The organism is Sutcliffiella horikoshii (genome assembly GCF_002157855.1).
In the GTDB taxonomy this organism is placed as follows: Bacteria; Bacillota; Bacilli; order Bacillales; family Bacillaceae_I; genus Sutcliffiella_A; species Sutcliffiella_A horikoshii_C.
Map to the genome: position 1 here is coordinate 2,185,881 of NZ_CP020880.1, position 57,671 is coordinate 2,243,551.

Sequence of the window (57,671 nt, forward strand, 5' to 3'; positions counted from 1 at the left end):
TAAATCGTCCCAATACCCAGGGTGATTGTGCGTCAATAAGGTATTTTGGCGAAAGATATCCTCTTCTTCGAGTGGTGATCCGGTCTCCAAATCGAAGCCATCGTGAGGCACAACCAAAACCATGGGATCTTCATATAAGGAATGGCATTTCAGATCCGTTTTTCTGTTAGGCAGACATGATAATCCGATATCCACTTCTTCCTGCTCAACTGCCAATTCAATGTTGATAGATTCAATTATTTTCACGGATATTTCTATGTTTGAGTGGGCTTGAATGAATTGTTTTAGCACAAAAGGCAAGATAGTATCTGCAATTAATGGTGAAATTCCGATTGTGAGTTGTGATGTAAACCCCTGCTGAATAGAATGCAACTCCGAGATTCCCTCTTCATGAAAAGCTAGTAACGTTTTTGCATGTTTTAAGTAACTTCTACCCGCCTCGGTCAACATCACTCTTCTTCCCTTTCTAACAAACAAATCCGCCCCCACTTCCTTTTCTAATTGTTTGATATGTACAGTCACCGTAGGTTGTGAGATATACAATAGTTCAGATGCTTTTCTGAAATTCCCATGTTCTGCAGCGATTACAAATGTTTTGAGCCAATTAAGTTCCACCTATTCACACCTCTTATTATATATATTAATTAATTACTTTAATAATATTTAATATTCTTAATCACTATTATTTTATAAAATAATAGTAATAAAAGAAAGGATGATGGAAAGTGAATGTACAAAGAGGGTTAAAAGGTGTCATTGCAACTGAAACAAGTATTTCAGAAGTGGATGGTTCCAATGGTCGTTTGATTTATCGGGGATATGAAATAAGGAATATTGCAACTGGAAATTCCTTCGAAGAAATTGCTCATCTATTATGGTTTGGTGAACTACCTTCTGGCGAACAGTTTGAAAAATTCAAATCTACTTTTGCTTCATATAGGAACCTCTCCCCAACGATGCAAAAAGTTCTATCTGTTCTTCCGGTTGAAATGGATATGATTAGTGTGGTGAGAACCGTGATTTCTAGTGCCGGGGACCGATCTATGTCGTGGAAACCTACTATTGAGGAAGCGATGAAATTGACAGCGGTTGTACCTACAATTATTGCTTACAGAAAAAGAAGTTTAGAAGGGGGAAAAATAATTTCTCCTCGACTAGATTTAACCCATGTTGAAAATTATTTGTATATGTTAAATGGCATAGAAGCAAGTGCTGAGCAGATCCGTGCTTTGGAAACCTACATGATCCTGACAATGGAACACGGTATGAATGCGTCAACCTTCTCAGCAAGGGTAACTGCTTCAACTGAATCGGACCTTGTATCTGCGGTGACTTCCGCTATTGGTACAATGAAAGGACCTCTTCATGGCGGCGCTCCTTCTGAGGTAATCGCATTGTTGAACGAATTGAGTGAAGTGGAGGACAAGAAAAACTACTTAAGAGATAAAATTGTTGCAGGAGAAAAACTGATGGGCTTTGGACATCGAGTTTATAAAACGCATGATCCCCGTTCGTTAGCGCTGAAAGAAACGTTGTCAGGGCTAGTTGGAAAAGATAGATGGTTGGACTTGGCATTAGAAGTAGAGAGTACAGCTATAGATGTGTTGGAAGAACTTAAGCCTGGTAGAGGGTTGTATACAAATGTCGAATTTTATGCTGCTGCCATTATGAAAGCAATTAATATGGATTCTTCCCTTTTTACGCCGACTTTTACAGCTAGCCGAATGGTCGGTTGGTCTGCGCATGTATTGGAGCAGGCTGAGGATAATGTGATTTTCCGGCCGTTGTCGAGGTATGTGGGGAAATAGTGGGATTATGTTGGAAGGCGAAGCGAATTCTTCGGACATTTCAACTTCTTCATATATGAATGGTTATCTAAACCTTCTAACACTTTTTCTGTCAAAGTATTTGTTGACATAATAATATTATAATCCCCTAAAAACATCAATGAAGACGTCACCTTACGTAAATTCAGCTTTGAAGTGTCTTCATTGGCTCTATGAAGACACATATCGAGGAAAAATCTAGCTCTAAAGTGTCTTCATCCTTCTTATGAAGACACTTTCCACCCAAAAAACATCATAATAGTGTCTTCATTCTGCCTGATTAGTAAATTGCCCGCCTCTACAACAAAAAGCCAGAACCCCATCCAAAAGGGTTCTGGCTACTTCAAACATAGATAATAATATAGGCTTAAATACGGGAAAAGCGGGTCAAAATACCTTTCCCCTCAACCCAATCACTCACAGCAGTCATCAGAACAAAAGGATGTTTCACTTTTATTCTTTGATTCAAAATTCTGCAGCTTTGGCTTTTCATTTTCTTCTTCCCATACTTTAGCCAAAGCTTCTGCAAAGACTTCCAGTGGCTGTGCTCCGGAAATCGCATATTTGCTGTTTAATACAAAGAATGGTACACCTTGCACCCCAATTTCTCTTGCTTCTCTTTGATCAAATCGGACATCTTTTTCATAAGCATTTCCATCTAAGACATCTTCCACTTCCGCAGCGTCCAGCCCTAGGCTTACCGCTAGTTCTTTTAGATAGTCTTTATCTCCGATATGTTTAGACTCGGTAAAGTATGATCTTAGTAAACGTTCCGACACCTCTTTAGCTACACCCTTTGTTTCAGCGTACTTAGCTAATCGGTGAGCATCGAACGTATTGGTTGGAATGGATGTATCAAAGTTAAACTGCAACCCTACTTCCGCCGCTTGTTTTGCAACCCCGGCGCTCATTCTTTTCGCCTCTTCTACAGGCATTCCATATTTTTTTGCTAGTATTTCATATATAGTCAAATCTGTATCACGCTTTGCATTTGGATCCAATTCAAAGCTTTTGAATTCGATATCAATCTTATCTTTGTGCGGGAAATCTTCCAATGCTTTTTCCAATCTTCGTTTACCGATATAACAGAAAGGACAAACATAATCTGACCAGATTTCTATTTTCATCGTTGCACCTCATTTCCTAAACTAATAAGTATTATCATACCATAATGTGTGAGAAACCTCTTTTAATTTGTCTTGAAGCAAAACCAGGGTCCTCGCAAATGGACCTTTATAAACCAAACTGATGACAAATTTCCCTGCATATGGCCAGTGACTCCATCCTAACACTTACAAAGGGTGGTTTTGTGTTTGTGGTTGCCTCTACAGGCACTCCAAGCCAAAGTATGTGATTGTCGATCATGATAAAAGGAAACGTTACTTCCTCTGTAATGATGGATACCCTTTTCTTCCACTTGGTTAGGTTGCTTTCCCATTCTTTAGGAAGGGCATTTCGGTCTCTTAAGCCTATGGTGATTGTTGTGTTGGAGAGCTTCATGTCTTCCAACACTCTATCCCATTTTCTAGCATGCATCCATTGAACCTTAGGATGGTGATGCTTAATCCATGTACCAATTTCAAATGGTTGTACATGAAACTGCGACGATTCTTGATACTCCACCAATTTCCTAATAACCTTATTGTAAGATACCTTCTGCTTCATAAATTTACTGTCACAGACGTGAATGAACTTACCCTTAGATCTTGTGATTGCAACATTTATCAGGCGTTCACTTTCTTTTCCGACTAACAACATTCCCGGTCTCTCCAAAGGGTAGCTATCGACAGAATCAAATATGATAGTATCCTGCTCACTTCCTTGAAAACGGTGGACCGTTGCAGATACAATCTCAGCTGTTTCCATTTCAGCTCCATAAATGTCTTGCAGCAATATATCCATCCACTGTGCCTGCGCTCGGTATGGAGAAATATAACCGATAGATCTTCCACCTTCTAAATATGCTTCATGTATTAGTTGAAAAGATTGTAGGAGATGCCACAAGTTAATTCGGGACCTGCTGCTTTTTTCAATGAATGCATGCTCTCCGGTATAGCTCGTATTAAGCAAAACGGAAGCTTGATCAGGGAATGGTTGCTGCCTCGTAATGTCTTGCCTATTCTTTTTCACACTTGAATGGTCTCCTACAAGGGAGTGATAAATATATTTGTTTGTAAATGCCGAAATATCAGGGTGCATTCTCCGTTGTTCTTTTAATAGGAATAAATGAGGATGCAATTGGGAGGAATGAACGTTGTCTGCTACTCCTGTACGATGGAACACATCTTCTTTTAACCACTTGTCTACTAACTCATGTCTTGCTGAAGCAATAGGCGGTAGTTGTTTGAAATCACCGCAAATGATGATATGTTTGGCAAGTGAGGCTGCAAAAGCAGATTGAGGTACATACGCCATACTAGCCTCATCCACAATGACCACGTCATAATCTTTTTCATAAATGGCAGGATCCAATGCGGCTTTAGCGAGCGTAGTGCCAATGATGGACGCTTCTTCTAGAAAATCCACTTCTTTTTGCCTTATCTTCTCCAGTATTCTAGCTACTTTTGTTTCAAGTTTGAGCAACGATTCCGAATCCCTTTTACTAAAGGATTTAGATAAATCGTTTTTTAAATATTTCCGTTCTTCCATCAGCTGATCTCTGTCATTAGCAAGTAATGGATCACGGTTTTGTAGTAGTTGTGAAGTTGTAATGGCTGGGAGGTTGGCTAATATGTCACTATTATGTGACCCATACCTCAATACATCACCTTCTCTATTGCGTTCTTGCTTAGAAAGAAAAATTGAAATTTCTCGCATCAATACATCTACAGACTGGTTACTGTGAGATAAGAGCAAAACTTTCTTCTTTTTAAAATATTTGTTAGCTGCAACCCTTGCCAAAGTATAGGTTTTTCCGGTTCCAGGTGGCCCCCAAACATACGTTACAGGATTGTATTTTGAACGGAGAATCAATTCATGTACACTACTTTTAATAATGTCGGTAGGGTGCTTTGGCTTCATGTCAGGATGCATCAATCTATTAATGCGGCTTCTTTTTTTCTTACTTTCTTTCAATTCATCAAGCCTTTGAAAAAGCTGATCTAAAAGCTCCCACGGATCATGAAAAAGATACGCTTCTGTTATCATATCTCCGAGCGATTGTTCAAAGGAAACAATAACATTCTTTCCTTCTGATGAGAGAATTTTCCCTTCCGTTTTGATTCCTCCCCATTCCACTTTCACTAGCGAACCTACAGGAATCCTTACGGGAGTATAGGTTTCAAAAAAGTAAGTAAACCCTTTATCACTTGAGATAAGATGTCCGTTATTTATCAGGTATTTGGTGCTCCCAAATTTTTTTAAGTGTTGTATTTCAGCCTGTAATGCCTTTTTCCATTCGTTGATATATTGGATTGTCTTCATTTAATCTTTCCTCAACTCATCATTTTTTGCATTACCAAACTATATCACAAACATTATCAAAATAAAAAAGCCAAGATTCATTCAACAATTTTTGTTGGAATCTTGGCCATTCATTTTGATTTATTTGTAAAAACTTATAACATTTTTCAGTACTTTTTTATCTTGCTTAGAGATCGTCTTTGGTTTGATGGGAGCAACGGCGATTTTATCTGCACTTTCTAATGTTGAAATTTCAAGGTAAAAAGGATTGGAATTTTTGTCTCCATCTAAATATCCTTTAAGGATTTTCACTTTATTAGTAGAGCCTTTCATCCGTTCTTCATAGTCCCATGTTATATTATTTTTATAAGCTTTATCCATCCGTTCTTTTAAACCAAGGGCTTCTGAAACAGCATCCTCTGCGGTTTCAAGAAAAGTTTCAGATCTTTTCAATCCTCTTTTTTTCAACCCGTCTCCAGCCTTTGCTTGGTAAAATAGACATGACATATAGGTCATCCTCTCTGTGTGTCGGCTTCACACCTTTAGACGGCGAATCTTAACACCAGGATACCAAAGGAACTTACCTCTCTTTATAGTGTAACCTCTCAAGCCAGTTTCTACCACCATTTTCTATAATTATACGGGATTGGAGAAAATATATTTGAGGATTAAGTGGGATTACTCCTTAATTTATGAGATAATGAAAGAATGATTAGAATTCCAAATGGAAAGAAGGAACATTAATGAAACAAAAAAACAAGTTCCAAGACAATGAAAAAGTCATTTTGAAAAGCACTGGCGAGGAAGTTACCATCTTAAAATTCAACTACGTCCCCAATTTAAAAAGATACTCCTACACCATAAAAGAAAACCCTAAAACCTTTTATTTCGAAGAAGAAATCAAGCAAAGTTAATTTAAAATTTCGAAACTCGAGAAACCCACGGCTCCTTGCCTGGGTTTCTTTTTTACGCCATTAGAAACTTACCATGTTTTTTTCATTAGCTGTGGGGTATTTATTTTATATGTAGTCAAAGGAGGAGGAAGAAATGCTATTAGTATATTTAAGTATTGGAATTCTCGGAGTATCCATTATTTTGCTTAGTGTTGCATTTATCTCTTTTCGCAAAAAAACGAACCCCACTCTATCCTATATAAATTCGGTGAGTGAGCGACTTCAGGAAGAGAACAATGCTATACAAGAACAGGTAGATCAATTAAAAAGTAAACAAGAGGCCATTAAAAATGATATGGATTGGAAGAAATCTGTCTTTACCTTTACAGTTGCAGAAATGAAGAAACTTCCAAATGTATTTAAGAGTAGTTCAAAACAAAAGCTTCATGAGTATGAACGCGGCATGTAAGTAACGTTATCAAGCAAAAGCACCGTTATCCATTAAGGGAAACGGTGCTTTTGTTATTATAATGCTGTGAATTTTTCATCGTGATATTTATTCGAGCTGGTAGTAATCCGATCTTTATGATAGATGGCATTGATCTCGCCTCCGATGACAAGGGCAAGACCTGTTAAAAATAACCATAACATCAAGATGATTACCCCGCCCAGGCTTCCATAGGTTGCGGAATAATTACCAAAATTACTAACGTAAAATGAAAAGCCCAAGGATACAAGCTGCCAGATTACTGTTGCAACTATTGCACCTGGTAATAACTGTTTAAATGACTTACCTATATCAGGTGCAATGCGATACAGAACCGCAATAATCGTAAATATTACGAAAAACGCAATGATAAACCTAAGAATATTTAATATGATGGCTGTACTTCCTGGAATATAGATAACCGATTCAAGCTGTTTAATGATGATTCCACCAAAGACAGGTAGGAAAAATGCAATAAGGAAAGCAAAAATCAATCCGATAGTAAGCCCGATAGAGAGAAGTCTTACCAGATAGAACGGCCTGCTTTCTTCAACATTAAACGCTTCATTCATCGCACTGATAAAGGCGTTCATCCCGTTTGAGGCTGACCAGATTGTTCCGAGTATTCCAAAGGTCAACAGTCCTCCGTTCGGTTTATTTACGAATTCATTGATATTTTCTTCGAATACTGCAACAGTCTCCGGTGGCATCATTGTTTGTAAGAACTCTATCACTTTTTGCGGATCCATATTCAAATAAGGAATAATGGATAATGCGAGCACTAACAAAGGAAATAATGATAGCATGTAGTAATAGGCCTGTTCAGCTGCCAATCCAGTTGCACGGTCTTTTTTCATTTCAAGACCCAATCTTTTCAAGAATTTAACGAGTCGTGACAATTCCCACACCCACCTCTCATATTCCGCCTCTGAGCAATGGCAATGTGCAACATCTGAACGAACCACCAGATTTGATGATCTCAGAAATATCTACTTCCACTACATCATAGCCCCTGTTGCGAAGTTGCTCATTCACTTGTTTATTGCACGGCAGACTGAAAATCTTTTTATTGCCAATAGACAATACATTCGTACCCATCGTGAATTGTTCTTCTTTAGATACTTCAATCAATTCATATCTTTTGGATAAGAAGTTTAATTCTTCTTCCCTAAGTGCAGGAGAGAAAACCAATGCCTCTGTCGGCGAAATGACATTAAATACACAGTCTAAATGGAGATATGATTTGTCTATCGGTATAGGTTGAACAGTATACTCTGAAAGGGATTGGTTAATATGCTCCAAGGCCTTCATGCTTGTTCTGCCACTTATTCCAATGTACACGATATCACGGTCAATGATGATATCTCCGCCTTCCACACTGTAACCTGAGAAAGGTGTATATGATAGGTGTTGTTCATCTAGCCACGACTTTAGGATTGTTTCTTCACCGGACCTAATATCACTGCCCATATTCGAAACAAAAACGGTATCTCCAAGGGTAAAGCCGATATCTCTTGTGAAAACCTGTTCTGGAAATTCTTCACTTGGAGGTAGACTATTTACATCGACCCCATTTTCCATCATGGCTTGAACAAAATTACGATGTTGCTTTGTTGCCAACGTCTCATCAATATTATCTTCCAAGAAATGTTTTTGTGTTTCGTTAATCACTTCCGCTATGCTCATATGAGTTGGCGGACACACAATCACCTTTTTTAATACTCCAAATTCATTTTCACATGTATGTTTTGTCACCTTATCCGTATATTCTAAATTAATTGTCATTTCGTACTCCTCCGATCATATATGTAAGTTGTTCTATGAACTCTATTCCCTAAACGGAGAATTACTTAAACATTTTAAAATAATAAAAATAAATATCCAAGGGTAACCGCCGAAAAGTAATCAAGGTCTCATATACATTGAAGTATTGGCCGGAGCTTGCCTTTACGCTTCATCCTTGACTGGTATGAGGACCTCTCTGCTCCTTTTTTCTCGTTACTGATGTCTTCATTACCTCTATGAACTGCCCCCTGTCAAGTAGACACTTGAAATAATAAAACAAGACTAAGCTGTCTTAGCCCTGTATTCTAACGGGCTAAGGCCGTTTAAACGTTTTTGATAGCGGTCATGATTATAAAATTGAATGTACTCATCAATCGCCTCTTCAAGATCGTCGAACGTTTCATATTTCTCCAAATAATACTTTTCGCATTTCAATGTCCCCCAAAAAGACTCTATTGGACCATTATCTATACACCGTCCAACTCGGGACATACTATGAGTCATGTTTGCTTTGTCAATTTTTCTTTTGAATTCAAGGTGGGTATATTGAAACCCTCGATCACTATGTAAAAGCGGCTGTTCACCATTCAACATGGTAGTTGCTTGATCCAAGGTTTTAAACACTAGCTGATTGTTATTTTTAAGTCCTAAAACATAACTAATAATAGCTCCATCATATAAATCTCGAATGGCACTCAAATAAGCTTTTGTGGCCTTACCGAACTTAAACTCTGTAACGTCCGTCACCCACTTTTCATTCGGCTTTTCCGCTTGGAATTCCCGGTTTAACAAGTTTTTGGCAATATGATTAGGGGTCGCTTTTTTATAGCGGCTCTTTTTTCTTCGAATAATACTTTGAATTCCTAAAACACGCATTAATCTATAGATTCGTTTATGGTTATAAGATGTTCCTAACCTTCTATTCAAAGTCATGGTCACTCTTCGATAACCATAAATCCCCTTCACTTTTTCGAATAAAGTAGTAATCTCTTTCATTAATTTTTCACTTTCCCGTTCACGTTTTGAAGGCTCGCGCTTCAACCATTTGTAATAGGCAGACCGGGCAATCTCCGCAATGTCACAGAGCATCACGATAGAAAATCCTTCTTCCTGTTCTAGTTCCTGAATAGCTAAATATTTCTCCTCATGGCGTACCTGACTTATTTTTGCCTCCTTTCGATCTCCTCTAACTTTTTTAGAAATGCGTTCTCAGCTCGCAATCGTTCATTTTCCCTTTCAAGCCTCTGCATCTCTCGCTGTATTTTCTGTTCAGGAGAAAGTTCCACTTCTTCCTTCTTCCGCCCACGTTTATCTTGGAGGGCTTCTTCGCCACCATTCTCATACTTTTTTACCCATTGATATACTTGTTGGTAAGAGACCTGAAAGGTCTCAGCTGCCTTATGAAAATCCAAGCCGTTCTCAAGATAATAGTGCACAATCTCTATTCGTTCATTTAAGGTAGTTTTTCTTTTGTTAGTCATAGTGAACTTCCTTCCTTTTGAAGTATCCTTTAGCTCTCTATGACTATTATAATTCTTAATCCATTTTTGGAGGACAGATTTACCTGAAATTTCATACTTCCTAACAAGTTCTTTTTGAGAGTACCCCCCCTTAAGGTATTCCTGGACTACCTTAAGCTTAAATTCCTTAGAATATTCATTCGAGACAGGGTATAAACCGTTCTCCCCCAGACTTTCATATCTATCTATCCAATTATATATTGTGGATGGACTAACGTTATTTATATGGGCTAAATCTGTAATTGTGTGCGTTCTATTTTCCCAAGCCCGTATGACGTTGATTTTGATATCGAAAGAGTTATCTTTTTTTGACATAATAAATACTCCCCTTAACGGAAACAGATTTTTGTTTTTTAATCTCTCTACTTAAAAGGGAGCATATCACTATGAAGACTTCTCTGCTCTTTTTTTCTCGTTACTGATGTCTTCATTACCTCTATGAAGACTTCTCTGCTCCTTTTTTCTCGTTACTGATGTCTTCATTACCTCTATGAAGACTTCTCTGCTCCTTTTTTCTCGTCATTGATGTCTTCATTACCTCTATGAAGACTTCTCTGCTCTTTTTTTCTCGTTACTGATGTCTTCATTACCTCTATGAAGACTTCTCTGCTTCTTTTTTCTCGTCACTGCTGTCTTCATTACCTCTATGAAGACTTCTCTGCTCCTTTTTTCTCGTCACTGCTGTCTTCATTACCTCTATGAAGACTTCTCTGCTCCTTTTTTCTCGTCACTGATGTCTTCATCGTAACGATCAGATGAAGAAATACCCTAACGATTATTCCACAATACAATTATTTAAAATAATAAAAAGCAAATCTAATCATCTGACTAGATTTGCTTTTTATTTTATTTACCGATAAACATTTGTGTCCAATAGTTGCCTTCTTCTACATAACCAACACCGATGTGCGTGAAATCTGGAGTTAGAATATTTTTACGGTGCCCTTCACTGTCCATCCATGCTTGAACCACTTCTTCTGGAGAACGTTGACCCATTGCAATATTTTCTCCGGCAGTATTATAGGAAATACCGTAGTCTCTCATCATATCGAATGGTGATCCATGAGTTGGACTTGTGTGAGAAAAGTAATTATTTGTTTGCATATCTTTGGACTTATCACGAGCAACGTTGCTTAATGAAGCATCAGCTTTAAGGTCTGATAATCCATTTTTGCGGCGCTCCGCATTTGTAAGTTCTATTACTTTCATTTCTGTTTCTGAAATACCTTCTGTTGATTCTTCAGCTTGCTGTTGATTATCGTCAGCAGGTTCTTCTGCAGGTTGATTTTCAGGTGGTGCAGCTTGCCCGCCTTGTGGAGCTTGTTTTTGTTCTGGCTGAGCCGGTGCAGGTTGCCCTTGTTGGCCCTGAGGTGTTTCCTGTTGGAACTTGTAAATCGCAAATGGTCCTTCTTGCTGGAATTTCTCAACATGCGGGAACTTTTCGCTTGGGATGGATGTGCTGAAAGAGTTTTGATCAATTGTTAAGTATCCATTGTTGATTTCTTGCACATCTGCACTTTGGCCCATACCTCGAGCATCGTTTCTTACATGTGTAATTCCATTGCCATTGTCATTATCCAGAAAAGCCGTGTTGTTGTTATTATCCATATTATCATTGTTGTTAGTTGCATTATTGTTACAACCGACCACTAATGATAATGCAAAAGCAGTAATTACCGTTACTTTCAAAAGTTTTGTCATTTGTACATCTCCTTTTCATCATTAATACTTTTTTAGTTTTGCAATTTCACCTGAAAGTATTATTGGTAATAATGATAAAAAAGAGATAAATTTGGTAACTGTGTTATCGTATCAGTTGTTCTAACACACGTTGAACCTGTAAACCTTCTTCAAAATCGACAAGAACCGCTTGTTCATTATTTAATCTTTTAACAAAATGTTCGACCAAGCTACCTTTTGAGTTAACTAACTCTGAATCCATAATCTCTACCCATTCTTTTCCTTTGTTGGCCAATTTGACCTTTCTCCAGTTAATTAATGAAAGGCTCTGATTTTCCCCATGTATAGTAAAGGAAATTTCTTCATTTTCCGCTTGCCCTACAAGTCCATCAATCAGAACACGCGCTTCATTTTCAAGAGTAAGCATGGCAATAACAGCTTGCTCGCTCAACTGAGAATCGAAAGGGTAATCCACATAACTTTTGACTTCTTTCACAGGACCGAAAAAATGGAGGATCATTTGAAGATAGTGTGGGGAGATTTCCCTGATGAATCCCCCTTGTTTCCTAGAATTTATCCAATTTGTTTGTTGCCAAGGTCTTGGCCACTGATCGAAGTGCATCTTTAAGGTAATGCGCTTTATTTTTCCAAATGAGTTTTTGCTGATAAGATCTTCTATCGTTGCAAATGCTTTTTCATATACAAGAGGAAAATGCATCGCATGTATTAAACCAGATTCTTCTGCAAGGCGTACCATAGCTTCTGCTTCTTCCTCAGAATTGGCAAGTGGTTTTTCACAAAGTACATGTTTTTTGTGTTGAAAAGCGGACATTACAACATCGTAATGAACAGCTGGTGGCACCGCGACATAGACAAAATCGATTTCATTTTGTTGCATGAGTTCATTGTAATCAGAAAAGTAAGCAATATTCCCGTATTCAAGGGCTGTTTCTTTTGCTAAATTTTTATTATAGTCGCACACTGCGGCGATTTGAATATTTTCGTTTTTATGGAATGCTGAAATTAGCCGCTGGCCCACAACCCCTAGCCCAACTACTCCAACTTTATATATTTTTTTCAATGTTTCTCCCCCTATGATAGCTTTAACAGTTGATTTCCGTTCCAGGCGCTTCGCTTTCCACTACAATCAACTTGGTTTTAGCATAATCTCTATCTCTTTAGTCGGCTAGCACTCGGATGAACTCTCTCATGTAGTCTGGAAGGTCTGGTGGTCTTCTGCTGGAAATGATATTTCCGTCGACAATTACGGCTTCATCGACCCACTCTGCTCCGGCGTTTATCATATCGTCTTTAATTCCAGGTGTACTAGTTACTTTTTTCCCTTGAAGTATTTTTGCTGAAATCAATACCCAGCCTGCATGACAAATTTGACCGATTGGTTTCTTTTGTTCGTCCATGGTACGAATCATGGTAAGTATATCTTCATATCTACGAAGTTTATCTGGCGACCATCCTCCAGGAACCAAGATGGCATCATAATCTGCTGGATTTGCATCGTGAAAAGAAATATCGGATTGAATCGGCACTCCATATTTTCCGATGTAAGTCGTACCTGCCTTTTCCCCTGCAATGACTACTTCTGCACCTTCTTCTCGCAAACGTAAAACCGGATACCAAAGCTCTAAATCCTCAAAATCGTCACTTACTAATTGGATTACTTTTTTGTTATGTAATTTCATAAAAACACCCTCCTTCACATGAATATAATTCCATTGTGAACGAGGGCATTGCGTTTTGCAAATTATGAAGAAGGTACAGCATCATATAGTAGTTTATCTGCTAATGCTAGCTGACTTTCTACTTGTTCGAAGGATGTGCCGCCTTCACTCTTTCTGGCGCCAACCACGTGTTTTGGATGAAGCAACTTGAAAATATCTTCTGCAAATAACGGGGAAAATTCCTTATACTCATCCAGTGTCAGGCCTAAGAGGTATTTATCCTGATTAATGGCATAAAGTACAATTTTCCCTATTATTTCGTGAGCCTGTCTAAATGGAAGACCTTTTGTCACTAAGTAATCGGCAATATCGGTTGCATTTGAAAAATCTTTTGATACTGCTTCATACATTTTTGTTTCATTTACTGTCATCGTGTGGATCATTGGTGCCAACAATTTCAAAGAACCGACCAGTGTCTTGACTGTATCGAACATCCCTTCTTTGTCTTCCTGCATGTCTTTGTTGTATGCCAATGGCAACCCTTTTAGGACTGTCAAAAGTCCAACGAGATTTCCGTATACTCTGCCAGTTTTAGCTCGAAGCAATTCTGGTACATCTGGATTTTTCTTTTGCGGCATAATACTTGAACCTGTACAGAAAGAGTCGTCTAGTTCAATGAATTGGAATTCCTGACTGGACCAAATGACCATTTCTTCTGAAAGGCGTGAAATGTGTGTCATGATAAGGGATGCATGAGATAAAAACTCGACGATAAAATCACGGTCACTGACGGCATCCATGCTGTTAGGGTATATTTTATCGAATCCTAATAAGGAGGCAGTCTGTGCTCGATCTATCGGGAAAGTGGTCCCGGCCAATGCACCCGCTCCAAGCGGTGACCAATTGATTCGCTTCAGGCTATCTTGTAAACGCTCCTTGTCACGCTCAAACATCCAGAAATATGCCATTAAATGGTGTGCAAATGAAACAGGCTGGGCGCGTTGTAAATGTGTGTAACCCGGTAAAATGGTTTCCACATTTTCCTTAGACTTTATTAAGATAGAACTTTGTACTTCTGTCAGCAGTGAAATGATCATTTCTGTTTGTTTTTTAAGATATAAGTGCATATCTGTTGCCACTTGGTCATTACGGCTTCTTCCTGTGTGAAGCTTTCCGCCTACCGGTCCGATTTCATCTATTAACAGTTTTTCAATGTTCATATGAATGTCTTCATGTGCAACGGAGAATTCGACATCGCCTGCATTTATTTTGTTTTGGATCACTTGGAGTCCATGTTGGATTGTTTTTGCGTCGTCTTTTGGGATGATGTTGCAGTCACTTAGCATTTGAACATGTGCCATGCTTCCTTGGATATCTTCTAGTGCGAGTTCTTTATCGAATTCGATGGATGCTGTGAACTCTTCTACTAGTTTGTTTGTTTCTTTTGTAAATCTTCCACCCCAGAGCTTTGTCATGTTGTTGCCTCCTTTTACTGTAAGTTTACGTATTAACTGTTGATTTCCGTTCCAGGCGCTTCGCTTGCCTGCGGGCGGTCCGGAAGCCTCCTTGCTACTTTGGAAGCCACTGGAATTTTTATGTTATAGAGGTTGTTTCGACATCCGCTGTTGATCTCCACAAATGGCTACGCATTCCTAGGGGCGCTGCTGGAGCCTCCTCGGCTTAGCCTGCAGGGTCTCCACTTAGCGCTTTCTCCCTCAGGAGTCTTCGCCCTTTGCTCCAATCAACAGCTAGAAATAACCATTAACATGAAATCTCCGTTTTCAGTGGCCTCCGCGGGGTCTCCCCTGTCCCTTCCTCCCACGGGCGTCTGCGCACCTTCCACTACAATCAACAAGGTTACTGGAAGTTACTCCATCTATTAAAGTGTCACTTTTTGTTTGTTGTGGATTTCTGCGTATACTTTTGTAGGAAGTCCCCAGAGTTTGATGAACCCTACTGCTGCATTATGATCAAACATATCCCCTTTGGAATAGGTTGCAAGCTCTTCATTGTAAAGGCTGTATAGCGATTGGCGTCCTACTACAGTATGATTGCCTTTTTGTAGTTTCACGCGAATTTTCCCTGTTACATTTTTCTGTGTCTCTTCAATAAATGCTCCTAGTGCGTTCACTAATGGAGAGTACCACAGTCCTTCATAGATGACTTTCGCCATTTGCTCATCAATGGTAGATTTAAACTGGCTAACTTCTCTTGGAAGTGTCAAAAACTCCAGTTCCTTATGTGCTTGAATAAGAATAAGAGCTGCAGGGTTTTCGTATACTTCTCTTGATTTGATTCCGACCAAGCGGTTTTCGATATGATCGATTCTTCCAACCCCATGTTTTCCCCCAACCAGATTTAGTTCTTCGATTAAATCAACCAGGCCCATTTGCTTATCATTTAGTGCTACCGGTACACCCTTTTCAAAACTTATTTCAACGTATTCCGGTTGATCTGGTGTCAGTTCAATCGGGTTAGTCCAATCAAAAGCAGCTTCTGGTGCTTCATTCCATGGATTTTCCAGCACCCCTGCTTCACATGCTCTGCCCCAAATATTTGCATCGATGGAAAATGGATTTTCCAAATTAACCGGGATTGGGATGTTATGCTTAACTGCGTATTCAATTTCCTCGTCTCTTGTCATCCCCCACTCACGAACAGGTGCAATGACTTTCAAATTAGGATTTAGTGCTTGAATGGAAACTTCAAAACGAACTTGATCGTTCCCTTTCCCGGTGCAACCATGTGCCACCGCTACCGCTCCCTCTTCCTCTGCTACTTGTACAAGCAGCTTTGAAATAAGCGGACGAGACAATGCGGATGATAGAGGGTATTTCCCCTCATACATCGCATTTGATTTTAGTGCAGGTACAATATAATCTTTGGCAAGCATCTCTTTTGCATCAACCATAATAGCTTTAATTGCACCGACATCGAGAGCCTTTTGTTTAATCGATTCCAAATCTTTGCCCTCTCCAACATCAAGACCAAGCGCTATCACATCATAGCCATATTTCTCTTGTAACCATTTAACAGAAACAGAAGTATCAAGTCCTCCAGAATAGGCCAAAACCACTTTTTCTTTTTTCATATCAATTTCCTCCTCTGGTATAAAAATCTACGTTATTGTATTTTTATACATTTTAGTGTAAAAAAATTTAGTTGCCGAGCAAAGCCTTCAAAATGGCTTTTTGTGCATGAAGTCTGTTTTCAGCTTCATCAAATACAACAGAATGGGGTCCATCAATGATTTCAGCAGTTACCTCTTCCCCGCGGTGTGCTGGCAGGCAGTGTAAAAAGATGAAATCTTCCTTAGCATGTTTGCAAAGCTCTTTATTTACTTGATAAGGCGCAAAAACTTTAAGTCTTTTTTTTGATTCTGCTTCTTGGCCCATACTGGTCCACACGTCTGTTACGACTACATCTGCGTCTTTGATCATTTCAACAGGACACTCTCCGACCTGTATAGAAGAACCTGTTAAGAGAGTTTCCTTCTTCATTGAGGTGAGTATGGACTGATCTGGTTTGAAACCAGGAGGACAAGCGATGGAAATGTCCATGCCGACTTTTACTGCACCTTCTATTAAAGAATGAGCCATATTATTGTTGCCATCGCCCAAATAACAAATTTTTAAGCCTTTTAATTTCCCCTTATGCTCTTTGATGGTCAAAAGGTCTGCCAATACTTGAGCAGGGTGATGTGAATCGGTAAGGCCATTAATGATTGGGACGTCCGAATGACGTGCAAAATCTTCTAATATCTCATGGTCAAAGGTCCGTATCATCAATCCATCTACATAACGGGACAGAACTTTTGCTGTATCTGCCGGTGACTCGCCCCGCCCTAATTGAATATCATTGGAACTTAGGAAAATGGCATGACCACCAAGTTGCAGCATGCCGACTTCAAACGATACTCTTGTTCTTGTAGAAGCCTTCTCAAATAGCATGGCAAGAACTTTACCTTGTAAAAATGGATGAGGTATTCCCTCTTTTTGATATTTTTTTAGTTTAATAGCATCTTCTAATAAAAAATAAATATCTTCTTGTGAAAAGGATCCAAGTGTCAAAAAATGAGATTGACTAATGTGATAGGTCTCCTTGTTCGTTTCCCATTTTAGTACACTTTGCATAAATATTCAACCTCTCTCTTTTTATTTTTTATATAATCTTTTATAGTTTGATAATTTTGATGGATGGTATCTTCCAGCATAATGGCTTGTTGAGCGGTTTCTAAACAAGTAAAGGTTCTTATTCCGTTCATGGTGCATAATGCTCTGTACACCGCTCCGTTACGCGCCTTTTCTCTTCCAATTGTAGGGATGATGATTGCCGCAGCAAACTTCTCCATTTTTAATACTTTGTCTATATCCTTTTGAAAAATACTGCTCACTTTTACATTATTTTCTTTTAAGAAATCAGCTGTCCCTATTGTTGCCATGATAGAAAATCCTTTGTTCACAAGTTCTTTCATAAGTGGAAGAGCATTCTCTTTTTCACGATCTGCAATGGAGCAAAAAACTATCTTTTCTTCTTGCATGAGAGAGAATGAGCTCTTTTTACCAAGGAACAATGCTTTACTCAACGCCTCTTCTAACGTCATGCCAAGTCCGATAATTTCTCCAGTAGACTTCATTTCTGGTCCTAAAACATGATCCACATCTTTTAATTTTGTATTGGAAAAGACAGGTGCTTTGACGGTCCAGAAACCCGGATTTTCTCCTAGTCCAGATTGACTAAGCTTCTCGCCTAATTGTGCTTTGATTGCAAGTTCAATCATTGGAACATCTGTCACTTTACTCACAATCGGGACTGTTCTGGATGCTCTTGGATTTACTTCTAACATATAGATATTATCGCCATTAATAACAAACTGAATATTGGCAATGCCAATTATTTGCGCTGCATTACATATTTTCTTTGTATACTCTACTAGTCTTTCTTTCATCTGGTTTGATAGGGAAATGGAAGGAAGCACTGCAAGGCTGTCACCTGAATGAACTCCTGCCTTTTCAATATGTTCAAAAATGGCTGGGATATATATTTGCTCTCCGTCTGAAATGACATCCAACTCGCATTCAAGTCCCGGCACATAAAGGTCTACTAATAAAGGCCATAATGACTCATTATGTTGGTGTATATCATGAAATGAGTTAATTTCTTCATCGTCATAAATGGTGTACATAGACTGCCCTCCTATCACATAGGAAGGACGTACCAATACCGGATATCCTAAAGCCTGTGCTTCTGCTTTTAATTGACTGCTTTGTTCCACTATTTTTCCTTCTATATGAGGAATGCCTTCTGATTCCAATAATGCATAGAAGTGGGATCGGTCCTCTAGCTTGTCAATTGATTCGATACTAGTTCCTGCGATTATGGCACCTTCATCCTTTAGTCCCTCAGCAAGATTGATGGCAGTCTGACCTCCAAATTGAATAAAGACGAGGTCCACCTTTTCTTTTTGGATAATTGGTACGATATCTTCTATTGTAATAGGTTCGAAGTAAAGTTTATCTGCTACTGAAAAGTCGGTACTGACGGTTTCGGGATTATTGTTTACAACAATTGTTTCATAGCCGGCTTTCTTTAATGCTTTCACTGCATGAACAGAGCAATAGTCAAACTCGATTCCTTGACCGATACGGATTGGACCAGAACCAATAACAAGTGCTTTTTTGTTCTCACTAACATCTACCTCATCCGCTCCATTATAGGTGGAATAGTAGTATGGTGTGATAGCTTCAAATTCAGCAGCACATGTGTCCACCAATTTATAGGATGGAAAGAGTTGATTTTTTTTCAAGTGCGACATTAATGCAATACTCTCGCACCCTAATAACGAACAAAGTCTCTCATTACTTATATTTTGGTGTTTAGCTTTCTTTAAGAAGTCAAGCTCTAATGTATCTAAACACTTAGTGGAAAGATGTTTTTCAAGCATGACCATTTGGTTTAATTTATGAAGAAACCACTTATCAATAAACGTCATTTCCTGTATGGATTCTATGGACATGCCCTGTCCTAAAGCATGAGTAATCGCAAAAAGTCTCAAATGAGTCGGTTCCTTAAGTAATTCCAACCATTGATTTTCATTCATTACGTCTAATGCTGGATGGGTGATTCCATTTATTTTCATCTCCATAGAACGTAGTCCTTTATTTAATGCTCCTTCAAATGTGCGGTCAATGGCAAGTACTTCTCCAGTCGCCTTCATTTGCGTACTGAGGGTGGAATCAGCTTCTGGGAATTTATCAAACGGAAACCTCGGTAGTTTTACTACTATATAGTCCAGAGCAGGTTCAAAGGAAGCGAAGGTGGATCCTGTTATAGGATTTATAATTTCGTCCAAGTGATAACCGATGGCACATTTTGCTGCAATTCTTGCAATCGGATAACCAGTTGCCTTTGATGCAAGGGCAGATGAACGGCTGACTCGAGGATTCACTTCAATAATATAGTAATTATCTGAATTAGGATCCATAGCAAATTGAATATTGCAACCCCCGACAATTTTCAAGTTTCTTATTATTTTTAAACTCGCATTTCTTAAAATATGATATTGTCTATCTGTGAGTGTTTGGGAAGGTGCCACCACAATGGAATCTCCCGTATGAACGCCGACTGGATCGAAGTTTTCCATATTGCACACGATTATGCATGTGTCATTTTCATCTCTCATTACCTCATACTCTACTTCTTTCCAGCCTTTAATGCTTTTTTCCATTAATACTTGATTTATAGGACTTAGATGCAACCCTTTTTTCAGTAACATATGAAGCTCTTGATCGTTATAGGCAAATCCCCCGCCTTCCCCGCCTAATGTATAAGCAGGTCTAACAATGATCGGGTATCCAATTTTTTTTACAAAATCCATTCCTTCTTTTATAGAGTGGACAATTTGAGATTCGGGTATTGGTTCATTCAATTCCATCATAAGTGTTCGAAAAAGTTCTCTGTCTTCTCCTTGTTGAATGGAGGCGACGGATGTTCCAAGAACAGAAACATTATGTTTCTTCAAGATATCTTTACCCGAAAGCTCTACTATCAGGTTCAGTGCTGTCTGCCCGCCGAGCGTTCCGATAATTCCGTCCGGCTTCTCTTTCTCGATAATTTTTTCTAGACTTTCCACTGTTAAAGGTTCCATATAAACATGATCTGCAATATCGGAATCCGTCATGATGGTTGCTGGATTATTGTTAACAAGGACTACTTCTATTCCCTCTTCTTTAAGGGCAAGACAAGCTTGTGTGCCGGCATAGTCAAACTCCGCTGCTTGACCGATGACGATGGGTCCTGAACCAATTACCAACACTTTTTTTATTTTCTCATTAAATGGCATATGACATTACTCCTGTTTTTTCGTGGATGATAGTTAAAAACTTTTCGAAGATGAAATTAGTATCCTGCGGACCAGGGTGTGCTTCCGGGTGAAATTGAACACTCAGAGCAGGAAGATGTTTATGTTGTAGGCCTTCCACTGTCCCATCGTTAATATTTTTGTAGGTGATAGAAAAAATCTCATGATTGATAGATTCCTCTTTTACGTTATAGCTGTGATTTTGGGACGTTATAAAAACTTTCCCTGTTGCAAGATCTTTCACTGGGTGATTACCGCCTCGATGTCCAAAAAGCAGCTTTTCTGTTATTGCACCAAATGCCAGTGCTAACAATTGATGCCCTAGACAAATACCTAGCGTCGGAAACTTTTCTGCAATGTTTTTTATTTTTGGAAGGTGATTTTTTAAGACTTCTGGATTTCCGGGTCCATTGCTTAGCAATACGCCATCAGGTTGAAGTGCTTGCAACTCTTGCAAACTTGTGGTGTATGGGACCACTGTCACCTGACAATCTGCATAAAGCAGCGCCTCTAAGATAGACTTTTTATATCCATAATCCAGCAAAACAATATGAGGGCCTTTCCCTGGATAGTTTTTCACTTTAGAAGTGGATACGTATTCCACCCAATTTTCTGTTTCTTTCACCGTGGGAAAGTCTTTAACAGAATCCGTAATGTATCCTTTTACGGATCCACTTCTACGTATGGTTTTAACGAGCTCTCTTGTATCTACATCACTTAGGCCGCTGATGTTTAATTTCTCCAAAAGTTCAGGTGCTGCTACTTCAGAAGAGTAGTGGTTAGGCAAATGACACGCCTCTCCCATAATGACGCCTTTAGCGTAAATGCTCTCTGCTTCATAATCTTGAGGGTTTATGCCATAGTTTCCAATTAACGGATAGCAAAAGACGATAATTTGACCGGCATAGGAGGGGTCTGACATGATTTCTTGATAACCTGTCATACTGGTGTTAAAAACCACTTCCCCAATCGCACCCTCCTTACTTCCTATTAACTTACCGGGGAAAACCTCCCCTGTTTCCAGTACTAAATATCCATTATCCATGATGTACCTCCCTAAACTTCTGTAGAACCTTAGTGAATTTTTGAACAAAAGAGTTTACTTCTTCTTCTGATACAGTAAGGGGAGGAAGTAGTCTTACCACATTGGGACCGGCAGTCAAGATTAACAGTTTTTCTTCTAATGCTAATTTGACCAAATCCACTGCATTTCCGCTAATTTCGAGACCAAGCAGCATGCCTATTCCCCTTATTTCCTTGATAAAAGAAAATTCCTCTTGAAACCTTTCAAGCTCACTTAGAAGTAATCGACTCTGCTCCCCTGTTTTGTTAAGAAATTCGGGTTCGCATATCACATTTAATGTTGTCATTCCGGCAGTGCTTGCCAAGGGGTTTCCACCAAAAGTGCTTCCGTGCATTCCAGGAAAAAAAGCAAGGGCGACTTCCTCTTTAGCTAGCATTGCACCAATTGGAAACCCAGATCCCAGTCCTTTCGCAAGTGTCATGATGTCTGGCTCTAAATGATATTGTTCGTATAAGAATAAACTCCCTGTACGCCCCATTCCCGTTTGTACTTCATCAACAATAAGCAGAATCCCATTTTCTTTACATATGTCCGACAATCTCTTAACCCAATCAGGATTAGCCGGAACCACTCCCCCCTCGCCTTGAAGAAGTTCGAGCATAACGGCAGTTGGAGCCATATCTTTTATAGTTTCGAGAGAATCAAAATCATTATAAGGCAAGTGGATAAATCCCTCTGGCATTGGTTCAAATCCGGACTTTATTTTTTCTTGCCCTGTAGCAGCCACTGTAGCCAAGGTTCTGCCGTGAAAGCTTTGTTGAAAAGTCACCATGTTAGCTTGCTTATCGCCATTTTTGTTAGCAAAAGCTCTTACAAGCTTAATGGCAGCTTCGTTTGCCTCTGCGCCGCTATTACAAAAGAACACTTGATCAAAACATGTTTTTTCCGTTAAAAGGCAGGCAAGCTCTTCCTGTTTCGGAACATGATAAAGGTTGGACGTATGCCAAATCTGAGATAATTGCTCCGTAAGAGCCTTCTCTACTTCAGATGGACAGTGTCCGAGATTGCATGTTGCTATGCCGGAAGTGAAATCAAGATACTCTTCATTGTCATCAGACCAGACAAGCGTTCCCTTTCCTTTTTGGATGGATAAAGGCAGCCTGCTGTATGTATTCATGATGGGTGAGTAGTTACTAGTAGTTTTAAACACTTTCCTCCATGACCTCCTCAAGATAAAATGAAGTACCAAAGCGATGATCGTTTATAGCAAAGCTTGTGAGGGCATCATACTCCGTGCCATTTATAATACCTACCATACTTACGCCTTGCGTCAAGCATTGAACGGCTGCCTCCACTTTTGGGATCATCCCGCCGGTAATTTGATTCTCTTCTATAAGTCTATAAACTTCTAAATCTGATAAACTTGAAGCAATAGAGCCTCCTACCTGCACCCCGTCAACATCAGTGATCATGCATAACGGAGATCGGAAAGCAATAGAGATAGCCGCGGCGGCCAAATCCGCATTGACATTATAATGCTGACCGTTTGTATCAACAGCCACTGGTGAAATGATTGGTATGATTCCTTTTTGCATGATAGCAGTCAATAACTCTGCGTTGACCTCCACAATCTCTCCAACAAAACCAAGCTCTTCTGCATTGGAAATCGGTTTTGCAACAAGTAACTTTCCATCCACCCCACTTAACCCTACTGCATTTCCCCCAGCTTTCATTATCTGGCGTACAAGATGCTTGTTCATCGATCCTGACAAGACCATCTCCACAACTTCCAATACAGGTTCCGTCGTTTTTCTTAAACCGTTGACGAAAGTGGTTTCCACATTTAGTGTGGATAGAATATTCGAAATAGAAGGTCCTCCTCCATGAACAACGATTGGTTGAATATAATGCTTGGTTTTTAATTCTACTAATTCAGTAAAAAAAGACGGTGGAAGTTTCTCCACTGTACTGCCCCCACACTTTATTACGAGCGACTTCATTGTTTGGCCTCCTTTTATGTTCGATATGATGCATTAATTCGTACATAATCGTAGGACAAATCACACCCCCACGCAGTAGCATGTTCACTTCCTGATAAAAGGTCTACAACTATGTCTATTTTTTCATTCTTAAGATATGATTTAGCTTCTTCTTCGCAGAATGTAACAGGCATCCCATCCTCCACGATTAAGATGGGTCCAATCATCACTTTAATTTTCTCCGTATCAATGGTGATTCCACTATACCCAACAGCCGACACAATCCGTCCCCAATTCGGATCCTGGCCAAAAACCGCCGTTTTTACCAAACTCGAACCGACAATGGTTTTAGCAATCACTTGGGCATCGTGCGCTGTTACTGCCCCATTTACTTGTACTTCAATTAGCTTTGTAGCACCTTCACCATCTCGTGCTATCTGTTGAGAGAGTGATTGGCAAACTATTTGAAGTCCTTCTTTAAAAAGAGCATATTCTTCGTCATCTTGCGTCCATTTTTCATTTCCAGCCATCCCATTTGCCAATACAAGCACCATGTCATTTGTACTTGTATCTCCGTCCACGGTAATCATATTAAATGTCTCTGCCGTTACTTCTCTTAAAGCTTGTTGTAATGCTTCATGTTCTATATTGATATCTGTTGTGACAAATCCAAGCATCGTTGCCATGTTGGGGTGTACCATTCCCGAGCCTTTTGCCGCTCCTGCTATTGTATAAACTTTACTTTCGGTCTCTAACTGAAGACATATATGTTTCGTAAAGGTGTCTGTCGTCAGAATAGCTTCTTCAAAAGATGGCGCATCATACCCGTTTACAAGTGCTGATATCGATTTCACACCTGTTACGATCTTGTTCATTGGCAGTTGTTCCCCTATCACTCCTGTGGAAATAACTGCAACATCGTTCTCATTAAGACAGGCTTTCTCGGCAAATACTTCTCTCATTTTATAAGCTTTTTGTAATCCTTCTTTTCCTGTACATGAGTTAGCATTACCTGAGTTAACGATGACGCCTTGAAGCGTTCCGTTGGTGTTGATACTTTCTTGTGAAACTTTAAGCGGTGGTGCCTGAAATTGATTGGTTGTGTAGACTGCTGCAGCGGTTGCAGGAACTTGACTATAAATCCAGCCCAGATCTTTTCGTTTCCGTTTTATTCCGCAGTGTAGCCCACCGGCTGAAAAGCCATTTGGTGTGCATATATTTCCTTGTTCCACGGTAATCCATTTTTCTTTTTTCGCTAATACATCCACTTTCATATCCTCACCTCTTATTTATGGATAAACTGGAGTGATCTTAAGTCCTGTTTGTTCATTCCAGCCGTTTATGATGTTCATGTTTTGAACTGCCTGCCCGGATGCACCTTTCATTACATTATCAATGACAGATACGATGGTGATTCTGTTGGTTCTTTCGTCCACTGCTATTCCAAGATCACAATAGTTGGAACTATAAACTTCTTTAGTGGCGGGCCATTGGTTCTCCTGTCTGATTCGAACAAAATACTCTTTTCGATAGAATTCATGATATAGTTCTAATGCATCTTTCGTGGACAAAGATTGTGCCAAGTCACAATAGATTGTGCACATTATCCCCCTCGACATTGGTACAAGATGTGGTGTAAATGTGATTGTGGCATCAGAATGGGTATAGGTTTGAATAACTTGTTCCATTTCCGGGATGTGTTGATGGTTTCCTAATTTATAAGCTTTTACATTTTCATTAACTTCGCAATAATGAGTGCCCATGGAAGCTTTTCTGCCAGCGCCGGTTACTCCAGATTTACCATCGATGATAATGCTGTTTAGGTGAACTAAGTTGTTCTTTAATAAAGGTGCAAGACCGATTAATGTTGCTGTGGGATAGCATCCTGGGTTGGCAATTAAAGTCGCATTTTTGATATCTTCTCTAAAAAGTTCTGGCAGCCCATATGTAGATTTTTGTAAAACACTAGTCGGCGCTGATGAATATTTATACCATTTGTCGTATAAACGAGAATCTTTTAACCGATGATCCCCAGAGAGATCTATGCAAGGAATCTCCTCATCTACAAATCTATGAACATGATTTTTAGCAACTCCAGAGGGAGTAGCAAAAAAGAACAAATCGGCTCTTCCCAATATATCGTCTACATTCATTTCTTCTAATCTGCACTCAGAAATGCCTTCTAAATGGGGATATTGTTCGGTGATGAGTGTTCCACTTGTAGAATGGGAACCCAGAAAACTCAACTCCACTTCTGGATGTTGCTTTAAAATTCTTATAAGTTCTGCACCGCTATATCCGTTCGCTCCGATAATTCCAACCTTCAAGATTTTCATCCTCTCCATGCGTTTATAATATGAATTATTATAACTACGTATGTATAAAAATACAATATGTTTTTTGAAAAGAATAAAAAAAGATGACCTTAGATTTTCTCCAAGGTCATCTTTTTCAAATTTTACTCACCCAAAGCCGCAATCGTTTTGGCCAATAATTCTGTTCGTTCTGTAAGAGATGGAATTTCTAAATACTCTTCTTCACTATGGGCATTTCCTCCAACCGGACCCATCCCGTCAACGGTGGCAATACCCATTGCAGCAGTAAATGAGGCATCCGATCCACCGCCTGTAGCAGTGTCTTTCACCTCAACTCCTATCTGTTCGCCAACTTTCTCAATGACATGTAACAAAGATTCTGTTCGTGCCGTTTTCTCCATAGGTAGCCGGTTCATTTCCCCTACCAGCTCGACCTCTGTACCTTTGACATCTGTTGATGCACAAATCTTTTCCAATTTTCGTTCAATAGGTATTGCCTGTTCTCGTTCTGTGATTCTGATGTCTACATGGGCAATAGCACTGTCAGATACAGTATTGACAGATGATCCTCCCTCAATCAAGCCTACATTGACACTGATTCCCTTAGAATGATCATTGAGTGCGTGTAACTGTATTACTTTATGAGCAAGCTCTTCAATCGCACTTCTTCCCTTTTCCGGCTCAATTCCGGAATGCGCTGCCCGCCCACGTACATTTATCGTATATTTTCCTTTTCCTCTTCTTGCTGTCACAAGGGAACCGTCTTTCCTTGCAGGTTCCATAATAAGCGCATATTTTTTATCTTTTGCTTTGCTCTCTATTAAAGATTTTGAAGACGGAGATCCTATCTCCTCATCACTGTTCAGCACAAGAACAACATCCTGATATGCTTTAGAATGAGAGTGAATTAACGCTTTCATCGCATAGAGTATGGAAACTTGGCTGGCTTTCATATCAATGACACCAGGTCCATATGCCCTGCCGCCTTCCACTTTGAACGGTCTACTTTGTACGGTACCGTTAGGGAACACCGTATCCATATGTGCCACTATTATTATTTTGGGATCTTTTGCTAAAGGATGTTGGATGACTAGGTGATTTCCATACTTTTCTTCCTCTAACACTTGTACCGAAAATCCGATAGACCGATACTCCTTTGATAAAATAGATCCAATCTGATCTATTCCCTCTTTAGAGGTCGATCCACTATCAATATTGACTAGTTTCTCCAACAACTCTAGCATATTTGATTGGTTATTTTGTAAATACTCTTTCATCTTACTCTCTCCTGACATATTAGACGCATACACTATTTTATATACATATATTTATTCTCATCCTTCATTATACCTTTTCTACTTATTAAGTCCTATATTTCCTTTATTCTACCTATTATAAAAGTTCAAACCCTTTTTTTTGAAAAAAGCTTTTTTATCTGAATAAACAATCTATTATGCTTCACCTCCAAACTGTGGTATAGTATAAATGCGATGAGCTGAATTGTGTAAGTCGACGGACGCGCTCTTTGAGCAAGGCATGAATGTGGTCATGCTGTCCCTCGCCTCAATACGCAGGAAGGCACCTTTATAGGTGCCTTCTTTTTTTGCTACTTTTCCTCCATTTCTGCTATACTGTCTACATCTATTAGAGAAAGAAGGTATTATTTTGATACGTTTTGGCGTGATCGGAACCAACTGGATAACAGAATCATTCATCAATGCAGCACTAGAGTCTGAAGATTTCCGTTTAACGGCTGTCTATTCTAGAAAAGAAGAAACCGCAAAGAATTTTGGGGAAAAATTCAGTGTAACTACTACATATACAGATCTTAATGAGTTTTCAAGAAGCAACGAATTTGATGCAGTTTATATAGCCAGCCCTAATTCCCTGCATGCAAAGCAAGCGATTGCCTGCATGAACCAAGGTAAACATGTGTTATGCGAAAAACCGATAGCAACAAATACTAGAGAATTATCGGAAATGATAGCTGCGGCAAAAAGAAATAACGTGGTTTTGATGGAGGCAATGAAAAGCACCCTCCTTCCAAACTTCTTGGCAGTGAAAGAAAACCTGCATAAAATTGGGAAAATAAGACGTTATGTCACGAGTTATTGTCAGTATTCTTCCCGCTATGATAAGTACAAGGAAGGTACGGTACTTAATGCTTTCAAGCCCGAGTTTTCCAATGGAGCTTTAATGGACATTGGTATCTATACCATCTATCCAATGGTGGCGTTGTTCGGCAAGCCGAAAGCTTTATTTGCCATGGCCCATATGCTTGAATCGGGCGTCGATGGGCAAGGAAGTATCTTGTTCCAGTATGATGGAATGGATGCTTCGGTTGCCTATTCTAAAATAGCAAACTCCTACCTTCCTTCCGAAATACAAGGCGAAGAAGGAACGATCATTTTAGATACCATCCATACACCAGAAAAAATACGGATTAAATATAAAGACGGTTCGGAGGAAGATATTACGGTTTCTCAAAAAGATCAGTCTATGTTTTACGAAGCAGAAGAGTTTATTCGCCTTATTAAATTTGGGGAAAAAGAATCTTCCATCAACTCTCTTAATACTTCCCTGCAAACGATGGAGTTAATAGAAGAAGCCCGCAAACAAATAGGTCTTGTCTACCCGGCAGACCAAAGTTAACCTATACTTCTGAAAGAATCGCCTGTTGCATACGGACGGTTCTTTTTTATATGGTTTCATTTAACTTTTAACTTAAGGTAAAGCTATGAAGACAGCTCTCGTTCTTTTTTGTGCGTAGACAGGTCCTCATTGCACGGATGAAGACAGCTCTCGTTTCTTTTTGTGCGCAGAGAGGTCCTCATCGCACGGATGAAGACAGCTCTCGTTCCTTTACGTGCGTAGACAGGTCCTCATCGCACGAATGAAGACATCCTCCGTTCCTTTTTCACCCAAGACAGGTCCTCATCGCTCGGATGAAGACATCCCACATTCCTTTTTCACCCAAGACAGGTCCTCATCGCTCGGATGAAGACATCACACGTTCCTTTTTTACCCAAAACAGGTCCTCATCGCTCGGATGAAGACATCCCACGTTCCTTTTTCACCCAAAACAGGCCCTCACCGCTCGGAGAAAGACATCCCACCACGAAAGGTCCTCATCGCACAGAATAAAAGTCTTCCCCTCCAGCAAGGGCCCATCAAAAACTAGCGTTTATTGCATATTATTAATAGTTTTTACGCCTATTTTGCTAAATCTAGTAAAAATGGACGTTTGCTAGGGGACAGGCGTCCACTCTCTTCTCTCGTAAATACATAGTATGTGGTAGATAAGAAAAAGGGGGTGTAAGAATGGCAGATAGCAAAGATATGCAACGAGAGATTTCAAAACTCACCCAGGCAACAACAAACATGATGCTTCAAAATGTTTTAAAGAAACACAATGTGAAACTAAGTGGAGATAACTTCTCCAAAGAGCAAAAAGCGCAGCTGAAGAAATTGGTTGCAGACATCCAGGACTCTTTCGGGAAAATGGAAAAACTTCAAAAAGAAGAAAAAAAATAAAAAATTTATCAAAATGGGGGATTTAAATAATGAGTAAAGATTGGTTATTCGGTGGAAGAAGCTGTGGCTATGATCATGGCTGTGGAAATAATGGTGAATGGAATGCTTTAGCAGCAGGAAGCAGACATCCACTTGACAATGATGGTGTAGCTCAAGAGGCTGACCAAGTAAACAAAATGATTCAAAAATCTTATGAGCAAATAGTAATTAAAGATTCTTGCGATATTGAAGTAACAACTACTGACACAAAAATTGCTGTTTCTCTTCAAGCTGCAATTCAAGCTGCTATCGCTCTAGTAATCAGTGTAAGTATCGCAGATAGCAACAAAGCTGAGCAAGTAATCCAAGAATTGCTTCAAAGCTCCAAATCCGTACAAGTAAATCACCAACAAACGTATATTCAAAACTCTCGTGGTGTAAAAGTAACAACTACAGACACTGACCTAGTACTAAACATCCAGCTACTTCTTCAACTATTGATTGCACTTGTTGTAGCTGTAGACATTTTATAATCTTGCTGAAGACTTGCCCGCTTCAGCCAAAGTTTTCAAAAAAAACACCTGCCATGTAACACTCCTTCTTATCTAAAGTGCCGGAAAAAACACCTGCAATTCCTGCCAAAGCATATCCTAGCCTCCTTGCTACCCATCTTACACCACACCTAAGAATAGTTCGGAAAAGTGAAGACCAGAAAGTTGGTCTTCTTTTTATTGTTTGGTGGAATGACAAATCTAGTCTTTTGCCTAGTTTTCTTAAAAACACGCGCAAATCCATGGCACTCTCATAAGATAGTGTAGTTAAATAACCTATTTTAAAAAAAGGAGTTACGTTATGCGAGAGAAAAATAACAACCTGCTTCCCACCCCTAAATTATACCATCAGAGGGAATCCGTCTCGTCCAACCAGCAGGATTTTCGAAAAAACTATTTAGCAGAAATTTTGAAACAACAAGAAGAAACGAATTTGACTGTTTCTCGGACAGTTAAGAAGATTAATGAACAATTACAGCATAGTATATCTACCCAGGAAAATAATCATCAAATTCTACTGGATAAGTTATACTCCCAGGAAGAAGCTCAAAAAGATTTGTCAGAAATGATAGCATTTCAAGATTTAAATGTCCGGAAGGTATACGACAAAGTACTTGTGCACGAAAAAAGTCATGAGGATTTTACCCTTAAACTAAATAATCAAGATAAAAATTATGGGCAACTTCTAGAATTATTAAAAGTCCAATCATTATTAAGTGAGGAACTTCAAGAGAATATCTCATCACATGAAGAAAGCAGTAAAGAGGTAAAGCAAAGACTGGATAAATTAGAAATGTCATTGGAAGAAGAAAAGCTATTGAGTCAGGCTACATTAGATCAGTTGGCATTCCAAGAGAATCTGACCCAAGGCATTCACACCAAGTTAGAGAAATATGAAGAATTGTATGAAGACATACATTCAAAATTACATGATCAGGAACATTTTTACCAAGAAATAAATAATAAATTACAAGTTCAAGAAATGTTTCACCAATCAGTAATGGAGCGTATGGACAGCCAAGATATTGCCTCCCAGAAAATTGCCGAACAGCTCAACACCTTGAGACAAACGTTGGTGGATAAATTGGAAACCGCCATTTCTTCCATTGATAGCAAATATAAGCAAACACTAAACTACTTGAGTGGAAGTATGATCGGGTTAAAAGAAAGAATTATTCAAAAGCCTCCAGTTGAAAACGAAAATAATGAAATGAAAAAAGTAGAAGTGAAGCAAGAGTAGTCTTCGGGCTGCTCTCTTTTTTCGTTTGATTTTTCTGAAGATTCATACTAATATTTAACTAGCACTTACTTTTCTATTATGGAGGTTTGGACGATGGCAGAGTTAGTACATAAAACAATTGGTGATTTATTTGATGAAACCGTAGCACGTTACCCTGATAAAGAAGCTGTAGTGTATGTGGAAACTGGATTGCGCTATAGCTATAAAGAGTTTCAGCAAATCTGTAATCAAGTATCGAAAGGTTTAATGAATCTAGGAATTAAAAAAGGAGATCATATTGCCGTTTGGGCAACTAATAAACCTGAATGGTTAATTACCCAATACGCCAGTGCAAAGATTGGAGCAGTTTTAGTAACAGTCAATACTAGCTATCAATTGAAGGAACTAGAATATCTGTTACGTCAATCAGAATCCACCACCCTTCTTCTAATGGACAACTTTAAAGGGGTAAGCTACTTGGATATGCTTCAAGAATTATGTCCAGAGCTTGCAAACTGTGTTCCCGGAGAACTAACATCTACTCGTTTACCTAAATTAAAGAATGTCATTTATATGGGCAGCGAAAGTCACCCTGGTATGTTTACATGGGATGACTTGTTGAATAATTCATCTACCATTACAGATGAAGAATTACTGGCCAGGCAAAATAGTACAAATTATGAAGATGTCATCAACATGCAATATACATCTGGGACAACAGGCTTCCCAAAAGGAGTCATGCTCACCCACTCCAATATCATCAACAATGCCATTAATGTGGCGGAATGCCAAAAGCTTACCGCTGAAGATAGAATATGCATTCCGGTTCCGTTTTTCCACTGCTTTGGATGTGTGATGGGAACTTTAGCTACTGTGGCTACAGGAGCGACGATGGTTCCTCTGGTTATGTTTGATCCACTATTGGTTTTGAAAGCGGTGGAACAAGAAAAATGTACAGCCCTTTACGGAGTTCCAACTATGTTCATCGCGGAACTAAATCACCCTGACTTTGAAAAATACGATTTATCCAGTCTACGAACTGGTATCATGGCTGGGTCTCCTTGTCCGACGGAAATTATGAAAAGAGTGGTTCATGATATGGGAGCAAAGGAAATTACAATCGCATATGGGCAAACGGAGGCCTCCCCTGTCATTACACAAACACGCCCATACGACAGCATTGAGAGAAGAGTTTCCACTGTTGGAAGCGCTTTAGATAATGTGGAAGTGAAAATTATTGATCCTACAACAGGTGAACATGTGCCAAATGGAGTCCAAGGCGAGCTTTGTACCAGAGGTTACCTTGTCATGAAAGGCTACTATAATATGAAGGACCAAACGAAAGATGCCATTGATAGCCAAGGCTGGCTTCATACCGGTGACCTCGCGACTATGGATGATGATGGGTATGTCGTCATTACAGGCAGACTAAAGGATATGATTATCCGTGGTGGAGAAAATATTTATCCCCGTGAGATTGAGGAATTTTTATACTCCCATCCGAAAATTTTTGATGTACAAATTGTAGGAGTTCCAGATGAAAAGTTCGGTGAGCAGGTTGCTGCATTTATAAAAATCAAACCGGGCGAAAGCTTAAACAGTCAAGAAGTCAAAGACTATTGCACTGGAAAAATATCAAAATATAAAATCCCTTACTATGTAGAGATTGTAGACGAGTATCCAATGACAGCTTCTGGAAAGATCCAAAAATATAAACTCCGAGAACATGCCGTAAATACACTTGTGAGAATATAAAACGGTAAGGGGATTGTACCCCTTACCGTTTTATTTTCTTGATTTCACTATTTCATCAATCGTATTAATAACTGTCTCCATATCTCTTCTGCTCACATCAAAATGAGTGGTAAGTCGAACCAACGTTGGTCCAAACGTAACAGCCAAAACACCCTTCTCTTTTAATGCTTGTACAAATTGATCTGCCTTCATGCCCAAACCGGCTACATCCACTACCACAATATTCGTATCAACCGCATTTACTATTGTCAAAGGGTTCATTCCCCTTAAACCATTTGCAAGAAACTCCGCATTTTCATGATCCTCTGCAAGTCTTTCTGTCATTTGAGTTAAAGCTATTAACCCAGGTGCTGCAATTATTCCAACTTGCCTTAATCCCCCACCGAGACGCTTTCTCCATTTTCTCGCTCGTTTAATGAAATCGTTAGATCCGGCAATGATCGAACCAACCGGTGCACCCAAACCTTTGGACAAACATATTTGTACCGTATCGCAATGTTTGGTGAACTCTCGAATAGATAAGCCAGTACTTGCAGCGGCATTAAATAGTCGGGCTCCATCCACATGAACAGGGATACCATTTCTTTGTGCCACTTTATAGATTTCTGCCATGTTTGATACAGGCACTACTGCCCCTCCAGCACGATTATGTGTGTTTTCTATACAAATCAGACCTGTTTCAGGAAAGTGTTGATCTTCTCCACGTATAGCAGATTCTATATCTTGTGGATTCATTATCCCGTTTACACCTGGAATGGTTCTGGTTTGGACTCCTGCCAATGCGGCAACAGCACCAGATTCGTAATAAAAAATATGAGACTCTTCTTCTAGTAATATCTCATTTCCTGGTCGGCAATGTGTCAATACCGCGATTTGATTTCCTTGTGTTCCGCTCGTAACAAACAGTGCGGCTTCTTTTCCGAGAATTTCTGCCGCTTTTTCTTCTAAAAGTGTAACCGTCGGATCTTCTCCGTATACGTCATCTCCAACTTCTGCTTCATACGATGCCTTTCTCATTTCTTTAGTAGGTTTTGTTACAGTATCACTTCTTAAATCAATCATCATGTTAATCCCCTTCTCTATTTTTCTTACAGTTTACCAGAATCTTAATTATTTCGCATTCCGTAAAATAATCTACCATCAACCTTCCTTCACGTGCTATGATTATTTAATATACATATGTTGGCTTTTCCTAACCACATTCATCAAAGGAGTTCATTTTATTATGCAGGCACAAAAAGTCAAATTAGCGACTTCAAATCCCGAAAGTTCCACGGTCTATCCGATTCTTTTTATTATAGGTCTTGTCCACCTGTTAAATGATGCATTACAATCTGTAGTTCCTGCCCTATTCCCCGTGTTGCAAAATTCCATGGGGCTGACCTTTACACAACTGGGACTGATTGCGTTTGCGTTAAATGCGACATCTTCGCTTATTCAACCCGTTGTGGGAATTATTACAGATAAGAGACCTTCTCCATATGCCCTGCCAATTGGACTTACTTTTTCCTTATTCGGAATTATCGGCTTGGCATTGGCACCAAGCTTTTGGGTGATTATTATTTCCGTATTGTTCATAGGATTAGGTTCTGCCGCCTTCCACCCTGAAGGTTCCCGCGTTGCCTATATGGCGGCAGGAAACCGCAGAGGGCTGGCACAGTCCATATACCAGGTAGGAGGCAATTCAGGTCAGGCTTTAGCACCGTTGATGGCAGCTTATATCCTGTTGCCACTCGGACAAAAAGGCGTGTTGTGGTTTACAATAGTTGCCGCCGCAGCTGTGATGTTACTTTTATACATCGCTGCCTGGTACAAACAACAAGTAGCATATTCAAACAGACCGTTAAAACAAAAGAAAACTATCACAGTTAAATCAACCGATAAATCCATTGGTAATAGACGGATCATCACCTTTTCCATCTGTTTGCTAATTTTTCTAGTATTTGCTCGTTCATGGTTCCATGCAGGTATCACCAACTTTTATGCTTTTTATGCCATAGAGAACTACGGCATACCTATCGCTGACTCACAAATATATATTTTCGTGTTCTTAGGTGCCGGTGCTGTAGGTACATTTTTCGGAGGACCATTAGCAGATCGTTTCGGGAAGAGGCTGGTGATTTCTCTTTCTATGCTGGGGTCCGCTCCACTTGCATTGTTGTTGCCTTTTGTAGGTCCGACACTTGCCTATCTCCTTGTTGCCATAATCGGATTCATCATCCTTTCTAGCTTTTCTGTAACAGTAGTGTACGCTCAAGAGCTGGTTCCTGGCCGAATAGGCTTGGTTTCCGGGCTTATTGTAGGACTGGCGTTTGGTATGGGGGCCGTGGGATCTGTTGCGCTTGGAGTCCTGGCAGATTGGGTCGGGCTAACAAACACCATCATATTTACTGTAAGTCTACCCTTTATTGGATTGCTAACCTTCTTCCTTCCTAGTGATCAGAAAGTCAGAGAAATGCATAATTAAAGGAAAGAAAGGGTCCCTGTTGACCCTTTCTTTCCTTTTGCCTATACTTGTTAAAGTGCTTAAAGATACCTAGCGAAAATGGTGATAAAAATGGATTTTGATATCAAGTCATTAGCCTTTTACCTGATTGAAGTAGAAGGCAGTGGAGATAACGCCAAGAAACAATATAAACCAATGGCAGTATTAGATGAAACTACATATGAAGAAAGTGCATTAAAACCTTTCCTAGACGGGGAATTGATGAAAATCACCAAAAGGAAGGTAGATCGACATCCTAAAAATGAACAAGTTCCAACAAAGATTGGGAGATTCATGGTGGAACCTGGGTATGACCTTGGCTCAAACCCCAACTTTAATCAATTCAATCGAATCAAACAGGCCGAAAGCTTAGAAGCTTTTTCTTCTGCGGCAGATGAAATAGCATCCACCTATACAGATACAACGGCGGTAAGAGGTGGCGTACTAATTGTCACCAGGGCTAAATTAAACAAATATTTTGATGAGCCTTTTGTATTTATTTTAAAATGTGACTTTGAACAAAAAGTCGCTTCCATCACAAATGAACAGACGCTGATTCATAATGTCCAAATGGCCATCACTACAAAAAACATGAAGTCCATTCAATATCCCTTCATGGTGGAGGATGGAATGGTAGAAGAAGGAGAATTAAAGATTCATCAGTCCTCTCATTCTCGTTACTTCGAGGATTTCTTAAAGTATGTGGAATATGGAGAGTCGATGCCAGAAATCATTAAAAACCAAGTGATGGGGATGGTCCACCAAGAAATTTCCGAAACCTATCATGATGAAAGCGAAGAAAAGGAAAAGGTGGAGCAAGCAATGGAAGCCTGGGCTACATCACCGAAACGCGAACTTCAAGAACGGTGGTCCGACGAGCAAGTGATAGAGGCTTCTTCCTCTATCATTGAGCAGACACCAGATATTGAGTTAAAATTCAAGCTAGATCATATCTCTGTGAAAGGCTTGCTGGCGGACTTTGGTGAAAATGTTCATATAGCGAAAATCAATAACCGGTATGTGGTTCTTCTTGAAGGGGATTATCTGCAATTCGAAAAGAATGTGTCACCAGTAGAGATGTTGAAACCGAGTGAATTGACGATGATTTTAGAGAGGTTAAATAAAAAATACAGTTCCTAACCTTACTTCTAGGAATAATTTAAACAAGCTTTGAGAGAATAAGGACAAATACCTTTTAGGGGTGACAATCATGGATTGGATGTCCATCATTCGGTATGCTTGTTCTATCACCGGAATCATTTGTCTTGGCTTCACGTACAAACATATGTTAAAAAGCTCACGCGAAAAAGGGAAATCTATGGATAGGAAATAAGTAAAGATATAAATCTTTAGTTGATTGGTTAATCGCCGCTGTTCCTTTCCGCAAATGGCTTCGCTTTCCGCGGGACGGTGCTTGAGCCTCCTCGCTGCGCTGTGGGGTCTCAAGCTACCGTTACTCCCCCGCTGGAGTCTCCGCCATTTGCTCCAATTCACAGCTAGAAATTACGTAAAGGTTTGTTAATGCCTTTACAGTTAACTCAATTAGCAGGTTTTTGAAACTTAAGTTCAACGAAGTAACCTTGTTGATTGGAGTGGAAGGCGCGCAGACGCCCGCGGGAGGAAGGGACAGGTGAGACCCCGCAGGTGAAGCCGAGGAGGCTCACGGACCGCCCGCGGGCAAGCGAAGCGCCTGGAACGGAAATCAACTGTTTAATTGCATTTTTCTCAATAAAAAAGAAGGCTGGGATGTTTTACTCCCTGCCTTCTCTTTATTTTACCGGTGTTTCAAACAGCTCAATCCATTCTCCATCTGGACCTGCAAAAAAGATATATCTTGCTCCATTTGGTAAGGTTGTAATCTCCTGTTCAATAAAGGTGACATCCAAACTTTTCAACCTCTGGCGTTCCGCCTCTACATCATCCACCGTTAAAGCGATATGATGGACTTTCCCTTCAACGGGGAGATCGTCATTATAGCCTTGAATAAGTTCCAACTCCGTTTCTTCCCTTTTTTCAAATCCAAGAAACGCAAGCTTTATCTCCCCATTTGGGTGATCTAATTCCCCCTTTAAAGAAAAACCGACCACCTCTGTATAGAATTTTATTGATTTCTGAATATCTTTCACCATGATCCCAACATGTTCTAATCTTTTAATTGCCATATTTCATCTCTCCCACCATCTAAATGTTAGTTTGTTTTTAATCTTCTAATGTTTTCTACAAGGAAATTGACATACTCCTCGTCTTTAACCAACCATGCTGCATATTTTCTTTTAATAAACGTTTCTGCTTCCTGAAAAGAGGAAAAGGTTGTATCCAAAAACTTTTCCTTGTTTTCCACCTTCCATGTCCCGTCTTCTTTCGGTAAAAGAAACAATGTTCCTTTTTCTTTTGAATCATACAACACACCATTAGGTGATTCTTTTACATTGAAAACATTGTGAGGCGCGTCTTGTTTGAGAGGATTTAACGGGAATGCCTCCGCTACAAAAAGCTTGTACGCCTGCTCATTTAAACTACAACCGGATGCCTTAGCATGGCCACCCCCATCAAATTTACCGGCCACTTGCGAAACATCGACATCATCATGTATGGTGCGCAAGCTGATACGTTTGCTTCCCATATTAATCATAGCTATATAGTCCAAATGGGGATTTTCCTTTCCTAAAACATTTCCAAGTTCCGAAAGAAATGATTCAGCGTGGACAATTCCAACCCAATTATCACCAACAGGCTTTTGAATAATTTCTCTGCGTTTTTTTCGCAAATACCTTTCTAGTTTTTGCTCTTCCATGTCAAGGATTTGTGTTTCAAAATCATCAAAATCGAATTTAGCGGCACTTGTTAACTTTTGAAGCATTCTCGATTCAAAGTCATCAATTGAAATCATATATAAAAGGTCGTTTAATCTTTTTGCCTTCGTATTCTTATTTTGATCCCATTCCCACGTATCATATTGACGTATCAATTCAACCACTTCATCTAGTGGTTCAGTACGGGCTATTAAATCCTGCTCTAACAAATATTCATAGAATAAAGAAGTGGCACTTGTCAGTCTGCCATCCTCATATTCAACAGTAACAGAAGCCCAACTATATTCATTAAGATGAATGGCAGTTTTATGATGATCGATAAATTGAACAAATCCATCTTGCTGTTTTGCAAAATGGTCGAGTTTTTTGGCATTCTCCTCATTTACCGATAAATCTGTTATGTATATTTGATGTCGCGGTGTTGCTTCTTCCATAAACTCCGCAACCTGATAATTTAAACTCCCTACTGAATTATAATGAACCTTAACTTTCTCATTAAACGCAAGCTTGGCCAATATCCCGCAGCCTACCCCATCCAGGTCATTGTGTGTAAAAAGATGAATCAATTGTAGTCCCCCTTATTCATATTGGGTAAGCATTTTCACCACCCTCACTTACTTTGTATATTCTTCTCCCCAGTACTCTTTTATATGAGCATCTCTTCCTGATTCTTGACGTTCTTGTTTATATTTTTCAGGATTTTTCTTATAAAATTTTTGATGATATTCTTCTGCTTCATAAAAAGGTGTTGCCGGTTTAATTTCAGTAACAATTGGCGTTTTATATCTTCCGCTTGCTTCTAACTCCTGTTTAGTTTTCTCAGCAAGCTCTCGCTGTTCCTCATTATGATAGAATATAGCCGTTCGGTACTGACTGCCTCTATCAAAAAATTGCCCTCCATCATCAGTCGGATCAATTTGAGGCCAGTATAACTCCAATAATTTTTCATAAGGGAAAAGTTCAGGGTTAAATTCAATCTGGACTGCTTCGTAATGACCTGTTGTCCCTTTTTTTATATCTTCGTATGTAGGATTGGAGATGTTACCGCCCGTGTAACCGGAAATTACTTTTTCAATGCCAGGCATCTCGTCAAAGGGTTTGACCATGCACCAAAAACATCCTCCAGCAAAGGTAGCGAGTTCTGTTTTGTTCGTTGTCATAATGTCGTATTCCTCCATCTATAATGTGTGTTTGATGGAATTTTACACTAACTACCTAGTAGTTACAATAACTACGCTCAAATACAGCGTTTTAGTTTACATAATAAGGTTATATAACACCTTATATAAATTGAATAGTTAAACATTTTAATGATGGCGTTTACAATGATTTACACTTTCCAAAGAGTATTGTACGATAATTCTTTGTGAAAAAAAGAACGATAGGAGTCTGATTTATTAAATGATAGAACAATTTTCAAATATTGAATTAATCAATCAGTTTTGGCTAATACTTTTCTTCCTTGTCCCGATAGTATTGGTATCAAGGATGGTTGTGGCTGGAACTAGGTTTTCCCCTATTCTTATTATTGTAATACTTGGTTTAGGATTGGGCTATTTACTTGTAAACACAGGGGTTGCGACACCTGGTTTGGTTGAATACCCTTTTATTGACCTTATGGCGAGAACCACCATTATCGCCTTGACGGTATCTTTCTTCGTAGGCGGTCAAGAACTTCGAAAAATATTAGGTAATAAAGACTTGGATGTGGAAGATACGGTTGTCGTATCAGATGAAGAGACTTTCTTAGGTACTTCAAGAACACAATTGTTCTTTATCGTCCGTGCCTTCTTCCTATTATTTGGACTAGAAGGAATCACAAGGATGATTCTTTCAGATGGTACTCAAAGTTTTGATAGTGTGTATCCAATGATTGCTTATATTGGAATTATTGGATCTGTTCTACTTATTGATAACAAAGCTAAACTTCAGAATAAGAAACAGTACATGAATAAAGGTATCGTAGAAATGGTAGCGATTATCCTGTTACTTGTAATTTCTTATCATATTGCAATGTGGATAAAGCCAATAATTGCTTTGCCACAAATCTTCTTTGCAATGATGATTGCGGCTGCTTTAGGCGCTATTTTCTATAATTGGAGTTTTGGACCAACCATCCGTGCATTATTGATTGCAGGTATCCCGGTTGTATTGGCGGCCAACTTTATGGTTGGTGGTTCGCGTATAGGCGACGCTTTTGCCATCGATGGGATGAATGCTGTATTGGCCTATGGATTCTTCGGCCAGTTGTTCTGGATGTTTGGTGGAATTGCATTGATCATGTTCTTTGCTAAAAACGCCAATACAAGAAACCTTGCTCCTGGTATGGCAGGTTCTCTATCACATTCTGGTTTAACTGGCGCATGTACAGCAGGTGATTTTGGAAAAACTGCTGCAAAACGTGCTCCAATCATGATTAACATCCCGTTTTTCGGTCATATATTTGTTTTTTCTGTACTTGCTATAAGTGCGGAAAGAGGCAGTCTTTGGATACTTCCTTCTTTGTTAATTGTTGCGGTCGGTGTTAGTTTAACGATACTAGCATTGGTCAACTTAAGAAAAGCTAATGGAGAGGATAAAAAAGAAGTAAAAGCATTGATGCAGTTCTCTTTCGGTTGGCAAATGTGTGCGGTATTCGGCGGATTGGCTTTACTGAGTCTAGGCACGATGTCTATTGACTATGCTGCTATGGCTCAATCTTCTGCTATTTCTCATTTTGGCTTATTTGCGGCAATTCAAGGAGAGATGTTTGGTGCTGATGCTGCCGCATTAATTCCTTTCATTTTCTCGATGCCATTCCTGGTTCACCCGCTTGTATTCTTCATGTTTGGAAAAGCAATGGAGAACAATGGTGAGATGCCAATAAAACCTGTTTATACTTTGGCTTTACTAGGTGTTGTAGGTGTAGCTTACGCAATATTCTTTGTATAAAGTATTAAAAAGGCGTTCGGTATTGACCGAGCGCCTTTTTGTTTATTGCATTTTCTTATTATAATAGTCTACCGAATACTGGGCACCTTCACTGACCATATTGTTATCTTGGATATCTTCTGGATCTGGGTTCCCTGCTTTTTCAATTGGCAAATCCGTTTTTCTGAATTTTAATGGAACTAGTTTATTTTTAACTTTTTTAGAGTATTGAACAATCTTTTCTCTGTATGGCTTGTATGCTAATAATCCTGCTCCGGTGAGGCTAGCGGCTCCTGCCACGATTAAAGGTTTCTTTAGTTGACGAGCATTCATCATAAACGCCTCCTGTTTAATAGTTTTATCTATAAACTTGATATTCCCGACATGATAAAAACTAAACATGTAGACACGCTTAACTGAATATATTTAATTTATTTCATGCTTGGCCATTACAGCTTTTATGGCTATATAATCAACCTCGTCAGGCAAATTTTCTTTTATGGGCTTCAGCTTTTCAGTACCCACTTCCTCGATTACTTTAATAATTTCTTCCTCATACTCTTTTGGTATAAAAGAATCCCAATCTACCTTTACACCTTCATCACTTGCACATTTAAAGATGTGGTTCTGGATAGTGATAAGACTCATATCACGTTCCTTTGCTATTTCTTTAAAAGTCATCCCTTCTTCTTGTAACAGTCTATAAGTAAACATATGACTTGATTCCCCTGGATTCATGGGAATGACCGGCATTTTGATCTTTTTGGCGGTACCTTCTTTTTTAACCGGATTTGTGTCAGACACATCTTCTCCCATAAATCTGCCTATCTCACGCAAAAACAACTCTCCATACTTCTCGAACTTTAAAGATCCTACCCCTTTAATATCCATCATGGCAGATTCATCTTTTGGGAGAACCTCGCTCATTTCTCTTAACGTGCTGTCAGAGAAAATAACATATGGAGGTACACCCTCTTCTTTTGATAATTTTTTTCGTAACTCACGCAACATCTCAAACAATTCATTATCTTCTACGACAGATTTAACTTGCTCTTTCACTTTAAAAAGGACTTTTTCTTTTCCTTTTAAAACAGGAACAGCACGTGCACCTAATTTTACGATAGGATATTGCCCTTCAGTAAGGATTAAATATCCCTCTGCAATCAAAATATTAATAAGGTCTACCAATTCCTTTTCTGTATAGCTATTCATTAATCCGTAAGTTGGCAAGCTATCAAAACGGAATTGTTGGATACGCTTATCTTTTGAACCTTTTAACACTTTAGCAACCAAGATCGCCCCAAATCTTTCATTCATCCGATGAATACAGCTAAATATCTTCTGTGCTTCAAGTGTAATATCCTGCTCAACGAAGTCTGAGGAACAGTTACTGCACTTGCCGCAAATGAGATTTGTCTCTTGACCAAAATAGTTTACTATATATGCTTGGAGGCAACGTTGCGTATAGCTATAATCCATCATCGCTTGAAGCTTCTTATATTCCTGCATCTTGCGTTCTGGGGAGCGGATACTCTCTTCGATTAAAAACTTCTGAATTTGGATATCCCTGGCATTGAATAGGAGAATGCACTCACTTTCTTCTCCATCCCTCCCTGCCCTTCCGGCTTCTTGATAATAAGACTCAACATTTTTTGGCATATTGTAATGAATAACAAACCTTACATTAGACTTATCTATCCCCATGCCAAACGCATTTGTCGCTACCATCAGTTTCAGGCGGTCATGTAGAAAATCTTCCTGATATTCTTTCCGTTCCTCTTCTGAAAGACCTGCATGATACTTACCAATCTTGTAACCTTTCTTAGTCAAGGAGGAAAATATCTGATCGACTTCCTTTCTGGTCGTTGCATAGATTATCCCCGATTCTTCCTTGTTCGCTTTCAGAAATTTTTCTAAATAATTGTCCTTATTTTGCCCGCGTAAGACAGAAAATGTCAGGTTATCCCTTGAAAAGCCGGTTACATATGTATGTTCTGGGGTTATTCCAAGCATATATTGGATGTCTTCTATAACTTGTTCCGTTGCTGTCGCTGTAAAAGCGGTTATGATTGGGTTTCCTGGTATCCGCTTGATAAAGGAACCCACTTCACGATAGCTTGGCCTAAAATCGTGCCCCCATTGGGACATACAATGCGCTTCATCAATTGCAACGATCGAAACCTCAATAGCTGATAGAATCGATTGAAATTCATAGCTTTCGAGTCTTTCTGGTGCAAGGTATAACAGTTTAATTTCGCCCTGTTCTACTTGTTGAACTCTTTCTCTAATTTCTCCTGCGTTCAATGAACTATTAATATATGTCGCCTGTACACCTATATTAAGTAAGGAATCCACTTGGTCTTTCATTAAAGAGATTAAGGGGGAGATGACAATCGTCAGGCCACTTGCTAGGAGAGCTGGCACTTGATAGCAGATGGACTTCCCCCCACCTGTAGGCATTACTCCTAGTGTATTGGATTCATTTAAAATACTTTCAATAATTTTGCTCTGGCCAGGTCTAAAATCTTCATAGCCAAAGTATTCTTTCAATAAAATTTTTCCTTGTTCGTACATAGTACACCTCGTTTAATATGGAAAATGTTTTTGAAGGATATTGGAGTTAAATAGATGAAGGAGTATTCTAAGTTTCCATTTCATTTTAACTGAACAAAGGGTGACCTGCAACCAAAGTGAGGTTGACTCAAATAACCGTTAATGATGGTAGAAATTCTTTTCTCTTGCATTTTATTATCAGAATGTTTAAAATTCATTATACAATAGGTTGTCTAACCTCTTCTTTTTTGTTGCAAATTGTATACGCTTACATATTGAGGTTTTGAATGCTAATCTATTAATCTATTTCGAGGAGGAATTTTCAAATGATTTATGCTAACCCAGGTGAAAAAGATTCAAAAGTTACTTATAAAAATCGATATGATAACTATATTGGTGGCGAATGGGTTGCTCCAGTCAAAGGAGAATACTTTGAAAACGTCACTCCCGTTACAGGTCAAGTATTTTGTGAAGTTGCCCGTTCTACTGCAGAAGACATTGAATTGGCATTAGATGCAGCACATAAAGCAAAGTCAGCTTGGGGACAAACTTCCGTAGCTGAAAGAGCCAACATTCTTAATAAAATTGCTGACCGTATGGAAGAAAACTTGGAGATGCTGGCAGTTGCGGAAACGTGGGAGAACGGAAAACCAGTACGTGAAACTTTGGCAGCAGACCTCCCTCTTGCGGTTGATCACTTTAGATATTTTGCAGGTTGTATTAGAGCTCAAGAAGGCTCGCTTGGAGAAATTGATAATGACACGATTGCTTACCACTTCCATGAACCGCTTGGAGTAGTCGGTCAAATTATCCCATGGAATTTTCCATTATTAATGGCCACTTGGAAGCTAGCTCCAGCTCTTGCTGCTGGTAACTGTGTCGTGTTAAAGCCTGCTGAGCAGACACCTGCTTCCATCATGGTACTAACAGAACTGATTTCAGATCTTCTACCTCCAGGCGTGTTGAATATTGTAAATGGATTCGGTGTTGAAGCTGGAAAACCTTTGGCCTCCAGTGACCGTATTGCAAAGATTGCCTTTACAGGAGAAACGACAACCGGTCGTTTAATTATGCAATATGCTTCTCAAAACATTATTCCTGTAACACTTGAGCTTGGCGGGAAATCCCCGAACATCTTCTTTGAAGACGTATTGGCTGCCGATGATGATTTCTTTGATAAAGCAGTCGAAGGCTTTGTTATGTTTGCACTTAACCAAGGAGAAGTATGTACATGCCCTTCCCGTGCCCTGATTCATGAATCTATTTATGATAAGTTTATGGAGCGTGCACTTGAGCGAGTATCTCAAATCAAACAAGGTAACCCACTTGATACGGAAACGATGATAGGTGCTCAGGCCTCGTCTGAACAGTTAGAGAAAATCCTCTCCTATCTCGAAATTGGGAAAGAAGAAGGTGCAGAGCTACTTGCTGGTGGGGAACGAAATATGCTTGAAGGCGACCTTGCGAATGGTTATTATGTGAAACCTACCGTTTTTAAAGGCGATAATAAGATGAGAATTTTCCAGGAAGAGATTTTTGGTCCTGTAGTGTCGGTCACTACTTTCAAAACGGCGGAAGAAGCTTTGGAAATTGCGAATAATAGTCTTTACGGTCTTGGTGCAGGAGTTTGGACTAGAGACGTTAATACTGCCTATCGTTTTGGTCGCCAAATTGAAGCAGGTCGCGTGTGGACAAACTGCTATCATGCCTACCCTGCCAACGCCGCATTTGGAGGATACAAAATGAGTGGAATCGGCCGTGAAAACCATAAGATGATGCTTTCCCACTACCAGCAAACGAAGAATCTTTTAGTAAGCTACAGTCCAAAAAAATTAGGATTCTTTTAAAATGGAAAAAGTACTGGCTACTGAAGCTGCCCTTGAACTGATTGAAAAGCTAGTAGGCAAACATGGACCTGTACTATTCCATCAATCTGGGGGCTGTTGCGATGGCAGCTCTCCTATGTGCTATCCAAAGGAAGACTTTATGATTGGAGATTCTGATGTTCTTCTTGGCGAAATAGGCACTGCTCCCTTCTACATGAATAAAAAGCAGTATGAGTATTGGAAGCATACACAGCTGATTATTGATGTTGTACCTGGAAGAGGTGGCATGTTCTCCCTAGAAGGTCCTGAAGGTGTGCGTTTCCTAACCAGATCAAAAGTTTTCCCAAAATAACGAAAGGCGTCCGCTTATGGACGCCTTTTTTCAAAGTTATGGAAGTATATATACACAGTTGATTTCCGTTCCAGGCGCTTCGCTGCATGCGGGCGGTCCGTGAGCCCCCTCAGGCTTCGTCTTCCGGGGTCTCACCTGTCCCTTCCTCCCGCGGGCGTCTACGCGCCTTCCACTCCAATCAACAAGGTGCCTTCATTCACCTTTGGGACAAAAAACTATTTTACCGAGAGGATATTGGTGATGAGGACCTCTTTCCTTCTGATTTCTCGTCACAAAGGTCCTCATATGGGCGATGAGGACTTCTCATCTCCTAATTCCTTGTTACTGCGGTCTTCATACGGCCGATGAGGACCTTTCTCCTCCTAATTCCTTGTTACCGAAGTCTTCATACGGTCGATGAGGACTTCTCATCTCCTAATTCCTTGTTACTGCGGTCTTCATACGGCCGATGAGGACTTCTCTCCTCTTAATTCCTTGTTACGGAAGTCTTCATACGGATGATGAGAACCTTTCTCCTCCTGATTTCTTGTCACGGAGGTCTTCATAACAAAGATGATGCCAATTCTGCTTTTAATTTCTTGTCACTGAAGTCTTCATCCCGACGATCAGATATTACTCTGAGACTATCCGCAATTCGATTATTAATAATTTCCTAAAACTATAAAAAAACCGGGCAGTTTAGCAATTTGCCCGGCTTTACTTATTTCGTGCTTTTTAATGACTGTGGTGGCTCTTCCATCCAGCCGTTCTTAACCATCAACTTTCCGCCATCTTTGGCATAATCAAATATATCTTTTGCAATTAATGTCATCTTCATTGGTAGATCCGATCGAAGGCTAAACGATGTGCCAAGAGCATTACTTGTTAGACCAAAACTGCTGAGCAGGTTTGTCAAGTACATCATGAGCTTCTCTGAGTATGGTGATTCAGTTGACAGGGTAGGATTTCCCCAAGCAACTATCGGTGGCTGAATATCACTTTTTAGAAGTGTGTCACTGAAAGTATCAATTATTTGTTTCGCCAGGTCTTTCCCTTTTTCAAAATACTTTTTCACTTCTTTGTCCTTGCTTACCTGCTCAAACCCTCTTAACAACTGAAAACCAAGTACATTAGTTTCAATACCTTGATACAAAAGGGAAACTTCAATAGCATTCAACGGCCTCTTTTCACTGAAAATATTAAAGCCTGCCATATAGCCTTCTCCCTTTACAAACTCCACCTTTTCAGGCATAGGAATCATTGGCGGACGAGTGAGTACCCCATCTTTCAATAAGAACTGAGTCGTCTCGTTATATGTATTTTGAGCTACGTCAAAAAATCGTTTGTATAAATCAGTGATGTCTTGTCGGTATGACATACTAATATGCAAGGCATTGAGACCGATGGTTATTTTCATCATCACTCTTAGGAAAAGTGCATCGAAATACTGGTCATACAAAGGCTTGCTGGACGGTTTTACATCGCTTTCGACATACCCAACAGGCACTACAATCTTTTCTTGCTTAAAAAGTGCCGTTAATTCATTGATAAAATTTATTTCTTGATTGTAGTAGGTTTGAACCAAATTATGTACTTCTTCATTTTGTTTGTTCGCAAGAAAATGCTCTAAAAGCCTCGCAAGCATCGTTTTTTGTTGATATGTCATCCACAAATTACCTATTTCAGACGATGACAATTGCTTATCCATTTAGACTTGCCCCTCCCAGGATTAATTTTTTTTTAGTATGTCCCGTAAAAATGATTACTATAAAAAAAATCTTCTTTTTTTAAAAAATATAGACAACCCACTCTCTTCCCTTGCATACACATTTAAGTAGAAGAAGACAAGCTAAATGGGAGGGTGTTAAATACATGAGATTTTTTGTGATTAAGAAAAGCTTTCTTATTACCATTATACTTTGTATAATCGCTGGAATAGGAGGATGGTATGTTGTTAACAAAGGGGTAGTCCCAACAACAGGTAAACCCTCTGAAGAAGAAATGCTGGTTTTTAATATGATCACTTCTGAATTTAAGACGAAATTAGAAGACGGTACAGAAATAGAAGCATACCGTTTTGACCCTGGTACGATTACCGTACCAAAAGGTAAAGAAATTACATTAAGTATATTTGGGGTAAACGGCAGTGAACATCCATATTCCATTGAAGGAACAGATATAAATGGGGTTATTAAAAAGGGCGAGGAAACATTAATTGATGTACGTTTTGACAAAGCTGGGGTATACAAACTAATCTGTTCTACCCATTCTCATCACAATGGACATCACAGCCCTCCAATGGTGGCCTATATTTATGTTTATTAATTGCTACTAACTCAAAATGACCGGTCAAATGGGTGACCGGTCATATTTATTTACATAATTAATGCTTCTATACTAAATGAATCTTTTGCAACGCCCTCAATTAATGGTATAATTTCAACGACATTAATTTTGGAGGAAACTAATTACATGCTTACAGTTACGAATATAGGATTACGCTATGGCGATCGAAAGTTATTTGAAGATGTTAATATAAAATTCACCCCTGGCAATTGCTACGGGTTAATTGGGGCAAATGGTGCAGGTAAATCAACGTTCTTAAAGATCCTTTCCGGTGAAGTGGAAGCTCAAACCGGTGATGTTTCCATGAATAAGGATGAGCGTATGGCTATCCTTAAGCAGAACCACTTTGAATATGAGGAACATGAAGTTCTTAAAGTGGTAATTATGGGTCATAGTCGTCTTTATGAAGTGATGCAAGAAAAAGATGCTATCTATATGAAAGAAGACTTTTCAGATGAAGATGGTATGAGAGCTGCAGAGCTTGAAGGTGAATTTGCAGAATTAAATGGTTGGGAAGCAGAATCAGAAGCAGCAATCCTTTTAAAAGGTTTAGGAATTTCTGAAGATCTTCATACAAAGAAAATGGCCGACATCACTGGTGGCGAAAAGGTAAAAGTACTATTGGCACAAGCTCTATTTGGTAAACCTGATGTATTATTACTAGATGAGCCTACCAACCACTTGGACATTAAAGCTATTCAATGGTTAGAAGAGTTTCTTATCAACTTTGAGAATACAGTCATTGTTGTATCCCATGACCGTCACTTCTTAAACAAAGTTTGTACACATATTGCTGACTTGGATTATGGGAAAATTCAAATCTATGTTGGTAACTATGACTTCTGGTATGAGTCCAGTCAGCTTGCATCAAGAATGGCATCTGATGTGAACCGTAAAAAAGAAGAAAAAATTAAAGAACTTCAAGCCTTTATTGCCCGATTTAGTGCTAATGCTTCTAAATCCAAACAGGCAACATCACGTAAGAAACTTTTAGATAAAATTTCTTTGGATGATATCAGACCATCATCCCGTCGTTATCCTTACGTGAATTTCACGCCCGAACGTGAAATTGGAAATGACCTTTTACGTGTCGAAGGTTTAACTAAAACGATTGATGGCGTAAAAGTGTTGGATAATGTAAGTTTTATCATGAACAAAGATGATAAAATTGCCCTTGTTGGTGGAAATGAAATTGCAAATACAACTCTTTTGAAAATTATCTCTGGTGAGATGGAACCAGATAGTGGAACTTTTAAATGGGGAATCACTACTACCCAAGCTTACTTCCCAAGAGACAACTCAAAGTTTTTTGAAGGTGTGGACATGAACCTTGTGGATTGGTTACGTCAGTATTCGCCTAATGACCAAACTGAGAGCTTCTTGCGTGGATTCCTTGGCAGAATGCTATTCTCTGGTGAAGAAGTAATGAAAAAAGCAAGTGTGCTATCCGGAGGGGAAAAAGTACGTTGTATGCTTTCTAAAATGATGCTTTCAGGGTCAAACGTACTATTGCTTGATGACCCTACGAACCACTTGGATTTAGAATCTATTACTGCTCTAAATAATGGATTAATTAATTTCAAGGGCTCCATTATTTTCACGTCTCATGATCATCAGTTCATCGAAACTATTGCAAATAGAATCATTGAAATCACACCAAAAGGTATGGTTGATAAACAAATGACGTACGATGAATATTTAGAGGATGTAAGTGTACAACAGCAATTAGCTGATCTTCATTCCTAAAGTTGTTAAAGGCCCTTTCTCTAAAGGGCTTTTTTCAAATTGTGAAACCTTCCTAACATAGTTTCGTATTAGTATTATTCACCATTTACCTATATAATTAATAGGTCGATTATATTTAGAATGAATGAGGTGTAGGAATGCCGCAAACGAAGTGGTTTAAAGTTGGCTATGGAATTATTGTCATACTGTTAATTATTTTCTTAGCATCACTGGTTGATTTTATCTTCACCCCTCTCACCGTGATGATAAGCACGCTATTTGCACCAATTATTCTTGCAGGTGTTATGTATTATTTACTAAGACCACTTGTTAACCTTGCGGATCGCTATGTACCAAGAGCGTTGGCAATCTTAAGTATTTACCTTATGTTTATTGGACTTATAACTTTACTTTTGTTCCTTATTGGTCCTACTCTACAACAACAGGTTAATAGTCTTGTAAAGAATACACCGGAAATAATTAATGATATTAGAGATTACACAATTGAATTACAAGAAAATGAATATGTTGCAAGGTTTCAGCAGGATGAACGTTTCTCTTTGGAGGAAATTTCAGGGAAGATTGCTGATAACCTGAACGCATATGTTACAGCGTTCGGCTCTAATGTAGTAAATGTCATCAGCGCCATTACAGGATTCCTTATTCTGCTGGTAGTCATTCCTTTTGTTCTTTTTTATATGTTAAAAGATGGGGATCGATTACCTGATCAAGTCTTAAAGATTATACCTCGTCAACATGAACGTGAAGGTAGAAATGTACTGAAAGACATGGATATTGCTTTGAGTTCCTATATTCAAGGACAAATCATCGTCAGTGTATTTGTTGGGGTATTAATCTATATTGGGTTTTTAATCATTGGATTGGAATATTCCCTCGTGTTAGCCTTGATCGCTATGTTTACTAACGTGATACCTTTTATCGGCCCTTTTATCGGTACGATTCCAAGTATTATCGTAGCCTTTTTCGATGAACCAATTATGGCATTATGGGTACTTGTAGTGGTGGTAATTGTCCAACAGATAGAGAGCAATTTTATCTCGCCTCAAGTAATGGGCAAGAAATTGGATGTTCACCCTTTGACAATTATTCTACTTTTATTAGTAGCTAGTAAGTTTGCTGGGCTGCTCGGCCTATTGCTAGCTGTACCAACCTATGCAGTTTCAAAAGTAATTGTCCTGCATACCATTCGGTTTATTAAACTGAGAAAAGTGAAAGTTACGGAAGATTCGCTTCTATAAAATGGGTAAGATTGTTGGATAACGAGGAGTCGACGTGGGGCAAGGGGACAGATGGACGGTGGTCAACGCGGCAATTGTCCGAAGTTTTTCGAAAGTTGACCAAAGTTTTTCCGATTTTGACCGAAGTTTTGGTAAAAAACCATGCCTCCAAATGACCGAAGGATTTGAGACTCCCATAAAAACGAGTCTTTTCCCACGTATTTTATATAAAATAGATAGCAATTACAACAACACCGGCACTTCCCTCCTAAATAGCATGGCATGCAAAGTGGATTTCACTTTCATGACATGCTTTTTTATTGGAAAAATGTACTTATAGTTGTTATGATGGAAAAGAAGATTTAGTTTAGTTCATTAAACAACAAAAGTGAGATGATAAAAATGGCGCAAACACATACCTTTTCAAAAGGAGAAGAAATTGCAAATACAGTCACACACGGGATTGGAATTTTAACAAGTATTGCAGCACTTGTTTTATTGATTGTGTTCTCTGCAATCAACGGTACTCCCCTTCACCTGGCTACTTTCATTGTTTATGGTATAACCATGATTATGCTTTACACAGCCTCTACATTATTACATGCATTGCCTAAGGGAAAGGCCAAGAACGTTTTTGAAATACTTGATCATTCCTCCATTTACTTTTTTATTGCGGGAAGCTACACTCCCATTACTCTTATTATTATGGATGGTGCCCTAGGTTGGACACTTTTTGGAATAGTATGGGGACTGGCAATAGCGGGAACGGTCTTTAAAGTGTTTTTTGTAAAAAGGTTTATTTTGGCTTCTACCCTTCTGTATGTATTGATGGGCTGGCTGGCTGTATTTGGTTGGAATGATATTACTTCTACTGTCGGGACTGGAGGTATTGCCTTTCTTGTTGCTGGTGGGGTTGTTTATAGTTTAGGAGCTGTTTTTTATGTGTGGCGGGCTTTTCCGTATCATCATGCGGTTTGGCATGTTTTTGTGTTAGGCGGAACTGTACTGCATTTCTTTTTTGTTTTGTTATATGTGTTACCTATACAATAAGCTGTCCAGCAATCTGGACAGCTTTTTTTATATCAAATATTACATTTGACTGTTGATTTTCGTTCCATGCGCTTCACTTTCCATGGGCGGTCCGGAAGCCTCCTCACCCTAGGCCTTGTGGGGTCTTCCCTGTCCCTTCCACCCCAATTAACTTGGCTACTGCATTAATTAGTAAGTTGTAAATCTAAATATTTTCTGAAGGCGGTACATAGCTTTCTTTACAATAGGTATGTCCTCTTCATAGGTTTCATATGGGAGAGTGTACATCTCGTCCTTATTGCTCCATAACCTTAAAAAGTAATCGTCCATATCCTTCATTACCTGTTCGTTGTTATTGGCAGTTATCTTTATATCAGTTTCTAAGTTAAGATCATAAAGATTTCTTCTTGTGAAGTTTGCAGAACCACCGATAATGGTAGATTCTTCAGCCCGATTAAAATATATCATTTTAGGGTGGTATTGCTCACCCTGGGTATTGTACCACCTTAATTCAATATTCCCTTTTCCTTCTTCTACCATTTCTGCTGCAACTGGACGGTTTGGAAGACCAATTTTCTGTTGGCCAAATGCATGTTCATTAGGGTCAAGAATTAAATTTACCGTTACTCCTCGATCTGCAGCAGCAATTAGTTCCTCGATGATCTTTCTCTCCGCAAGATAGAACATCCCTACCCAAATTTCTTCCTTATCTTTGGATTTTTTTATTTCTTCTAGAACATGATCTAATATTTTTCTTTCCGTTAACAACTGAACTGCAATGTCACCTTTCTCCGCCTGTCCACTATACTTCGGTAAAGTGCCACCCCCGGAAAAATCAAGGATTGCCTGTTCCGTTTTTAAAACATCATTAATAATGTTTCCAGACACTTCAAATGCTGTATTAGAATGGAGTCCGCTGGCATCATGTGGATTTGCTGATGAGATGATGGCGGTTTTATCTGTCGCAATTACCTTTCGGTGGTTTGCTTTAATATTTAAAAGTTTTAGATAGGAGCGTACGGTTGTCTCAGGTGCATCTTCGGCCATCGGGTTTTTAATCCAGCCTGAACCACCTTGACCGAACCATTGAAAAAATACTCGCCAGACACCCGAATAAAGCGGATTAGAATCCCGTAAAACCTTAACATTTGTCTCAATTACTCTAATACCATTATCTTTAAGGGTTGAGAGCTCTTCCGCTTCATGTGACCCGTAAGTCGTATTAATTTCATCTGTTATAAATACAATGTCCATATCTGGGTTTTCTTTCTTTTTGGAAATAATACTTTCCAATAAATTTGAACTTAACGGAGGGTAATCCATTTCTCCATCATGATATCCGTTGAATAAAAACATGTCTATTACGATAAATTCTTCTGCTTCATCTATCACTTCATATATACGGTCAAATATCGCATGTTCCTTCTGAAAGTCATCCTTATCACCGTAAGTAATATCATAGAGGAAATCAACTTCTGAAACGTAGTGAACGTCTCCTTCAAATGAAACCCCTTCCGGCAAAGGCTTATAACTGTGATAGACACTTGTGAGTATGACAATAAAAATGAGTACTAGAATAAAAGTCAGCAATTTATTTTTCTTTATATAGTTTTTCATCTTGTTTTCTTCCCCCTACAATAGTGGCAAATGACCAACTAAAATTCTTTTTTTTAACTAATCTAATGATAAATCTAGCCTAATCAGCTGGTCATCTTCTGGGACAGGGTTTCCCCTTCCATCTGTGTTATTGGTTATAAAATAAATGGAATCCCCCTCCTTCCACACATCCCTAATTCGTCCGTTTTCTTTCCATAGTACAGATTGTTGCTTCGAGCTAATGTCAAAAGCTCTCACCATTTCTCCTCTTAAGCTTGCTGCATACAGAATTCCGTTCTCTACGAAAATGCCAGATGGAGCCCAAGTATCTGTACCAGAGTGAAATAATGGCGCTTCAACTTCTTCCGCATGCTCTTCTCCTGTATAAGTTGGCCATCCATAGTTCTTCCCTTTTTTAATAAGATTGATCTCATCAAATGCAGAAGGCCCATGCTCTGATGCATACATCTCACCTGTATCTTTGTCCCATGCTAACCCTTGTGGATTTCGATGGCCGTAACTGTAAACATATGATCCTGGAATTGGATTATCCTCAGGTACCGTACCATCCAGATTCAGGCGGAGAATGCTGCCTGTTAGCAACTCTTGATTTTGTGCAGACTCAGGTTCATTGGCATCTCCAACTGTTACATATAACTTGTCATCTGGCCCAACTTTTATCCGGCCGCCGTTGTGAAAAATTGCGCCATCGATGTTTTCCAAGAGAACTTCTGTTTCTTTCCAAGCTGTCCCGTCGTATTTTAACGTAACAATCCTATTGTTCACTGCTTCTTCCGTCCCATATGTATGATAAGCAAACGCGAGTCCATTCTCCTGAAAGTCAGGGTGAAGTTCCATGCCAAGCAATCCACCCTCCCCATAAACTAATAACTGCTTATCAAGCTGAACATCTTCCCTCGTCATGCCGGCTTTATCTATCTTTAGAATCTTCCCAGTTCTTTCTGTTATGAAAAATACATCTCCTGATTTGGTTATGGACCAAGGCACGTTTAAATTGGTCGCTATTACTTCTTTGTTATCAACGCTAAACTGTTGTGTTTTCACATCCTTGTCAGGTGTTGCGTTCGTTTCTAATACTTCATTGTTATTTTTCGGTTCCACAACAGAATTACAACCTGTTATAAAAACGCTCAACAAGGTAATAGTTAACATGAAATTTTTCAAAAAAGTCACCCCTCTACTCTTTTCCCCTCATCTTTCAAGTCTAATCCAAATAACGAATGAAAATACAAAAAAACAAGACGTGTGAGCGCCTTGTATCATTAAATGTTATGCTTTTTCAAAATAAGTTTTATAATATCCGCCAATATGGCCGCTGTTGTCTTTTACGAAAATAAACTCTTCCGTTTCATTTTTCACTTCGTACGTTTGTCCGACAGTCAGCATACTGCTCACTAGATATTTTTTTGCGTCTGTATGTACACACTTTACGTGCTGTACCGTTTCTTTTTTATCCCAAGAATTATGTATCATTTGTTTTGCACCTCCACAGTTATCTCTCAACTATTTTACCTCATCTTTTATTAATGAACAAACACAACTGTTTTCTCATATGATTAGGTGAGGTGAAAATGTATGAGTAATAAAGCGTATACGGATCTACTGGCTTTACTTGGGATTGGTGGTGCTCATCCTGGAGGGTTGGAGCTTACAAAAACCATCCTATTAAAAGAAAGTCTTGAAGATAAGAAACTACTCGAAATTGGTTGTGGCACGGGACAAACGTCTTTGTTCCTGGATGCAATGAACGTAGATATTACACCCATCGACAATCATCCAATAATGATTGAAAAAGCCAACCATCGATTTACAGAACATCAAGCTGAGATAACTGCCCTACAAATGGATATTGAAAAAACAGAGTTTAGAGATAGCACTTTTGATTTAATTCTTTCTGAATCTGTTTTATCCTTTACCGATACAGTCAAAACACTTCCTGAATTGCATCGATTGCTTAAAGAGGACGGTGTTCTGCTAGCATTTGAAATGACGAAGAAAGATACCATGCAGCATGAGTTGGAAGACAAAATGAAGCAATTTTATAATATGCCTAATATTTTCAGTGAAAAGGATTGGAAAGAAGCACTTGAACAATGTGGATTTAAGAAGGTGGAAATCACTCCACTAGAGATAGAAGAATTAGAACCATCTGAACCAGATATCAACCCTTCTCAAATAATAGAAGAGAAGTATTTTGAAGTGATGCACCAGCATGAAGAACTAACGTATGAATCACAGAAACATATTGAATTAAGTGTAATACGAGCACAACGTTAAAAAGCTGGAGCTACTATTGTATGCTTCAGCTTTCTTTTGTGACATTTTGATTGTGCTCTATAAAGTCTTCCCGACATACTATGGAAATTCCATTTTTCTTTCCAAACAGATGCAATTGATCATACATATTATCAGGTTTAAAATTTATTAATCGGATGGGTAAAAGTTTGTCTGTATAAATGAATGCCCCTCTTGCTGACCATCCTACTCGTTTAAAAACCATCTTCCTTATATCACTGGCAGCTAGATACTTTGAATAAAACGTATGACCTAAAAACAGTATTTCGTATAAGACTTTAGTTTCATCCAACTTTATTTCATAGCGAATGAAATAAGAAAACAAGATAATCATGCCAATCGAAAGCTGTACTACTCCCCTTCCGTAATGAGCTTGCAACATTTGATAGGTTCCTTGAATCAACATCAAGGATAAAATAAAGCTGTGGACTGCTGTTGGATACTTTGCTATATAGCGCAAAACAACATCTCCCATCAATTTGAATTAGGATATAATTGGCGTAATGAACTTATTTTCCCACCTTTGTTCCATAATTATCCTCTTAATTGTGAAAAACAGGTAATATCTACAATATATATCATCCCATGCCAACATTTATACAGTGCAATAGTTGTATATACTTGTTACGATATTTTCTAGAGTGTCCGAGAGTTGATGATTATACACAACACAAGGAGGAATTCTTTATATGAAAAAACTTATTGCAATCTCTACTGCAGCTGTAGCATTATTAGCCGGAACAGGATTTGATGCACAAGCAGCTGGTTCACATAAAGTAAAATCTGGCGAATCGCTATGGAATATAGGTAAAACGTACGGTGTTTCCGTTAAGGAAATGCAAAAATTAAATGATAAAAACAACCATCTTATTTTTCCTGGAGAAGCTTTACAACTACCAGAAAAAGTATCAAAAGACGATAAAGAATTGTTGGCACGTCTTGTACATGCGGAATCCAAAGGCGAGCCGTATGAAGGTAAAGTCGCTGTGGCAACAGTAGTTTTAAATCGAGTAGATAGTGAGCAATTCCCTGACTCTATCAAGGACGTCGTATATGAAACGTCTGCTGGTGGAATTTATCAGTTCTCACCTGTTGGCAATGGTCAAATTGATAAAGCAGCAGATGAAGAAGCATTAAAAGCTGTGGAAGAAGCGATTGCCTTCCGTGGAGATGGCAACAACTCCCTGTATTTCTTTAACCCTGACAAAACAAGTGATGAATGGATTCGTACAAGAAAAGTAACGAAGACAATTGGTAATCACGTATTTGCACAATAATATAATCGAAAAAAGCACCGGATTGATGTCCGGTGCTTTTTTGCTTATAGTGCTTTATAATTTTTATGGTTGATTACGGTACGTATCGGTTCCCCAGTATTGGGGTTTTTGCCTAGTTCAACAATTACCGAGCTGTCTCTCACAACGATTACTGTCCCTTTACTGCCTTTTTTAGTACCCTTATTAATCTGAATTGTATCTCCTACTTGTACGTTTGTTGCTTTTGTTTCTTCCATGT

51 protein-coding genes (1 of these 51 only partly in view) are annotated in these 57,671 nt (G+C 39.1%); 19 read left to right on the forward strand and 32 right to left on the reverse strand.

Features of this window, described 5'->3' with window-relative positions:
- Nucleotides 1-615: the 5' portion of a LysR family transcriptional regulator gene (locus tag B4U37_RS11260; protein ID WP_088018295.1), read on the reverse strand. The gene continues 264 nt to the left of window position 1, outside the view; only the first 615 of its 879 coding nucleotides appear in the window; the start codon lies at nt 613-615; the stop codon falls past the left edge of the window.
- A 110-nt stretch (nt 616-725) separates the two neighbouring features.
- Between B4U37_RS11260 and B4U37_RS11265 the strand changes: the two genes are divergently transcribed.
- Nucleotides 726-1,808, forward strand: coding sequence for a citrate synthase/methylcitrate synthase (locus tag B4U37_RS11265; RefSeq protein WP_088018296.1), 1,083 nt, complete (start codon nt 726-728; stop codon nt 1,806-1,808).
- A gap of 431 nt (nt 1,809-2,239) precedes the next feature.
- On the opposite strand, the gene B4U37_RS11270 is transcribed toward B4U37_RS11265, so the two are convergent.
- From B4U37_RS11270 to B4U37_RS11280, 3 genes are all read right to left on the reverse strand, one after another.
- Nucleotides 2,240-2,953, reverse strand: coding sequence for a DsbA family oxidoreductase (locus tag B4U37_RS11270; RefSeq protein WP_088018297.1), 714 nt, complete (start codon nt 2,951-2,953; stop codon nt 2,240-2,242).
- Between the two features lie 106 nt (nt 2,954-3,059).
- On the reverse strand, nt 3,060-5,249 hold the full coding sequence (locus B4U37_RS11275; protein ID WP_088018298.1) for a DEAD/DEAH box helicase: 2,190 nt from the start codon (nt 5,247-5,249) through the stop codon (nt 3,060-3,062).
- Nucleotides 5,250-5,369: 120 nt separating this feature from the next.
- Complete coding sequence (locus B4U37_RS11280; RefSeq protein ID WP_088018299.1) at nt 5,370-5,735, reverse strand: hypothetical protein; 366 nt, start codon at nt 5,733-5,735, stop codon at nt 5,370-5,372.
- 236 nt (nt 5,736-5,971) lie between these two features.
- Here B4U37_RS11280 and B4U37_RS22210 point away from each other — a divergent pair, with 236 nt between their 5' ends.
- The gene (locus B4U37_RS22210) at nt 5,972-6,142 is read left to right on the forward strand and encodes a hypothetical protein (RefSeq protein WP_010199486.1); all 171 of its coding nucleotides are present in this window, start codon (nt 5,972-5,974) and stop codon (nt 6,140-6,142) included.
- A gap of 133 nt (nt 6,143-6,275) precedes the next feature.
- A complete protein-coding gene (locus tag B4U37_RS11285; protein WP_088018300.1) occupies nt 6,276-6,590 on the forward strand; it encodes a hypothetical protein in 315 nt (104 codons plus the stop codon).
- 56 nt (nt 6,591-6,646) lie between these two features.
- Here B4U37_RS11285 and B4U37_RS11290 read toward each other — a convergent pair whose 3' ends face one another.
- The 16 genes from B4U37_RS11290 to B4U37_RS11365 form a co-directional block, all read right to left on the reverse strand.
- Nucleotides 6,647-7,507, reverse strand: a complete 861-nt coding sequence (locus tag B4U37_RS11290) for a YihY/virulence factor BrkB family protein (protein ID WP_088018301.1) — start codon at nt 7,505-7,507, stop codon at nt 6,647-6,649.
- 16 nt (nt 7,508-7,523) lie between these two features.
- Nucleotides 7,524-8,393, reverse strand: coding sequence for a dimethylarginine dimethylaminohydrolase family protein (locus tag B4U37_RS11295; RefSeq protein ID WP_088018302.1), 870 nt, complete (start codon nt 8,391-8,393; stop codon nt 7,524-7,526).
- 282 nt (nt 8,394-8,675) lie between these two features.
- Nucleotides 8,676-10,228 (reverse strand): IS3 family transposase gene (locus B4U37_RS11300; RefSeq protein ID WP_088018303.1). Its coding sequence is split into 2 segments (ribosomal slippage): nt 8,676-9,592 and nt 9,592-10,228, totalling 1,554 coding nucleotides; the frame shifts between segments, so codons are not numbered across the junction.
- A gap of 531 nt (nt 10,229-10,759) precedes the next feature.
- Nucleotides 10,760-11,614 (reverse strand): CAP domain-containing protein, encoded by an 855-nt coding sequence (locus B4U37_RS11305; protein ID WP_245839954.1) that lies wholly within the window; start codon nt 11,612-11,614, stop codon nt 10,760-10,762.
- A 103-nt stretch (nt 11,615-11,717) separates the two neighbouring features.
- Nucleotides 11,718-12,674, reverse strand: coding sequence for a Gfo/Idh/MocA family protein (locus tag B4U37_RS11310; RefSeq protein WP_157663772.1), 957 nt, complete (start codon nt 12,672-12,674; stop codon nt 11,718-11,720).
- 97 nt (nt 12,675-12,771) lie between these two features.
- Entirely contained in the window at nt 12,772-13,293 is a 522-nt protein-coding gene (locus tag B4U37_RS11315; RefSeq protein ID WP_088018305.1) for a type 1 glutamine amidotransferase domain-containing protein, read from the reverse strand.
- 62 nt (nt 13,294-13,355) lie between these two features.
- A complete protein-coding gene (argH, locus tag B4U37_RS11320; RefSeq protein WP_088018306.1) occupies nt 13,356-14,747 on the reverse strand; it encodes an argininosuccinate lyase in 1,392 nt (463 codons plus the stop codon).
- Between the two features lie 404 nt (nt 14,748-15,151).
- Entirely contained in the window at nt 15,152-16,363 is a 1,212-nt protein-coding gene (locus B4U37_RS11325; protein WP_088018307.1) for an argininosuccinate synthase, read from the reverse strand.
- A 67-nt stretch (nt 16,364-16,430) separates the two neighbouring features.
- Nucleotides 16,431-17,405 (reverse strand): ornithine carbamoyltransferase, encoded by a 975-nt coding sequence (argF, locus tag B4U37_RS11330; RefSeq protein WP_088018308.1) that lies wholly within the window; start codon nt 17,403-17,405, stop codon nt 16,431-16,433.
- A complete protein-coding gene (gene carB, locus B4U37_RS11335) occupies nt 17,390-20,614 on the reverse strand; it encodes a carbamoyl-phosphate synthase (glutamine-hydrolyzing) large subunit (protein WP_088018309.1) in 3,225 nt (1,074 codons plus the stop codon). Before carB ends, argF begins: the two co-directional genes overlap by 16 nt.
- The gene (locus tag B4U37_RS11340; protein WP_088018310.1) at nt 20,604-21,677 is read right to left on the reverse strand and encodes a carbamoyl phosphate synthase small subunit; all 1,074 of its coding nucleotides are present in this window, start codon (nt 21,675-21,677) and stop codon (nt 20,604-20,606) included. The genes carB and B4U37_RS11340 overlap by 11 nt, the downstream gene beginning before the upstream one ends.
- Nucleotides 21,670-22,866, reverse strand: coding sequence for an aspartate aminotransferase family protein (locus tag B4U37_RS11345; protein ID WP_088018311.1), 1,197 nt, complete (start codon nt 22,864-22,866; stop codon nt 21,670-21,672). Before B4U37_RS11345 ends, B4U37_RS11340 begins: the two co-directional genes overlap by 8 nt.
- Nucleotides 22,859-23,656 carry an acetylglutamate kinase gene (gene argB / locus B4U37_RS11350; protein ID WP_088018312.1) on the reverse strand — a complete coding sequence of 266 codons (798 nt, stop codon included), beginning with the start codon at nt 23,654-23,656 and terminating at the stop codon, nt 22,859-22,861. Before argB ends, B4U37_RS11345 begins: the two co-directional genes overlap by 8 nt.
- A gap of 14 nt (nt 23,657-23,670) precedes the next feature.
- Complete coding sequence (gene argJ, locus B4U37_RS11355; RefSeq protein WP_088018313.1) at nt 23,671-24,909, reverse strand: bifunctional ornithine acetyltransferase/N-acetylglutamate synthase; 1,239 nt, start codon at nt 24,907-24,909, stop codon at nt 23,671-23,673.
- 15 nt (nt 24,910-24,924) lie between these two features.
- Nucleotides 24,925-25,962 carry an N-acetyl-gamma-glutamyl-phosphate reductase gene (gene argC / locus B4U37_RS11360; protein WP_088020265.1) on the reverse strand — a complete coding sequence of 346 codons (1,038 nt, stop codon included), beginning with the start codon at nt 25,960-25,962 and terminating at the stop codon, nt 24,925-24,927.
- A 131-nt stretch (nt 25,963-26,093) separates the two neighbouring features.
- Nucleotides 26,094-27,227 carry a M20 family metallopeptidase gene (locus tag B4U37_RS11365; RefSeq protein WP_088018314.1) on the reverse strand — a complete coding sequence of 378 codons (1,134 nt, stop codon included), beginning with the start codon at nt 27,225-27,227 and terminating at the stop codon, nt 26,094-26,096.
- A 388-nt stretch (nt 27,228-27,615) separates the two neighbouring features.
- Here B4U37_RS11365 and B4U37_RS11370 point away from each other — a divergent pair, with 388 nt between their 5' ends.
- From B4U37_RS11370 to B4U37_RS11390, 5 genes are all read left to right on the forward strand, one after another.
- Nucleotides 27,616-28,602 (forward strand): Gfo/Idh/MocA family protein, encoded by a 987-nt coding sequence (locus B4U37_RS11370; RefSeq protein WP_088018315.1) that lies wholly within the window; start codon nt 27,616-27,618, stop codon nt 28,600-28,602.
- Nucleotides 28,603-29,271: 669 nt separating this feature from the next.
- On the forward strand, nt 29,272-29,484 hold the full coding sequence (locus B4U37_RS11375) for a hypothetical protein (RefSeq protein WP_010199436.1): 213 nt from the start codon (nt 29,272-29,274) through the stop codon (nt 29,482-29,484).
- A gap of 29 nt (nt 29,485-29,513) precedes the next feature.
- Complete coding sequence (locus B4U37_RS11380) at nt 29,514-29,996, forward strand: spore coat protein (protein WP_088018316.1); 483 nt, start codon at nt 29,514-29,516, stop codon at nt 29,994-29,996.
- Nucleotides 29,997-30,315: 319 nt separating this feature from the next.
- Entirely contained in the window at nt 30,316-31,254 is a 939-nt protein-coding gene (locus B4U37_RS11385) for a transcriptional regulator (RefSeq protein WP_088018317.1), read from the forward strand.
- A 93-nt stretch (nt 31,255-31,347) separates the two neighbouring features.
- Complete coding sequence (locus tag B4U37_RS11390) at nt 31,348-32,988, forward strand: AMP-binding protein (RefSeq protein ID WP_245839956.1); 1,641 nt, start codon at nt 31,348-31,350, stop codon at nt 32,986-32,988.
- A 30-nt stretch (nt 32,989-33,018) separates the two neighbouring features.
- Here the strand turns inward: B4U37_RS11390 and ltaE are convergent, their stop codons facing one another.
- A complete protein-coding gene (ltaE, locus tag B4U37_RS11395) occupies nt 33,019-34,050 on the reverse strand; it encodes a low-specificity L-threonine aldolase (RefSeq protein ID WP_088018319.1) in 1,032 nt (343 codons plus the stop codon).
- 163 nt (nt 34,051-34,213) lie between these two features.
- Between ltaE and B4U37_RS11400 the strand changes: the two genes are divergently transcribed.
- Both B4U37_RS11400 and B4U37_RS11405 read left to right on the forward strand, forming a co-directional pair.
- A complete protein-coding gene (locus tag B4U37_RS11400; RefSeq protein ID WP_088018320.1) occupies nt 34,214-35,455 on the forward strand; it encodes an MFS transporter in 1,242 nt (413 codons plus the stop codon).
- Nucleotides 35,456-35,545: 90 nt separating this feature from the next.
- A complete protein-coding gene (locus B4U37_RS11405) occupies nt 35,546-36,613 on the forward strand; it encodes a DUF3900 domain-containing protein (RefSeq protein WP_088018321.1) in 1,068 nt (355 codons plus the stop codon).
- A 629-nt stretch (nt 36,614-37,242) separates the two neighbouring features.
- Here B4U37_RS11405 and B4U37_RS11415 read toward each other — a convergent pair.
- The 3 genes from B4U37_RS11415 to msrA are packed head-to-tail and all read right to left on the reverse strand — an operon-like array spanning nt 37,243 to nt 39,446.
- Entirely contained in the window at nt 37,243-37,635 is a 393-nt protein-coding gene (locus B4U37_RS11415) for a VOC family protein (protein WP_088018322.1), read from the reverse strand.
- 26 nt (nt 37,636-37,661) lie between these two features.
- Nucleotides 37,662-38,852 (reverse strand): DHH family phosphoesterase, encoded by a 1,191-nt coding sequence (locus tag B4U37_RS11420; RefSeq protein ID WP_088018323.1) that lies wholly within the window; start codon nt 38,850-38,852, stop codon nt 37,662-37,664.
- A gap of 48 nt (nt 38,853-38,900) precedes the next feature.
- Nucleotides 38,901-39,446, reverse strand: coding sequence for a peptide-methionine (S)-S-oxide reductase MsrA (gene msrA / locus B4U37_RS11425; RefSeq protein ID WP_088018324.1), 546 nt, complete (start codon nt 39,444-39,446; stop codon nt 38,901-38,903).
- Between the two features lie 241 nt (nt 39,447-39,687).
- Between msrA and B4U37_RS11430 the strand changes: the two genes are divergently transcribed.
- Nucleotides 39,688-41,217 (forward strand): hypothetical protein, encoded by a 1,530-nt coding sequence (locus B4U37_RS11430; RefSeq protein WP_088018325.1) that lies wholly within the window; start codon nt 39,688-39,690, stop codon nt 41,215-41,217.
- A 42-nt stretch (nt 41,218-41,259) separates the two neighbouring features.
- On the opposite strand, the gene B4U37_RS11435 is transcribed toward B4U37_RS11430, so the two are convergent.
- Both B4U37_RS11435 and recQ read right to left on the reverse strand, forming a co-directional pair.
- The gene (locus tag B4U37_RS11435) at nt 41,260-41,532 is read right to left on the reverse strand and encodes a hypothetical protein (RefSeq protein WP_148966218.1); all 273 of its coding nucleotides are present in this window, start codon (nt 41,530-41,532) and stop codon (nt 41,260-41,262) included.
- 90 nt (nt 41,533-41,622) lie between these two features.
- Entirely contained in the window at nt 41,623-43,770 is a 2,148-nt protein-coding gene (gene recQ / locus B4U37_RS11440) for a DNA helicase RecQ (protein ID WP_088018326.1), read from the reverse strand.
- Between the two features lie 305 nt (nt 43,771-44,075).
- Here recQ and adh point away from each other — a divergent pair, with 305 nt between their 5' ends.
- Together adh and B4U37_RS11450 are read left to right on the forward strand one after the other, a co-directional pair.
- Nucleotides 44,076-45,596 (forward strand): aldehyde dehydrogenase, encoded by a 1,521-nt coding sequence (adh, locus tag B4U37_RS11445; protein ID WP_088018327.1) that lies wholly within the window; start codon nt 44,076-44,078, stop codon nt 45,594-45,596.
- Nucleotide 45,597: 1 nt separating this feature from the next.
- A complete protein-coding gene (locus B4U37_RS11450) occupies nt 45,598-45,927 on the forward strand; it encodes a DUF779 domain-containing protein (RefSeq protein WP_088018328.1) in 330 nt (109 codons plus the stop codon).
- A 700-nt stretch (nt 45,928-46,627) separates the two neighbouring features.
- On the opposite strand, the gene B4U37_RS11455 is transcribed toward B4U37_RS11450, so the two are convergent.
- The gene (locus tag B4U37_RS11455) at nt 46,628-47,614 is read right to left on the reverse strand and encodes a DUF3231 family protein (RefSeq protein ID WP_088018329.1); all 987 of its coding nucleotides are present in this window, start codon (nt 47,612-47,614) and stop codon (nt 46,628-46,630) included.
- A 164-nt stretch (nt 47,615-47,778) separates the two neighbouring features.
- Between B4U37_RS11455 and B4U37_RS11460 the strand changes: the two genes are divergently transcribed.
- From B4U37_RS11460 to trhA, 4 genes are all read left to right on the forward strand, one after another.
- The gene (locus B4U37_RS11460) at nt 47,779-48,231 is read left to right on the forward strand and encodes a cupredoxin domain-containing protein (RefSeq protein WP_088018330.1); all 453 of its coding nucleotides are present in this window, start codon (nt 47,779-47,781) and stop codon (nt 48,229-48,231) included.
- A gap of 147 nt (nt 48,232-48,378) precedes the next feature.
- On the forward strand, nt 48,379-49,998 hold the full coding sequence (locus B4U37_RS11465) for an ABC-F family ATP-binding cassette domain-containing protein (protein WP_088018331.1): 1,620 nt from the start codon (nt 48,379-48,381) through the stop codon (nt 49,996-49,998).
- Between the two features lie 137 nt (nt 49,999-50,135).
- Complete coding sequence (locus B4U37_RS11470; protein WP_088018332.1) at nt 50,136-51,236, forward strand: AI-2E family transporter; 1,101 nt, start codon at nt 50,136-50,138, stop codon at nt 51,234-51,236.
- A gap of 381 nt (nt 51,237-51,617) precedes the next feature.
- On the forward strand, nt 51,618-52,265 hold the full coding sequence (trhA, locus tag B4U37_RS11480; RefSeq protein ID WP_088018334.1) for a PAQR family membrane homeostasis protein TrhA: 648 nt from the start codon (nt 51,618-51,620) through the stop codon (nt 52,263-52,265).
- 168 nt (nt 52,266-52,433) lie between these two features.
- Here the strand turns inward: trhA and B4U37_RS11485 are convergent, their stop codons facing one another.
- The 3 genes from B4U37_RS11485 to B4U37_RS11495 all read right to left on the reverse strand — a co-directional run bounded on the left by B4U37_RS11485 (nt 52,434) and on the right by B4U37_RS11495 (nt 55,334).
- Nucleotides 52,434-53,861: a phospholipase D family protein gene (locus B4U37_RS11485; RefSeq protein ID WP_088018335.1), complete on the reverse strand. Its 1,428-nt coding sequence runs from the start codon at nt 53,859-53,861 to the stop codon at nt 52,434-52,436.
- A gap of 57 nt (nt 53,862-53,918) precedes the next feature.
- On the reverse strand, nt 53,919-55,025 hold the full coding sequence (locus tag B4U37_RS11490) for a PQQ-dependent sugar dehydrogenase (RefSeq protein ID WP_088018336.1): 1,107 nt from the start codon (nt 55,023-55,025) through the stop codon (nt 53,919-53,921).
- Between the two features lie 105 nt (nt 55,026-55,130).
- Nucleotides 55,131-55,334 carry a DUF6501 family protein gene (locus B4U37_RS11495; protein WP_088018337.1) on the reverse strand — a complete coding sequence of 68 codons (204 nt, stop codon included), beginning with the start codon at nt 55,332-55,334 and terminating at the stop codon, nt 55,131-55,133.
- A 102-nt stretch (nt 55,335-55,436) separates the two neighbouring features.
- On the opposite strand from B4U37_RS11495, the gene B4U37_RS11500 reads away from it, so the two are divergent.
- Nucleotides 55,437-56,138 carry a class I SAM-dependent methyltransferase gene (locus B4U37_RS11500; protein ID WP_088018338.1) on the forward strand — a complete coding sequence of 234 codons (702 nt, stop codon included), beginning with the start codon at nt 55,437-55,439 and terminating at the stop codon, nt 56,136-56,138.
- A gap of 25 nt (nt 56,139-56,163) precedes the next feature.
- Here the strand turns inward: B4U37_RS11500 and B4U37_RS11505 are convergent, their stop codons facing one another.
- Entirely contained in the window at nt 56,164-56,631 is a 468-nt protein-coding gene (locus B4U37_RS11505; protein ID WP_157663773.1) for a hypothetical protein, read from the reverse strand.
- A 214-nt stretch (nt 56,632-56,845) separates the two neighbouring features.
- Between B4U37_RS11505 and B4U37_RS11510 the strand changes: the two genes are divergently transcribed.
- A complete protein-coding gene (locus B4U37_RS11510; protein WP_088018340.1) occupies nt 56,846-57,433 on the forward strand; it encodes a cell wall hydrolase in 588 nt (195 codons plus the stop codon).
- A 44-nt stretch (nt 57,434-57,477) separates the two neighbouring features.
- On the opposite strand, the gene B4U37_RS11515 is transcribed toward B4U37_RS11510, so the two are convergent.
- A complete protein-coding gene (locus tag B4U37_RS11515) occupies nt 57,478-57,669 on the reverse strand; it encodes a DUF2187 family protein (protein ID WP_060663773.1) in 192 nt (63 codons plus the stop codon).
- Between the last annotated feature and the right edge of the window lie 2 nt (nt 57,670-57,671).

Excerpts from the sequence above, each read along its gene's own strand:
- B4U37_RS11270 (WP_088018297.1), bottom strand. The coding sequence starts at position 2,953 with ATGAAAATAGAAATCTGGTCAGATTATGTTTGTCCTTTCTGTTATATC.
- B4U37_RS11275 (WP_088018298.1), bottom strand. The coding sequence starts at position 5,249 with ATGAAGACAATCCAATATATCAACGAATGGAAAAAGGCATTACAGGCT.
- B4U37_RS11280 (WP_088018299.1), bottom strand. The coding sequence starts at position 5,735 with ATGTCATGTCTATTTTACCAAGCAAAGGCTGGAGACGGGTTGAAAAAA.
- B4U37_RS22210 (WP_010199486.1), top strand. The coding sequence starts at position 5,972 with ATGAAACAAAAAAACAAGTTCCAAGACAATGAAAAAGTCATTTTGAAA.
- B4U37_RS11285 (WP_088018300.1), top strand. The coding sequence starts at position 6,276 with ATGCTATTAGTATATTTAAGTATTGGAATTCTCGGAGTATCCATTATT.
- B4U37_RS11295 (WP_088018302.1), bottom strand. The coding sequence starts at position 8,393 with ATGACAATTAATTTAGAATATACGGATAAGGTGACAAAACATACATGT.
- B4U37_RS11305 (WP_245839954.1), bottom strand. The coding sequence starts at position 11,614 with ATGACAAAACTTTTGAAAGTAACGGTAATTACTGCTTTTGCATTATCA.
- B4U37_RS11315 (WP_088018305.1), bottom strand. The coding sequence starts at position 13,293 with ATGAAATTACATAACAAAAAAGTAATCCAATTAGTAAGTGACGATTTT.
- argH (WP_088018306.1), bottom strand. The coding sequence starts at position 14,747 with ATGACAAAGCTCTGGGGTGGAAGATTTACAAAAGAAACAAACAAACTA.
- B4U37_RS11325 (WP_088018307.1), bottom strand. The coding sequence starts at position 16,363 with ATGAAAAAAGAAAAAGTGGTTTTGGCCTATTCTGGAGGACTTGATACT.
- argF (WP_088018308.1), bottom strand. The coding sequence starts at position 17,405 with ATGCAAAGTGTACTAAAATGGGAAACGAACAAGGAGACCTATCACATT.
- carB (WP_088018309.1), bottom strand. The coding sequence starts at position 20,614 with ATGCCATTTAATGAGAAAATAAAAAAAGTGTTGGTAATTGGTTCAGGA.
- B4U37_RS11340 (WP_088018310.1), bottom strand. The coding sequence starts at position 21,677 with ATGGATAATGGATATTTAGTACTGGAAACAGGGGAGGTTTTCCCCGGT.
- argB (WP_088018312.1), bottom strand. The coding sequence starts at position 23,656 with ATGAAGTCGCTCGTAATAAAGTGTGGGGGCAGTACAGTGGAGAAACTT.
- argJ (WP_088018313.1), bottom strand. The coding sequence starts at position 24,909 with ATGAAAGTGGATGTATTAGCGAAAAAAGAAAAATGGATTACCGTGGAA.
- B4U37_RS11365 (WP_088018314.1), bottom strand. The coding sequence starts at position 27,227 with ATGAAAGAGTATTTACAAAATAACCAATCAAATATGCTAGAGTTGTTG.
- B4U37_RS11375 (WP_010199436.1), top strand. The coding sequence starts at position 29,272 with ATGGCAGATAGCAAAGATATGCAACGAGAGATTTCAAAACTCACCCAG.
- B4U37_RS11380 (WP_088018316.1), top strand. The coding sequence starts at position 29,514 with ATGAGTAAAGATTGGTTATTCGGTGGAAGAAGCTGTGGCTATGATCAT.
- B4U37_RS11385 (WP_088018317.1), top strand. The coding sequence starts at position 30,316 with ATGCGAGAGAAAAATAACAACCTGCTTCCCACCCCTAAATTATACCAT.
- B4U37_RS11390 (WP_245839956.1), top strand. The coding sequence starts at position 31,348 with ATGGCAGAGTTAGTACATAAAACAATTGGTGATTTATTTGATGAAACC.
- ltaE (WP_088018319.1), bottom strand. The coding sequence starts at position 34,050 with ATGATTGATTTAAGAAGTGATACTGTAACAAAACCTACTAAAGAAATG.
- B4U37_RS11400 (WP_088018320.1), top strand. The coding sequence starts at position 34,214 with ATGCAGGCACAAAAAGTCAAATTAGCGACTTCAAATCCCGAAAGTTCC.
- B4U37_RS11405 (WP_088018321.1), top strand. The coding sequence starts at position 35,546 with ATGGATTTTGATATCAAGTCATTAGCCTTTTACCTGATTGAAGTAGAA.
- B4U37_RS11415 (WP_088018322.1), bottom strand. The coding sequence starts at position 37,635 with ATGGCAATTAAAAGATTAGAACATGTTGGGATCATGGTGAAAGATATT.
- msrA (WP_088018324.1), bottom strand. The coding sequence starts at position 39,446 with ATGACAACGAACAAAACAGAACTCGCTACCTTTGCTGGAGGATGTTTT.
- B4U37_RS11430 (WP_088018325.1), top strand. The coding sequence starts at position 39,688 with ATGATAGAACAATTTTCAAATATTGAATTAATCAATCAGTTTTGGCTA.
- B4U37_RS11435 (WP_148966218.1), bottom strand. The coding sequence starts at position 41,532 with ATGATGAATGCTCGTCAACTAAAGAAACCTTTAATCGTGGCAGGAGCC.
- recQ (WP_088018326.1), bottom strand. The coding sequence starts at position 43,770 with ATGTACGAACAAGGAAAAATTTTATTGAAAGAATACTTTGGCTATGAA.
- adh (WP_088018327.1), top strand. The coding sequence starts at position 44,076 with ATGATTTATGCTAACCCAGGTGAAAAAGATTCAAAAGTTACTTATAAA.
- B4U37_RS11450 (WP_088018328.1), top strand. The coding sequence starts at position 45,598 with ATGGAAAAAGTACTGGCTACTGAAGCTGCCCTTGAACTGATTGAAAAG.
- B4U37_RS11455 (WP_088018329.1), bottom strand. The coding sequence starts at position 47,614 with ATGGATAAGCAATTGTCATCGTCTGAAATAGGTAATTTGTGGATGACA.
- B4U37_RS11460 (WP_088018330.1), top strand. The coding sequence starts at position 47,779 with ATGAGATTTTTTGTGATTAAGAAAAGCTTTCTTATTACCATTATACTT.
- B4U37_RS11465 (WP_088018331.1), top strand. The coding sequence starts at position 48,379 with ATGCTTACAGTTACGAATATAGGATTACGCTATGGCGATCGAAAGTTA.
- B4U37_RS11470 (WP_088018332.1), top strand. The coding sequence starts at position 50,136 with ATGCCGCAAACGAAGTGGTTTAAAGTTGGCTATGGAATTATTGTCATA.
- trhA (WP_088018334.1), top strand. The coding sequence starts at position 51,618 with ATGGCGCAAACACATACCTTTTCAAAAGGAGAAGAAATTGCAAATACA.
- B4U37_RS11485 (WP_088018335.1), bottom strand. The coding sequence starts at position 53,861 with ATGAAAAACTATATAAAGAAAAATAAATTGCTGACTTTTATTCTAGTA.
- B4U37_RS11495 (WP_088018337.1), bottom strand. The coding sequence starts at position 55,334 with ATGATACATAATTCTTGGGATAAAAAAGAAACGGTACAGCACGTAAAG.
- B4U37_RS11500 (WP_088018338.1), top strand. The coding sequence starts at position 55,437 with ATGAGTAATAAAGCGTATACGGATCTACTGGCTTTACTTGGGATTGGT.
- B4U37_RS11505 (WP_157663773.1), bottom strand. The coding sequence starts at position 56,631 with ATGGGAGATGTTGTTTTGCGCTATATAGCAAAGTATCCAACAGCAGTC.
- B4U37_RS11510 (WP_088018340.1), top strand. The coding sequence starts at position 56,846 with ATGAAAAAACTTATTGCAATCTCTACTGCAGCTGTAGCATTATTAGCC.
- B4U37_RS11515 (WP_060663773.1), bottom strand. The coding sequence starts at position 57,669 with ATGGAAGAAACAAAAGCAACAAACGTACAAGTAGGAGATACAATTCAG.